General features: G+C 71.9%; 53 protein-coding genes and 1 pseudogene (1 of these 54 running past the window's edge). 31 read left to right on the top strand and 23 right to left on the bottom strand.

What is annotated here, in order from left to right; genetic code table 11:
- Together ABZS42_RS08035 and ABZS42_RS08030 are read left to right on the top strand one after the other, a co-directional pair.
- A protein-coding gene (locus ABZS42_RS08035) for a neutral zinc metallopeptidase (RefSeq protein WP_355143231.1) crosses the window boundary here: on the top strand, positions 1–348 show its final stretch. Its footprint begins 396 nt before the window's first position; only the last 348 of its 744 coding nucleotides appear in the window; its start codon lies beyond the left edge, outside the window; its stop codon occupies positions 346–348.
- Positions 349–488: 140 nt separating this feature from the next.
- Positions 489–1,142: an HAD family phosphatase gene (locus ABZS42_RS08030; RefSeq protein WP_355143230.1), complete on the top strand. Its 654-nt coding sequence runs from the start codon at positions 489–491 to the stop codon at positions 1,140–1,142.
- A gap of 95 nt (positions 1,143–1,237) precedes the next feature.
- Here the strand turns inward: ABZS42_RS08030 and ABZS42_RS08025 are convergent, their stop codons facing one another.
- The 6 genes and pseudogenes from ABZS42_RS08025 to ABZS42_RS08000 all read right to left on the bottom strand — a co-directional run bounded on the left by ABZS42_RS08025 (position 1,238) and on the right by ABZS42_RS08000 (position 7,149).
- Positions 1,238–3,790 (bottom strand): FtsX-like permease family protein, encoded by a 2,553-nt coding sequence (locus ABZS42_RS08025; protein WP_355143203.1) that lies wholly within the window; start codon positions 3,788–3,790, stop codon positions 1,238–1,240.
- Entirely contained in the window at positions 3,790–4,557 is a 768-nt protein-coding gene (locus ABZS42_RS08020) for an ABC transporter ATP-binding protein (RefSeq protein ID WP_355143202.1), read from the bottom strand. Before ABZS42_RS08020 ends, ABZS42_RS08025 begins: the two co-directional genes overlap by 1 nt.
- 350 nt (positions 4,558–4,907) lie before the next feature.
- Entirely contained in the window at positions 4,908–5,588 is a 681-nt protein-coding gene (locus tag ABZS42_RS08015; RefSeq protein ID WP_355143201.1) for a response regulator transcription factor, read from the bottom strand.
- 21 nt (positions 5,589–5,609) lie between these two features.
- A pseudogene (locus ABZS42_RS08010) lies at positions 5,610–5,744 on the bottom strand (sensor histidine kinase); the annotation flags it as partial.
- Between the two features lie 108 nt (positions 5,745–5,852).
- Positions 5,853–6,026: a hypothetical protein gene (locus ABZS42_RS08005; protein WP_355143200.1), complete on the bottom strand. Its 174-nt coding sequence runs from the start codon at positions 6,024–6,026 to the stop codon at positions 5,853–5,855.
- Positions 6,027–6,231: 205 nt separating this feature from the next.
- The gene (locus ABZS42_RS08000; RefSeq protein WP_355143199.1) at positions 6,232–7,149 is read right to left on the bottom strand and encodes a PD-(D/E)XK nuclease family protein; all 918 of its coding nucleotides are present in this window, start codon (positions 7,147–7,149) and stop codon (positions 6,232–6,234) included.
- A gap of 182 nt (positions 7,150–7,331) precedes the next feature.
- Between ABZS42_RS08000 and ABZS42_RS07995 the strand changes: the two genes are divergently transcribed.
- The 3 genes from ABZS42_RS07995 to ABZS42_RS07985 all read left to right on the top strand — a co-directional run bounded on the left by ABZS42_RS07995 (position 7,332) and on the right by ABZS42_RS07985 (position 10,051).
- Positions 7,332–8,387: a M50 family metallopeptidase gene (locus ABZS42_RS07995; protein WP_355143229.1), complete on the top strand. Its 1,056-nt coding sequence runs from the start codon at positions 7,332–7,334 to the stop codon at positions 8,385–8,387.
- A 62-nt stretch (positions 8,388–8,449) separates the two neighbouring features.
- A complete protein-coding gene (locus ABZS42_RS07990; RefSeq protein WP_355143227.1) occupies positions 8,450–9,400 on the top strand; it encodes a tRNA (adenine-N1)-methyltransferase in 951 nt (316 codons plus the stop codon).
- A 78-nt stretch (positions 9,401–9,478) separates the two neighbouring features.
- A complete protein-coding gene (locus ABZS42_RS07985) occupies positions 9,479–10,051 on the top strand; it encodes a hypothetical protein (protein WP_355143198.1) in 573 nt (190 codons plus the stop codon).
- 100 nt (positions 10,052–10,151) lie between these two features.
- Here ABZS42_RS07985 and ABZS42_RS07980 read toward each other — a convergent pair whose 3' ends face one another.
- On the bottom strand, positions 10,152–10,445 hold the full coding sequence (locus ABZS42_RS07980) for a ferredoxin (RefSeq protein ID WP_355143197.1): 294 nt from the start codon (positions 10,443–10,445) through the stop codon (positions 10,152–10,154).
- A 178-nt stretch (positions 10,446–10,623) separates the two neighbouring features.
- Between ABZS42_RS07980 and arc the strand changes: the two genes are divergently transcribed.
- The 6 genes from arc to prcA all read left to right on the top strand — a co-directional run bounded on the left by arc (position 10,624) and on the right by prcA (position 16,822).
- The gene (gene arc, locus ABZS42_RS07975) at positions 10,624–12,405 is read left to right on the top strand and encodes a proteasome ATPase (protein WP_355143196.1); all 1,782 of its coding nucleotides are present in this window, start codon (positions 10,624–10,626) and stop codon (positions 12,403–12,405) included.
- A 229-nt stretch (positions 12,406–12,634) separates the two neighbouring features.
- Complete coding sequence (gene dop / locus ABZS42_RS07970; RefSeq protein ID WP_355143195.1) at positions 12,635–14,152, top strand: depupylase/deamidase Dop; 1,518 nt, start codon at positions 12,635–12,637, stop codon at positions 14,150–14,152.
- A gap of 107 nt (positions 14,153–14,259) precedes the next feature.
- Positions 14,260–14,475, top strand: coding sequence for a ubiquitin-like protein Pup (locus ABZS42_RS07965; protein WP_355143194.1), 216 nt, complete (start codon positions 14,260–14,262; stop codon positions 14,473–14,475).
- Positions 14,476–14,497: 22 nt separating this feature from the next.
- Positions 14,498–15,184 (top strand): endonuclease VII domain-containing protein, encoded by a 687-nt coding sequence (locus tag ABZS42_RS07960; RefSeq protein ID WP_355143193.1) that lies wholly within the window; start codon positions 14,498–14,500, stop codon positions 15,182–15,184.
- Complete coding sequence (gene prcB / locus ABZS42_RS07955) at positions 15,103–15,942, top strand: proteasome subunit beta (RefSeq protein WP_355143192.1); 840 nt, start codon at positions 15,103–15,105, stop codon at positions 15,940–15,942. The genes ABZS42_RS07960 and prcB overlap by 82 nt, the downstream gene beginning before the upstream one ends.
- Positions 15,943–16,000: 58 nt before the next feature.
- Positions 16,001–16,822 carry a proteasome subunit alpha gene (prcA, locus tag ABZS42_RS07950; RefSeq protein ID WP_355143191.1) on the top strand — a complete coding sequence of 274 codons (822 nt, stop codon included), beginning with the start codon at positions 16,001–16,003 and terminating at the stop codon, positions 16,820–16,822.
- An 84-nt stretch (positions 16,823–16,906) separates the two neighbouring features.
- Here prcA and rfbB read toward each other — a convergent pair whose 3' ends face one another.
- The gene (gene rfbB, locus ABZS42_RS07945; RefSeq protein WP_355143190.1) at positions 16,907–17,884 is read right to left on the bottom strand and encodes a dTDP-glucose 4,6-dehydratase; all 978 of its coding nucleotides are present in this window, start codon (positions 17,882–17,884) and stop codon (positions 16,907–16,909) included.
- 136 nt (positions 17,885–18,020) lie between these two features.
- Here rfbB and pafA point away from each other — a divergent pair, with 136 nt between their 5' ends.
- Both pafA and ABZS42_RS07935 read left to right on the top strand, forming a co-directional pair.
- The gene (pafA, locus tag ABZS42_RS07940; RefSeq protein ID WP_076471849.1) at positions 18,021–19,379 is read left to right on the top strand and encodes a Pup--protein ligase; all 1,359 of its coding nucleotides are present in this window, start codon (positions 18,021–18,023) and stop codon (positions 19,377–19,379) included.
- A gap of 99 nt (positions 19,380–19,478) precedes the next feature.
- The gene (locus ABZS42_RS07935; protein WP_355143189.1) at positions 19,479–19,685 is read left to right on the top strand and encodes a hypothetical protein; all 207 of its coding nucleotides are present in this window, start codon (positions 19,479–19,481) and stop codon (positions 19,683–19,685) included.
- Between the two features lie 594 nt (positions 19,686–20,279).
- Here ABZS42_RS07935 and ABZS42_RS07930 read toward each other — a convergent pair.
- Positions 20,280–21,365 (bottom strand): DUF3866 family protein, encoded by a 1,086-nt coding sequence (locus tag ABZS42_RS07930; RefSeq protein WP_355143188.1) that lies wholly within the window; start codon positions 21,363–21,365, stop codon positions 20,280–20,282.
- 83 nt (positions 21,366–21,448) lie between these two features.
- Positions 21,449–22,450 carry a cation diffusion facilitator family transporter gene (locus tag ABZS42_RS07925; protein ID WP_355143187.1) on the bottom strand — a complete coding sequence of 334 codons (1,002 nt, stop codon included), beginning with the start codon at positions 22,448–22,450 and terminating at the stop codon, positions 21,449–21,451.
- A 126-nt stretch (positions 22,451–22,576) separates the two neighbouring features.
- On the opposite strand from ABZS42_RS07925, the gene ABZS42_RS07920 reads away from it, so the two are divergent.
- The 6 genes from ABZS42_RS07920 (at position 22,577) to ABZS42_RS07895 (ending at position 27,389) form a co-directional block, all read left to right on the top strand.
- The gene (locus ABZS42_RS07920; protein WP_355143186.1) at positions 22,577–23,575 is read left to right on the top strand and encodes a WYL domain-containing protein; all 999 of its coding nucleotides are present in this window, start codon (positions 22,577–22,579) and stop codon (positions 23,573–23,575) included.
- Positions 23,572–24,612: a YafY family protein gene (locus ABZS42_RS07915; protein WP_355143185.1), complete on the top strand. Its 1,041-nt coding sequence runs from the start codon at positions 23,572–23,574 to the stop codon at positions 24,610–24,612. Before ABZS42_RS07920 ends, ABZS42_RS07915 begins: the two co-directional genes overlap by 4 nt.
- Before the next feature lie 10 nt (positions 24,613–24,622).
- The gene (locus ABZS42_RS07910; protein ID WP_355143184.1) at positions 24,623–24,871 is read left to right on the top strand and encodes a hypothetical protein; all 249 of its coding nucleotides are present in this window, start codon (positions 24,623–24,625) and stop codon (positions 24,869–24,871) included.
- A 224-nt stretch (positions 24,872–25,095) separates the two neighbouring features.
- On the top strand, positions 25,096–25,413 hold the full coding sequence (gene tatA / locus ABZS42_RS07905) for a Sec-independent protein translocase subunit TatA (protein ID WP_355143183.1): 318 nt from the start codon (positions 25,096–25,098) through the stop codon (positions 25,411–25,413).
- Between the two features lie 81 nt (positions 25,414–25,494).
- Entirely contained in the window at positions 25,495–26,388 is an 894-nt protein-coding gene (tatC, locus tag ABZS42_RS07900; RefSeq protein ID WP_355143226.1) for a twin-arginine translocase subunit TatC, read from the top strand.
- Between the two features lie 74 nt (positions 26,389–26,462).
- Complete coding sequence (locus ABZS42_RS07895; RefSeq protein WP_355143182.1) at positions 26,463–27,389, top strand: diacylglycerol kinase; 927 nt, start codon at positions 26,463–26,465, stop codon at positions 27,387–27,389.
- On the opposite strand, the gene ABZS42_RS07890 is transcribed toward ABZS42_RS07895, so the two are convergent.
- Positions 27,352–28,263 (bottom strand): EamA family transporter, encoded by a 912-nt coding sequence (locus ABZS42_RS07890; RefSeq protein WP_355143181.1) that lies wholly within the window; start codon positions 28,261–28,263, stop codon positions 27,352–27,354. The two genes, ABZS42_RS07895 and ABZS42_RS07890, sit on opposite strands and share 38 nt — an antisense overlap.
- A 196-nt stretch (positions 28,264–28,459) precedes the next feature.
- Entirely contained in the window at positions 28,460–29,197 is a 738-nt protein-coding gene (locus tag ABZS42_RS07885) for an HAD-IA family hydrolase (protein ID WP_355143225.1), read from the bottom strand.
- A gap of 121 nt (positions 29,198–29,318) precedes the next feature.
- On the opposite strand from ABZS42_RS07885, the gene ABZS42_RS07880 reads away from it, so the two are divergent.
- A complete protein-coding gene (locus tag ABZS42_RS07880) occupies positions 29,319–32,099 on the top strand; it encodes a DEAD/DEAH box helicase (RefSeq protein ID WP_355143180.1) in 2,781 nt (926 codons plus the stop codon).
- A 55-nt stretch (positions 32,100–32,154) separates the two neighbouring features.
- On the opposite strand, the gene ABZS42_RS07875 is transcribed toward ABZS42_RS07880, so the two are convergent.
- The 3 genes from ABZS42_RS07875 to ABZS42_RS07865 all read right to left on the bottom strand — a co-directional run bounded on the left by ABZS42_RS07875 (position 32,155) and on the right by ABZS42_RS07865 (position 34,796).
- On the bottom strand, positions 32,155–33,075 hold the full coding sequence (locus ABZS42_RS07875; RefSeq protein ID WP_355143179.1) for a 5'-3' exonuclease: 921 nt from the start codon (positions 33,073–33,075) through the stop codon (positions 32,155–32,157).
- 62 nt (positions 33,076–33,137) lie between these two features.
- On the bottom strand, positions 33,138–33,371 hold the full coding sequence (locus ABZS42_RS07870; protein ID WP_355143178.1) for a hypothetical protein: 234 nt from the start codon (positions 33,369–33,371) through the stop codon (positions 33,138–33,140).
- Positions 33,372–33,527: 156 nt separating this feature from the next.
- Positions 33,528–34,796: an MFS transporter gene (locus tag ABZS42_RS07865; RefSeq protein WP_355143177.1), complete on the bottom strand. Its 1,269-nt coding sequence runs from the start codon at positions 34,794–34,796 to the stop codon at positions 33,528–33,530.
- A gap of 86 nt (positions 34,797–34,882) precedes the next feature.
- Between ABZS42_RS07865 and ABZS42_RS07860 the strand changes: the two genes are divergently transcribed.
- A complete protein-coding gene (locus tag ABZS42_RS07860; RefSeq protein WP_355143176.1) occupies positions 34,883–35,764 on the top strand; it encodes a winged helix-turn-helix transcriptional regulator in 882 nt (293 codons plus the stop codon).
- Between the two features lie 67 nt (positions 35,765–35,831).
- On the opposite strand, the gene ABZS42_RS07855 is transcribed toward ABZS42_RS07860, so the two are convergent.
- Positions 35,832–37,208, bottom strand: coding sequence for a glycosyl hydrolase family 18 protein (locus tag ABZS42_RS07855; protein WP_355143175.1), 1,377 nt, complete (start codon positions 37,206–37,208; stop codon positions 35,832–35,834).
- Between the two features lie 202 nt (positions 37,209–37,410).
- Here ABZS42_RS07855 and ABZS42_RS07850 point away from each other — a divergent pair, with 202 nt between their 5' ends.
- From ABZS42_RS07850 to ABZS42_RS07840, 3 genes are all read left to right on the top strand, one after another.
- A complete protein-coding gene (locus ABZS42_RS07850; RefSeq protein WP_355143174.1) occupies positions 37,411–38,526 on the top strand; it encodes a Xaa-Pro peptidase family protein in 1,116 nt (371 codons plus the stop codon).
- The gene (locus ABZS42_RS07845) at positions 38,523–39,665 is read left to right on the top strand and encodes an acyl-CoA dehydrogenase family protein (protein WP_355143173.1); all 1,143 of its coding nucleotides are present in this window, start codon (positions 38,523–38,525) and stop codon (positions 39,663–39,665) included. Before ABZS42_RS07850 ends, ABZS42_RS07845 begins: the two co-directional genes overlap by 4 nt.
- A gap of 99 nt (positions 39,666–39,764) precedes the next feature.
- The gene (locus ABZS42_RS07840; protein WP_355143172.1) at positions 39,765–40,271 is read left to right on the top strand and encodes an Lrp/AsnC family transcriptional regulator; all 507 of its coding nucleotides are present in this window, start codon (positions 39,765–39,767) and stop codon (positions 40,269–40,271) included.
- On the opposite strand, the gene ABZS42_RS07835 is transcribed toward ABZS42_RS07840, so the two are convergent.
- Positions 40,201–40,812: a histidine phosphatase family protein gene (locus ABZS42_RS07835; protein ID WP_355143171.1), complete on the bottom strand. Its 612-nt coding sequence runs from the start codon at positions 40,810–40,812 to the stop codon at positions 40,201–40,203. The genes ABZS42_RS07840 and ABZS42_RS07835 overlap by 71 nt on opposite strands.
- Positions 40,813–40,969: 157 nt before the next feature.
- Between ABZS42_RS07835 and ABZS42_RS07830 the strand changes: the two genes are divergently transcribed.
- Positions 40,970–41,875 (top strand): siderophore-interacting protein, encoded by a 906-nt coding sequence (locus tag ABZS42_RS07830; protein ID WP_355143170.1) that lies wholly within the window; start codon positions 40,970–40,972, stop codon positions 41,873–41,875.
- A gap of 69 nt (positions 41,876–41,944) precedes the next feature.
- Here ABZS42_RS07830 and ABZS42_RS07825 read toward each other — a convergent pair whose 3' ends face one another.
- From ABZS42_RS07825 to ABZS42_RS07815, 3 genes are all read right to left on the bottom strand, one after another.
- A complete protein-coding gene (locus ABZS42_RS07825) occupies positions 41,945–42,520 on the bottom strand; it encodes a DNA starvation/stationary phase protection protein (protein ID WP_355143169.1) in 576 nt (191 codons plus the stop codon).
- 118 nt (positions 42,521–42,638) lie between these two features.
- Positions 42,639–43,373 carry a hypothetical protein gene (locus tag ABZS42_RS07820; protein ID WP_355143168.1) on the bottom strand — a complete coding sequence of 245 codons (735 nt, stop codon included), beginning with the start codon at positions 43,371–43,373 and terminating at the stop codon, positions 42,639–42,641.
- 151 nt (positions 43,374–43,524) lie between these two features.
- Positions 43,525–45,963: a hypothetical protein gene (locus ABZS42_RS07815; RefSeq protein ID WP_355143167.1), complete on the bottom strand. Its 2,439-nt coding sequence runs from the start codon at positions 45,961–45,963 to the stop codon at positions 43,525–43,527.
- A 646-nt stretch (positions 45,964–46,609) separates the two neighbouring features.
- Here ABZS42_RS07815 and ABZS42_RS07810 point away from each other — a divergent pair.
- From ABZS42_RS07810 to ABZS42_RS07795, 4 genes are all read left to right on the top strand, one after another.
- Positions 46,610–47,683, top strand: coding sequence for an NYN domain-containing protein (locus tag ABZS42_RS07810; protein WP_355143166.1), 1,074 nt, complete (start codon positions 46,610–46,612; stop codon positions 47,681–47,683).
- Positions 47,684–47,731: 48 nt separating this feature from the next.
- Positions 47,732–48,307: an RNA polymerase sigma factor gene (locus ABZS42_RS07805; protein WP_355143165.1), complete on the top strand. Its 576-nt coding sequence runs from the start codon at positions 47,732–47,734 to the stop codon at positions 48,305–48,307.
- The gene (locus ABZS42_RS07800; protein WP_355143164.1) at positions 48,300–49,019 is read left to right on the top strand and encodes a hypothetical protein; all 720 of its coding nucleotides are present in this window, start codon (positions 48,300–48,302) and stop codon (positions 49,017–49,019) included. Before ABZS42_RS07805 ends, ABZS42_RS07800 begins: the two co-directional genes overlap by 8 nt.
- A 124-nt stretch (positions 49,020–49,143) precedes the next feature.
- Positions 49,144–49,659, top strand: coding sequence for a hypothetical protein (locus tag ABZS42_RS07795; RefSeq protein ID WP_355143163.1), 516 nt, complete (start codon positions 49,144–49,146; stop codon positions 49,657–49,659).
- A gap of 88 nt (positions 49,660–49,747) precedes the next feature.
- Here the strand turns inward: ABZS42_RS07795 and ABZS42_RS07790 are convergent, their stop codons facing one another.
- Positions 49,748–50,179 (bottom strand): VOC family protein, encoded by a 432-nt coding sequence (locus ABZS42_RS07790; protein ID WP_355143224.1) that lies wholly within the window; start codon positions 50,177–50,179, stop codon positions 49,748–49,750.
- A 292-nt stretch (positions 50,180–50,471) separates the two neighbouring features.
- On the opposite strand from ABZS42_RS07790, the gene ABZS42_RS07785 reads away from it, so the two are divergent.
- Positions 50,472–51,710 (top strand): cytochrome P450, encoded by a 1,239-nt coding sequence (locus tag ABZS42_RS07785; RefSeq protein WP_355143162.1) that lies wholly within the window; start codon positions 50,472–50,474, stop codon positions 51,708–51,710.
- A gap of 41 nt (positions 51,711–51,751) precedes the next feature.
- Here the strand turns inward: ABZS42_RS07785 and ABZS42_RS07780 are convergent, their stop codons facing one another.
- Positions 51,752–52,792, bottom strand: a complete 1,041-nt coding sequence (locus ABZS42_RS07780) for a cation transporter (RefSeq protein ID WP_355143161.1) — start codon at positions 52,790–52,792, stop codon at positions 51,752–51,754.
- A 469-nt stretch (positions 52,793–53,261) separates the two neighbouring features.
- Between ABZS42_RS07780 and ABZS42_RS07775 the strand changes: the two genes are divergently transcribed.
- Entirely contained in the window at positions 53,262–54,542 is a 1,281-nt protein-coding gene (locus tag ABZS42_RS07775; RefSeq protein ID WP_355143160.1) for an OFA family MFS transporter, read from the top strand.
- Positions 54,543–54,591: 49 nt separating this feature from the next.
- On the opposite strand, the gene ABZS42_RS07770 is transcribed toward ABZS42_RS07775, so the two are convergent.
- Positions 54,592–55,779 carry a sugar phosphate isomerase/epimerase gene (locus ABZS42_RS07770; protein ID WP_355143159.1) on the bottom strand — a complete coding sequence of 396 codons (1,188 nt, stop codon included), beginning with the start codon at positions 55,777–55,779 and terminating at the stop codon, positions 54,592–54,594.
- Between the last annotated feature and the right edge of the window lie 162 nt (positions 55,780–55,941).

The following is a 55,941-nucleotide window of genomic DNA, read 5'->3' as shown; positions in this document are numbered from 1 at the left end:
TCGGTGGCCGCGTTCCGGCAGGTCGGCGACGCGTTCGTGTTCTACCTGCTCGGCCACGAGTACGCGCACGGCATCCAGGTGCGCCTCGGCATCCGCTACAACTTCACCATCCAGCAGGAGTTGCAGGCCGACTGCATGGCCGGGGCGTACCTCGGCGACTCGGTCCGGTCCCGCCTGCTCACCCTCGGCGAGGGTGACCTGGAGGAGTTCCGGGAAGGGTTGGCGGCGGTCGGTGACGACCCCGACCAGCCCTGGTTCGCCGAGGGCTCGCACGGCACCGCGGAGCAGCGCACCGAGTCGTTCTTCCGCGGCTACGAGCGGTCGCTCGCCGCCTGCGACCTCGGCTGACCCCGGCCGGTCGGGCCGCGCCGCGCCGGGCGATTGCGTGGGTCACCCGGGCGGGCACCGCGACGACCGAACCGGCGTGCCCCTGAGAGGATCCCGGCATGTCCCTGGAGGATCCGTACACCAGCCGTCATCCCGCCGCCGTGCTCTTCGACATGGACGGCACCCTGGTCGACAGCGAGAAGCTGTGGGACGTCGCGTTGCAGGAGCTCGCTGAGACGTACGGCGGCACCCTCTCCGAGACCGCCCGCAAGGCGATCATCGGCACGGCCATGGCCGATTCGATGCGCATCCTCCACGACGACCTCGGCCAGCCGGAGCGGGACCCGGCGGTCAGCGCCGCGTGGATCGACGCGCGGATCCTGGAGCTGTTCCGCTCCGGGTTGCGTTGGCGGCCGGGGGCGATGGCCCTGTTGAAGGCGGTACGCGCGGCCGGCATCCCGACCGCCCTGGTCACCTCCAGTGGCCGGCCGCTGGTCGAGGTGGCGCTGGAGACCCTCGGGCGGGACAGCTTCGACGTGGTGGTCTGCGGCGACGAGGTGGTCGCGACCAAGCCGCACCCGGAGCCGTACCTGACGGCGGCTCGGCTGCTCGGTGTGCCGATCGAGCGGTGCGTGGCGATCGAGGACTCGCGGACGGGCGTGGCCAGCGCCCTGGCCGCCGGCGCCGCCGTGCTGGCCGTACCGGGCGAGGTGCCACTGCCGTCGACGGACGGCGTACACCAGCTCGAGAGCCTGACCGCGGTCGACCTGGAGCTGCTCGCCGCGCTGCTCGGCGAGCCGACCGCCGGCGCGTGACGCGGCGGGGGCCCCACCGGTCGGCGGGGCCCCACGCGGAAGCTCGGATGTAGCGCGGCCCCCGGCCGCGTTGGCCGGGGGCCGCTGCGTACTCGTCAGTCGTGGGCGATGGCGCCCAGGACGTTGATCCGGGCCGCCCGGACCGCGGGCAGCACCGCGGCGACCACTCCGACGACCGCGGCGAGCCCGAGGGCGACCAGTATCTGCGTCCACGGCAGGACCAGGTCGGTGATGCCCTCGTCCTTCAGCGCCTCGACCACCGCGGCGCCCAGGCCGGTGCCGACGACGACGCCGAGCAGCGCGCCGAACACCGAGATCACCACCGCCTCGACGGTGATCATCCGCATGGTCTGCGCCCGGCGCAGCCCGATGGCCCGCAACAGCCCCAGCTCGCGGGTGCGTTCCAGCACCGACAGCGCCAGCGTGTTGATGATGCCGAGGACCGCGATCACGATGGCCAGGGCCAGCAGGATCTGGATCATCGTGAGCAATCCGTCCACCTGACCGGCCTGCTGCTCGATGAACGCGTCCCGGTCGGCCACCGACACCTCCGGGGAGTCGGCGAGCAGCGCCTCGACCTGCGGCTGCACGTTGGCGACCTGCGTGCCGGGGGCCAGCTGGATGAAGCCCTGGACCGGCTGCGGGATGGCGAAGTCGCGGGCCGCCTCCGGCGGGAGCACGACACCGTTGGTCAGTTGGCTGCTGGTGTAGATGCCGGTGACCGTGTACGTGCTCGGTTCGCCTCGGGACAGCTGCACCGGCACCGTCGAACCGACCGAGAGCCCCCGGTCCTCCGCGATGTCCGTGCTGATCAGCATCTGCTTCGGCCCGAGCCGGTCGATGTCACCGGCCGTGGGCTGCACTCCGAAGATCTGCCGGAGCGCGCTGTCGTTGCTGCTCGCCGCCACCCAGGTGCGTTCCCCGCCGACCACGGCCAGGTCGCCGTACTCGCCGTCGACCAGTTGGACGCCGGGAATCGCGGCGGCCTTCTCGAGCACCGCCGGGTCGAACGTCGGCGGCCGCGGGCCGCTCTGCACGCCGGCGATGACCAGTTCGGCCTTGATGGTGTCCTGGGCGAGGCCGCTGATGCTGCTCTTGGCCGAGTCCAGGATCACCGTCACGCCGGTGACCAGGGCGATGCCGACCATCAGCGCGGCCGCGGTGATGGCGGTGCGGCGCGGGTTGCGCCCCGAGTTGAGCCGCCCCAGCTTGCCCGGCACCGACCAGGCGAAGATCGCCCCGAGCAGGCTCACCACCGGCCGGCTGATCAGCGGGGTCAGCAACGCGACACCGATGAAGGCGAACAGCACGCCACCCAGGATCGTCGTCAGCGTGTTGCCGCCCGCGTTGCCGGACAGGCCGAGGAAGAGCAGCACCGCGCCGACTGCGCTGACCAGACCACCGGCCACCGTGATCCGGGTCAGCGGGCGGTCCGGGGTGGCCACGTCCTGCATCGCCGCGATCGGCGGGATCCGCGACGCCCGCAGCGCCGGCAGCAGCGCCGCCACCACGGTGATGATCAGGCCCACCGCGAACGCGCTGATCACGGCCGAGACCGGTACGCCGATCCCGGCCAGGGTGAGCCCGCCGGCAAGGTTGCCGAACGCCCACGCGAGCAGCGCGCCGATGCCGATGCCGGCGGCCAGGCCGAGTACCGAGGCGATCAGGCCCACCGCGATCGCCTCCAGCACCACCGAGCCGATCATCTGCCGGCGGCTGGCCCCGATGGCGCGCATCAACGCCAGCTCACGGGTGCGCTGCGCGACGATGATCGAGAAGGTGTTGAGGATCAGGAACGTGCCGACCAGCAGCGCCACCGCCGCGAAGCCGAGCAGGATCCGGTTGAAGAACGACAGCGCCTCCTTGAAGCCCTCCGCGGCCTCCTCCGAGAGCTGCTTGCCGGTCTTCACCACGTACGCGTCGCCCACCGCGGTGGTCACGGAGTCGCGCAGCGACTCGGGGGTGACGCCGTCGGCGGCCTTCACGCTCACGCTGTTGAACGTGTTCGGCTCGCCCAGCATCAGCCGCTGGGCCACCGGCGTGGTGAACATGATCTCGTTGGAGCCGCCGATCGAGTCCCGGCCACCGCTGTAGCCGAAGATCCCGACGATCTTGAACTCCTGCTTCGGTTCCATCGGGCTGAGCACCCCGACCCGGTCCCCGAGCTTCACCTTGCCCGCGTCGGCGAGCCCCTTGTTGATGACGATCTCGTCGGCGGCGTCCGCGCCGCGTCCCTCGCGCAGCCGGATCAGGTCCGTCTCGCCGGTCCAGTTCTCGCCGAGCTGCGGCGGACCGAACGAGGCGACGGCCTTGCCGTTGCTGCCGATCAGCCGGGCCCCGTCGACGGCGACCACCCCGGTCGCCTCGGCCACCCCGGGCACCGCGCGGACCTTCTCGACCGTGCCCGCCGGGAACGGTGGCGCCTGCTGTTCGCCCTCGAACTCCGACATCGCGATCTTCGGCTTGGCCGCGACGTTGACGTCCACCCCCTCGTACGCGTCCGCGAAGATCGCGTCGAAGGTGCGGCCGAGGGTGTCGGTCAGCACGAACGCGCCGGAGACGAACATCACGCCGAGTACGACGGCCAGGCCGGAGAGGGTGAGCCGCAGCTTGCGTGCCAGCAGGCTCTTGAGCGTCGCCCGGAGCATCAGCCGTTCACCTCGGTCGAGACGTCCAGCTTCTTCATCGTGTCCAGCACGGTCTCGGCGGTCGGCTCGATCAACTCCGAGACGATCTGCCCGTCGGCCAGGAAGACCACCCGGTCGGCGTACGCGGCGGCGGTCGGGTCGTGGGTGACCATGACGATGGTCTGGCCGTGCTCGCGTACCGAGTCGCGCAGGAAGTTCAGCACCTCCGCGCCGGCGCGGGAGTCCAGGTTCCCCGTCGGCTCGTCAGCGAAGATCACCTCGGGGCGGGAGACCAGGGCCCGGGCGCACGCCACCCGCTGCTGCTGCCCGCCGGAGAGCTGCGCCGGCCGGTGGTCCAACCGGTCCCGCAGCCCCACCGTGTCGATCACGATGTCGTACCAGGCCGGGTCCGGCTTGCGCCCGGCGATCGACAAGGGCAGCAGGATGTTCTCCTTGGCGCTGAGCGTGGGCAGCAGGTTGAACTGCTGGAAGATGAAGCCCACCTTGTCCCGGCGCAGCTTGGTCAGCCCGGCGTCGCCCAGGCCGGTGACCGTGGTGTCGCCGATCGACACCGTCCCCCGGGTCACCGAGTCCAGCCCCGCCAGGCAGTGCATCAACGTCGACTTGCCGGACCCCGACGGGCCCATGATCGCGGTGAAGCGACCCCGCTCGAACTCGGCGCTGACCCCCCGCAGCGCGACGACCTGCGCCTCGCCGCTGCCGTACACCTTCCATACGTCGCTCGCCCGGGCCGCGGCCTGCGCCTGCTGGCCTACCGTCGCGGTCACGTCTTCTCCCTCTGTCGTGCGGTCGGTCCGCGCCGCCCCCCGCTGTGTTCGGCGCGGCAGTCCCATCCTCTGCGCTCACCGCCCCAGTCTTCTCCGACCTCGGTCGGAGCCATGGCGGATTTCTGCGCTGCGGGTGCCCCCCATCCCGACTCAGGGTTGCCCCTGATCGCCGCGGCCGGTCGACCACGGTGCGTCGCCGTCGAGCACCCGGGCCCGACGTCGTGGTTCACGCCGCGTGAGGGTCAACCGTGTCGGGCCGTCTGCGGTCACGGTAGGTGACGACGGCAACGGCTACCTCGCGCCGAGGGCGGATCTTCGACTACGCCGGTGGCGGTAGTTCGCCGGCCGCACTACCCCCTGGGGCGTACGAGGCCCGTCTCGTACGCCAGCACGACGGCCTGCACCCGGTCGCGCAGCCCCAGCTTCAGCAACACGTGCCCGACGTGCGTCTTGATGGTGGTCTCGCTCACCGACAACTGTGCGGCGATTTCGGAGTTGGACAAACCACGGGCGACCTGCACCAGCACCTCCCGCTCCCGCTCGGTGAGCGCGGCCAGCGAACGCGGCGGCGCGGCCGACGGGTCCGGCAGCACCTCGGCGAACCGGTCCAGCAATCGTTTGAGGATGCGTGGTGCCACCACCGCCTCCCCGGCGGCCACGGTGCGGATCGCCGCGACCAGGTCCGCGGCGGGCACATCCTTGGCCAGGAAGCCGCTGGCCCCGGCGCGCAGCGCCCCCACCACGTACTCGTCGAGGTCGAAGGTGGTGAGGATCAGCACCCGCACCGGCAGGCGGGCGTCGACGATCGCCCGGGTGGCCGTCACCCCGTCCATCCGTGGCATCCGGATGTCCATCAGCACCACGTCGGGCAGCAGCCGGCGGGACAGGTCCACCGCCTCCACACCGTCACCGGCCTCGGCGACGACGTCCAGGTCCTGCTCCGCGCCCAGCACCATCCGGAACCCGGTGCGCAGCAGCGGCTGATCGTCGGCGAGCAGGACACGTACCGGCCGTGGCGTCCGATCGGTCATAGCGCCCTCCTGTCCCGCCCGTCACGCCGGCACCCGCCCCGGCTGCTCCACCGGAATCGTCGCGTACACCCGGAAGCCGCCGCCGGCCCGTAGGACACCACCGTAGAGCCCGACCCGCTCCCGCATGCCCACCAGCGCGTGCCCCACGCCGGAGGAGCCGGGGGCCGGTCCACGTCCTCGTCCAGATGACCTCGCCCGGGGGCGACCAGGTCGGCCACCGCCACCGAATCCACAGCACCACGGCGGCCAGCATCGCGGGTCGGGTCACCGCGCCGCCGCGCTGTAGGTCAGCGTGATCGACGTGAGCAGATGCGCGCTCGCCCCGACCCCGGTCGGCGCCGGAAGCGCCGGCGTGGCCATCGCCGCCGATCGCCGGCCGGGCCGCCGCCCGGCGATGCGCACCGGCGCCGCGCAGAGCACGCTCCAGGCGGCCGCCACCGGCAGCGAACGCGACCAGACTCACATGGCGTGCCCAGTGCGAACACCAGCGCCAGCACCACCGGGGCGGCGAGCACCTCGCCGGCGGGCGGGCACCGGCGCGGCACCGCCCACGGGCGCTCGGTCATCCCGCGACGGCAGCCGTCTTCCGGTGGCGCCGATCATCGCCCAGGAAGAGGCCGGTCGCCTCCGCAGGGAGGACGTTTCACTCGTCCGCCCCGGATTGCGCGGGCCGGGACCGGGCGTCGAGCAGCGGGTCGGGCGGCGCCGCGGCGACCGGGAACGGTGGCGGTGTGCCGCCGAAGCTCGGGCAGAGCGCCTGGTGGTTGCACCAGTCGCAGAGCCGGCTCGGCCGGGGCCGGAAGTCCTGCTGCTCGGTGGCCTGCTCGATCGCCCGCCACAACGCCACCACCGTCCGCTCGAACCGGACCAGCTCATCGGCGTCGGGGGTGTAGTCGCAGATCTCGGCGTCGCGCAGGTAGAGCAGGCGCAGCACGCGCGGGACGACACCCCGGGTGCGCCACAGCACCAGGGCGTAGAACTTCAGCTGGAACAGGGCCCGCGCCTCGAACGCCTCACGCGGGGCGCCGCCGGTCTTGTAGTCGACCACCCGCAGCGCGCCGTCCGGCGCCACATCGAGGCGGTCGAGGTAGCCGCGGATCAACAGCTCGTCGTCGACCACCGCCGAGATCAGGCTCTCCCGCTCGGCGGGCTCCAGCCGACGCGGATCCTCCACCGCGAAGTAGCCCTCGAGCAACGCCGCGGCCGAGCGGAGGAACTCGGCGCGGGCGGCCGGGTCACCGTCGGCGGGGAACAGCCCGGCCAGCTCCGGCTGCTCGGTGACCAGCCGGTCCCACTGCGGGGCGACCAGGTCGCCGGCGGCGTCCGGGCTACGGCCGGTGGCGGGCAGGTCGAACAGCCGTTCCAGCACCGCGTGCACCAGCGTGCCGCGGGCCTGCTCGACGGTGGGCCGCTCGGGCAGCCGGTCGATGCTGCGGAACCGGTAGAGCAGGGGGCAGGTCTTGAAATCCGCCGCCCGCGACGGCGACAACGAGGCCCGCACCGTCGCCGGCACCTCCGCCGTGGCAGTGGACTGTCGCGTGATCACCGGGTCCGCCGTCATGTGGGGAAGATTAGGCCACCGGTGTGACACCTTCCGCCCCCGCCGCCCCGCGCGCCGTCTCAGGCACAGTACGTAGCATCGACCCGATGGAGCAGACGTCCCGGCCGCGGCGCCGGCCCCGCGGTAGTCCCGGCCTCACCGTGGGAAGGGTGTTCGGCGTACCGCTGTACCTCAACGGCTCGATGCTCCTGCTCGCCCTGCTGGTGACCGTGCTCTACGCCGAGTTCGCCCGCGACCAGCTGGCCCTGTCGCAGCTCAGCGGCTACATCATCGGCGTCGGGTTCGTGGTGTCCCTGCTCGGTTCGGTGCTGCTGCACGAGCTCGGTCACGCCCTCACCGCCCGCCGGTACGGCATCGGCGTGCGGGGGATCACCCTCGAGCTGCTCGGCGGCTACACGGAGATGGACCGCGACGCCCCGTCCCCCCGGGTGGACCTGCTGGTGTCGCTGGCCGGGCCGGCCGTCTCCGCGGTCCTCGGCGCGGTCGCGGTCGCGGTCACCCTCGCCCTGCCCGACCACACGGTCGCCAACCAGCTCGCGTTCCAGCTCGCGGTGAGCAACGTGATCGTCGCGGTCTTCAACGCGCTGCCCGGCCTGCCGCTCGACGGCGGGCGGGCGTTGCGCGCCGCGGTGTGGGCGGCGACCAGTGACCGGCACCGCGGCACCGAGGTGGCCGGCTGGGTGGGGCGGATCGTCGCCGCCGGCACCGCCGGATTGGTCGCCGTGCTCACCCTCACCCACCAACTCGCCCCGCTGGCGCTGCCGCTGATGCTGCTGGTGGCGTTCACCCTGTGGCGCGGCGCCGGCCAGTCGATCCGGTACGCGAAGGTCAGCCGCCGCTTCCCGCTGATCGACCTGGCCCGTCTGGCCCGGCCGGTCTGGCCGGTGCCGACCGGCACCCCGCTCGCCGAGGCGCAGCGCCGAGCCGAGGAAGCGCGGACCGGCTCGGCGCTGCTCGTCACCGACGGCGCCGGCCGGCCCGTCGGCCTGGTCGACCCGGTCGCCGTGGCGGCGGTACCCGTCGAGCGCCGACCCTGGCTCGCCGTCGACGCCGTGTCCCGCTCGCTGTCCACGCTGCCGGTCCTGCCCGTCGGGTTGGACGGGGAACGCGTGATGGAGGCCGTGCAGACCCACCCGGGCGCGCAGTACGTGGTGACCTCAGGCGAAGATGTCGTCGGCGTTCTGCACATCGCGGATCTCGCCCAGCTCCTCGAACCCGACCGGAAGATGAACACGTGAGCGCAACTCCCTCCGCCGTCCCGGCCCACCCGGATGCTCCGGCACCCGCCGACCGCCCCGGGCTGCCACCGGCGCGCCGGGGCGCCTTCCAGGTCGGCGACCGGGTGCAGCTGACCGACCCGAAGGGGCGGATGCACACCATCACCCTGGAGCCCGGCAAGGCCTTCCACACCCACCGCGGCATCCTCGAGCACGACGCGCTCATCGGTCAGCCCGACGGCAGTGTGGTCACCACCAGCGGCGGTGGCACCGCGTTCCTCGCCCTGCGCCCGCTGCTCTCCGACTACGTGTTGTCCATGCCGCGCGGCGCGCAGGTGATCTACCCGAAGGACTCCGCGCAGATCGTCGCGATGGGCGACATCTTCCCCGGCGCCAAGGTGCTCGAGGCCGGCGCCGGCTCCGGCGCGCTCAGCTGCTCGCTGCTGCGGGCCGTCGGCACCGAGGGAGAGCTGCACTCGTACGAGGTCCGCGAGGACTTCGCGCAGATCGCCCACCGCAACGTGGAGTCGTTCTTCAACGGCCCGCACCCGGCGTGGAACCTGCACGTCGGCGACGTGGCCGAGTGCCGGGAGACCGGCTTCGACCGGATCATCCTCGACATGCTCACCCCGTGGGAGACCCTGGACATGGTCGAGCGGGCGCTACTGCCCGGCGGGGTGTTCATCGGCTACGTGGCCACCACCCCCCAGCTGTCCGAGCTGGTCGAGGCGTTGCGTGAGCGGGGCGGCTGGACCGAGCCCAGGGCCTGGGAGTCCCTGGTGCGTGACTGGCACGCCGAGGGCCTCGCCGTACGGCCGGACCACCGGATGGTCGCCCACACCGCGTTCCTCGTCTCCGCCCGCAAGCTCGCCCCCGGCGTCACCGCGCCGCCCCGGCGACGCAAACCGAGCAAGGGCACCGAGGCGTACGTCCAGCGCCGCCAGGTGCTGCGGGAGGCGGAGGCGGCCCGGCAGGCAGCCGCCCAGGCGGCGGTCACAACGCCCGAGGCAACGGAGGAGCTGGACACGCCGTGACGGGCCGCCTGGCATGAGTACGTGGTCGTTGCGGCAGCGAACGGTCCAGGGGCGTGTCGACCAGAGGGAGGAAACGGCATGAGCAGCCCGGGCTACGGCGGCGGTGACCTGCCAGCGGTCTTCCCGGACTGGTCGCCGTACCAGGACCTGGAGTCGGCGGCGCGGGCCTACCTGCGCGACCCGGACATCGCCCTGGAGGCGCTCGGCGGGGTGCTGCGCGGCGCGTCGGTGCTCGGCTTCACGCTGGAACGTTTCGTCAACGAGGTCAACGGGGTGTGGCAGGAGGTCGTCGTCTGCGACGGCAGCCGGCTGATCCTCTGGCACGGCGAGGACGTGCCGCCGGGGGAGGGGCCGGCCGGATCGATGACGTCGTCGTTACGGGTGGTGCCGGTCTCCACGGTCACCGAGGTCGGCTGCCGGCGGCGGCTCACCCGCTCCGACAACGGCGAGGTCCGCGTCGACAGCATCGACGTCTACCTGCTGCTGACCTCGCTCGACGAGGCGCCGCCACCCGAGGAGGTGGTCGGCGCGCCCCGCCACGACGCGCTGCGCTTCGGCAAGACCCTCGACGACGGCGGCGCCGGACAGATCGCCCGGCTGGAGGAGTTCGCGCGGCTGGTCGCCTCGGTCGTCGGCCGGCCGATGCTCTGACCCCCGGCGCGTTCACCGGATCGGGTCCACCGCGGCGCGACCGGTGGCGGTGAACAAGGCGGCCCGGCGGCACCGCGGCCGAGCCGTCCGCTCGCTCTACTCAGTCCTCGGCGTCGGGGCCGGCCACCTCGACGCCGTCGCCGGCGCGCACCACGTGGATGCACTCGCCCGGGCACTCCTTCGCCGAGTCGATCACCTCGAGGCGCAGGTGCTCCGGCACGTCGACCCGGCTGCCCGGGGTCTGCAGGAGCTCACCGTCGGGGCCCTTGACGTAGGCCAGGCCGTCGATGTCGAACTCGAACACCTCCGGCGCGTACTGCACGCAGAGCCCGTCGCCCGTGCAGAGATCCTGGTCCACCCAGACCTGAAGCTGGTCCGTCGCGACCTGCGTCACCGGTGCACCCCCCATGTTCTCCCGTCCTACGCCCCGACGGTACCCGAACGCCCGCACCGGTCCCGATGCCCACCCTTCGCGATCAAGGTTCGGTGACAGGGGCGTTGCGCGGGACCGAATCGGGCTCATAGCGGCTAGTGTTAGGGCAGAACGTTCAAGCCCCCCGGGGAGGTGGGACGTGACACGCAGCGACGACGCGGACTCGCGCGCCGCACGGTGGGAGAAGGAGGCCCACGATCTCTCCACGCAGGTCGCCTTCCTCCAAGAGGAACTCGCCCTGGTGCGGCGCAAGTTGACCGAAGGCCCCCGACACGTCCGGCAGCTCGAGGAGCGGCTGGCCGCCACCCAGGCGCAGTTGGCGCGGCTGACCGAGAACAACGAACGGCTCGTGAGCACCCTCAAGGAGGCTCGCGCGCAGATCGTGACGCTCAAGGAGGAGATCGACCGCCTCGCTCAGCCACCGAGTGGCTACGGGGTATTCCTCGCTCGGCACGACGACGGCACCGTCGACGTCTTCACCGGCGGCCGCAAGCTGCGCGTCGCGGTGTCGCCGTCGTTGGACGTCGCCGAACTGCGGCGCGGGCAGGAGGTCCTGCTCAACGACGCGCTCAACATCGTGGACGCGTTCGGCTACGAGCGGGTCGGCGAGGTTGTCATGCTCAAGGAGGTGTTGGAGAGCCCCGGCGGAGGGCCCGGTGACCGGGCGCTGGTGGTCTCCCACTCCGACGAGGAGCGCATCGTGCACCTCGCGGAGAGCCTGATCGGATCCCCGATCCGGGCCGGCGACTCGCTGATGATCGAGCCCCGTTCGGCGTACGCGTACGAGCGGATCCCGAAGAGCGAGGTCGAGGAGCTGGTCCTTGAGGAGGTGCCCGACGTCGACTACTCCGACATCGGTGGCCTCCAGGCGCAGATCGAGCAGATCCGCGACGCGGTGGAACTGCCCTTCCTGCACGCCGACCTGTTCCGTGAGCACCAGCTCCGCCCGCCCAAGGGGATCCTGCTCTACGGGCCGCCCGGCTGCGGTAAGACGCTGATCGCCAAGGCGGTGGCCAACTCGCTGGCCAAGAAGATCGCCGAGCGGCGGGGCGAGGAGAAGCACACCAGCTTCTTCCTCAACATCAAGGGCCCCGAGCTGCTCAACAAGTACGTCGGCGAGACCGAGCGGCACATTCGGATGATCTTCCAGCGAGCCCGGGAGAAGGCCGGCGAAGGCACCCCGGTGATCGTGTTCTTCGACGAGATGGACTCGGTCTTCCGCACCCGCGGTTCCGGCGTCTCCTCGGACGTGGAGAACACCATCGTCCCGCAGCTGCTGAGCGAGATCGACGGTGTGGAGGGTCTGGAGAACGTCATCGTCATCGGCGCCTCCAACCGCGAGGACATGATCGACCCGGCCATCCTGCGTCCCGGCCGGCTCGACGTGAAGATAAAGATCGAGCGGCCGGACGCCGAGGCGGCCAAGGACATCTTCTCCAAGTACATCCTCTCGGGTCTGCCGCTGCACGCCGACGACCTGACCGAGCACGGCGGTGACCCACAGGCCACCGTGGCGGCGATGATCGACGCGGTCGTGCTGCGGATGTACTCCGAGACCGAGGAGAACCGGTTCCTCGAGGTCACCTACGCCAACGGCGACAAGGAAGTCCTCTACTTCAAGGACTTCAACTCGGGCGCGATGATCCAGAACATCGTCGACCGGGGCAAGAAGATGGCCATCAAGGAGTTCCTCACCTCCGGCCGAAAGGGACTGCGCCTGCAGCACCTGCTCGACGCCTGCGTCGACGAGTTCCGGGAGAACGAGGACCTGCCCAACACCACGAACCCGGACGACTGGGCCCGCATCTCCGGCAAGAAGGGCGAGCGGATCGTCTACATCCGCACGCTCGTCTCCGGTGGCAAGGGCACCGACGCCGGAAGGTCCATCGAGACCGCGAGCAACACCGGCCAGTACCTCTGACCGGCAGCGCGAGACGACGGGGCCCGGGGTGGCGTACGCCCCGGGCCCCGTCCATCGCCGCATCCGGCCCGAGCCGGATCTCCACGCGGCGGGCCGCGGCCCGCCGCACCCGGCGGGCCCTCCACGCCACCCGCGGACGGCGCAACCCCGGCGAAGCCCCCGTTCGCCGTGTGGCCGACTACGCTCGACGGGACGGGGGACCGGACGGGCGAGCGAAGCGAGCAGGTCGATGAGCGTACGACGGATCATGGGCACCGAGGTCGAGTACGGCATCTCCGTGCCCGGCCAGGCCGGTGCCAACCCGATGGTCACCTCCTCCCAGGTGGTGAACGCCTACGGGGCGCGCCCGGAACTCAATCGCGGTGGCCGCGCCCGCTGGGACTACGAGGAGGAGTCGCCGCTGCGCGATGCCCGGGGTTTCACCTACTCCGGCGCCGCCTACGACCCGGCGGAGGCCCTCGCCGACGAAGACCTGGGGCTGGCCAACGTCATACTGACCAACGGCGCGCGCCTCTACGTCGACCACGCGCACCCCGAGTACTCCACTCCCGAGGTGACCAACCCACTGGACGTGGTGCGTTGGGACAAGGCTGGGGAGCGGGTGATGGCCGAGGCGGCCCGGCGGGCGGCCACCATCCCCGGCACCCAGCCGATCCATCTCTACAAGAACAACACCGACAACAAGGGTGCCAGCTACGGCGCGCACGAGAATTACCTGATGCGGCGGCAGACTCCGTTCGCGGACATCGTGGCGTACCTGACCCCGTTCTTCGTCACTCGGCAGATCGTCTGCGGCGCCGGGCGGGTCGGCATCGGCCAGGACGGCAGCCAGAGCGGCTTCCAGATCTCCCAGCGGGCCGATTTCTTCGAGGTCGAGGTCGGCCTGGAGACCACCCTCAAGCGGCCGATCATCAACACGCGCGACGAGCCGCACGCGGACGCGGACAAGTACCGGCGACTGCACGTCATCATCGGCGACGCCAACCTATCCGAGATCTCCACCTACCTGAAGGTCGGCACGACCGCACTGATCCTCACCATGATCGAGGAGAAGGCGCTCGGCCCCGACCTGGGAATCGCCGACCCGGTCAACGAGTTGCGCGCGGTCAGCCACGACCCGTCGCTGACCCACCTGATGCGGATGCGTGACGGCCGGCGGCTCACGGCGCTGGACGTGCAGTGGGCGTACTACGAGCGGGTGCGGTCCTTTGTCGACGACCGTTACGGCGACGATGTGGACGCCCAGACCTCGGACGTGCTGGCCCGCTGGGAGAGCGTGCTGGACCGGCTCGGCAGGGACGCGATGCTCTGCGCCGACGAGTTGGACTGGGTGGCGAAGCTGCGGCTGCTGCACGGCTACCAGGAACGGGAGAAGCTCGGCTGGGGGGCGCACAAGCTTCAGCTGGTCGACCTCCAGTACTCCGACGTGCGTCCGGAGAAGGGCCTCTACCATCGCCTGGTCTCCCGGGGCGCGATGAAGACGCTGCTCAGCGACGAGCAGACCCGCACCGCCATGACGGAGCCGCCGGAGGACACCCGGGCCTACTTCCGTGGCCGCTGCCTCGCCCAGTACGCATCAGAGGTGGTCGCGGCGAGCTGGGACTCGGTCATCTTCGACGTGGGCCGCGAGTCGCTGGTGCGGGTGCCGATGATGGAGCCGGAGCGGGGTACCCGCAAGCATGTCGGGGCGCTCTTCGACCGGTGCGCGAGCGCCAAGGACCTGCTGGAGACGCTCACTGGCGGCTGATCCGCCGTGGTGTGAAAGCCCGTCGCGTTACGGCTACGGCGCGCGGCGGGCTTTTCGTCGCCTGCGCGAGGTAAGTTTCTCGCAAGAGATCGTTGGAGGAGGCAGCAATGGCCACTCGTGACAGCGGCGGTCAGTCGCAGTCGGGCAAGTCCCGTCAGAACGAGGAAGTCGAGGACGTCACGACCGAGGCGAACCCGGAGGTCGCCGAGCGGCACGCCGAGATCACCGAGGACGTCGACGACCTGCTCGACGAGATCGACTCCGTCCTCGAGGAGAACGCCGAAGAGTTCGTGAGGGGTTACGTACAAAAAGGGGGGCAGTAGGGCATACCGGGACAAAACGGGCATGCCGCTCCCTCTGAATGACCAGGACGGCCAACGCCGCTGTCGCGACTGCGGGGAATGGAAGCCGCGCGAAGAGTTCTGCGCGAGCAGCAAGCGTCCCAGCGGTCGCGGCAGTTACTGCAAGCCGTGCTTCAACGTGCGCTCGAAGGCCAGCTACGCCAAGCGGGTGAAAGAGCACTACGACCGTGAGGTGAAGTCGGCCCGAGAAGTCCCTGCAGGCCACCGTTTCTGCGCCGACTGTGAAACCGTCAAGCCCGTAGCCGCGTTCCCCCGCAATCGATCTGACAGCACGGGCTACGCCACGTATTGCAAGCCCTGCCACAATCGCCGGACGCGGGAGACCAAGCAGCGGCTCTACGGCGGCAGCCGTGAGTACGACCTGCGGCGGCGGTACGGCGTCGGGCAGAAGGAGTTCGATGAACTCCTCACCGAGCAAGGTGGCGTCTGCGCGGTCTGCGGTACCCCCGATCCGGAACATCTGGACCACGATCATCGCACCGGATGGGTGCGCGGGATACTCTGCTTCAACTGCAACGGTGGTCTTGGCCAGTTCCGAGACAGTCCCGAGCGACTGGCCAGGGCGATCACGTACCTGAGAGGAACCACGTGGCAGCGGGTTTTGATCCATCCGGGCGTCTACCAGATGTGTTCACCAACGCGGGGACGTCCTCCTTCACGGCGTTCCTGAGCAAGGTGGCACCCGAGATGCTGCCCGGCCGGCGGCCGCTGCCGCCGGGCATGGCGGCCGACATGGCGCCGCACGCGACCACCATCGTGGCCATCGCGGCCGCCGGTGGCGTCGTGATGGCGGGCGACCGGCGGGCCACGATGGGCAACCTGATCGCGCAGCGGGACATCGAGAAGGTGCATCCGGCCGACGCGTACTCGCTGGTCGGCATCGCCGGCACCGCCGGGATCGGCATCGAGCTGATGCGGCTGTTCCAGGTGGAGCTGGAGCACTACGAGAAGATTGAGGGCGCCATGCTCTCGCTGGACGGCAAGGCCAACCGGCTCGCCTCGATGATCCGGGGCAACCTCGGCGCCGCCATGCAGGGCCTCGCGGTGATCCCGCTCTTCGCCGGCTTCGACCTGGCTGCCGCCGACCCGGCCAAGGCCGGCCGGATCTTCAGCTTCGACGTCACCGGTGGCCCTTACGAGGAGACCGGCTACGACGCCATCGGCTCCGGCTCGCTGTTCGCGAAGTCGGCCCTGAAGAAGCGGTTCCGGGCCGGACTGTCGGTCGACGACGCGGTCAAGCTCGCGGTCGAGGCGCTCTACGACGCCGCCGACGACGACACCGCGACCGGTGGCCCCGATCTGACCCGCCGCATCTACCCGGTCGTGATGACCGCGACCGCGGAGGGCACGCACCGGCTCACCGACGCCGAGACGGCGGCGATCGCGGAGGCCGTGGTCTCCGGCCGGATGGAGAACCCCGGCGGCTGACCGGCCGTCCGTATTCGTCAGCAGTCGTCTCGCACAGCGCTAAGGAGAACCAGCCGCCGTGGCCATGCAGTTCTACGCCTCGCCCGAGCAGATCATGCGCGACCGCTCCGAGCTGGCCCGCAAGGGCATCGCCCGCGGGCGCAGCGCGGTGGTCCTGAGCTACGAGGGCGGGGTGCTCTTCGTCGCCGAGAACCTCTCCAGCGCCCTGCACAAGGTCAGTGAGATCTACGACCGGATCGGCTTCGCGGCCGTCGGCCGGTACAACGAGTTCGAGAACCTGCGCCGCGCCGGCGTGCGGATGGCCGACCTGAACGGGCTTTCCTACGACCGGCGGGACGTCACCGGCCGGGCCCTGGCGAACGCGTTCGCGCAGACCCTGGGCGCCATCTTCACCGAGCAGTCGAAGCCGTTCGAGGTGGAGATCTGCGTGGCGGAGGTCGGGTCGACGCCCGACGAGGACGAGCTCTACCGGCTCACCTACGACGGCTCGGTCAACGACGAGCCGGGCCGGATGGCGATGGGCGGCCAGGCGGAGGCGATCACCGGGGTGCTCAAGTCGGAACACCGTCCGGACATGTCGCTGGGCGAGGCGGCGAAGGTGGCCGTGAAGGCGCTGAGCAGCGTCGGCGGCGAGGGCGGTGCGGCTCGCACCATCGCGGCCAACCAGTTGGAGGTGGCGGTGCTCGACCGCCGCCGGATCGGGCGTACGTTCCGGCGGATCACCGGGGCGGCGCTGACCGCGTTGCTGAACGGTGGTGCGGCGGAGGAGCCGGCGGGCGGCCCGCAGACCCCGGCGGTGCCGACGGGGGAGGCGCACAAGCCGACCACCTCCGCGGCCTCGGCGGACCTGGAGCGGCGCGAGTCGGAGGACGAGTCCTGAGCGTCGACGTGCGCCGTACCGTCTGAATTCCCGAGCCGCCGGCCGGCTCGACCGCGCCGCGGTCGGAACGGCCGGCGGTCGCGGTCAGGCCCTTCGCCGGAGCGGCTCCCACCACGCCCGGTTGTCCCGGTACCAGGCGATGGTGTCGTGCAGCCCCTGCTCGAAACCGACGTGCGCAGCGAAGCCGAGCTCACGTCGGGCCGTGCCGGTGTCGAGGCTGTAGCGCCGGTCGTGGCCCTTGCGGTCGGTGACCGGCTGGACCCGCTCCCACCCGGCGTCGAAGGCGTCCAGCAGCCGCCGGGTCAGTTCCCGGTTGGTCAGTTCGACGTCGCCGGCGACGTGGTACACGCCGCCGGCCCGGCCCTTGAGCAGGGCGAGGGTGATGCCGTGGCAGTGGTCGTCGACGTGCAGCCAGTCCCGGACGTTGCCGCCGTCGCCGTACAGCGGCAGGTCACGCCCGTCGAGCAGGTTCGTGACGAACAGCGGCACCAGCTTCTCGGGATGCTGGTACGGCCCGTAGGTGTTGGAGCCCCGGGTCACCACGACGTCGAGGCCGTGGGTGCGGTGGTAGGCGAGGGCGAGCAGGTCGGCGCCGGCCTTGCTCGCCGAGTACGGGGAGTTCGGGTCCAGCGGCGCGGTCTCGGTCCACGAGCCGTGCTCGATCGAGCCGTACACCTCGTCGGTGGAGATGTGCACGAACCGGCTCGTGCCGTGCCGCAGCGCGGCGTCGAGCAGGGTCTGGGTGCCGAGCACGTTGGTGGTGACGAACGGCGCCGCGCTGGCGATGGAGCGGTCGACGTGCGACTCGGCGGCGAAGTGGACGATCACGTCGTGCTCGGCGACGACCGCGTCTACCAGCGGGCCGTCGCAGACGTCGCCCGCCACGACACGCAGCCGGGAATCGGCGCGGACCGGATCGAGGCTGCCCCGGGTGCCGGCGTAGGTGAACTTGTCGAGCACCGTGACGGCGTCGGGGTGCAGCAGCGGCTCGGAACCGGTGAGCAGCCGCCGGACGTATGCCGAGCCGATGAACCCGGCACCGCCGGTGACGAGGATCTTCACGGCTGCCAAGGTACCGACCCGCCGATGGCGTGGGGCCGCCGTCGGTGCCTGCTCACCTCGTGAGTGTCGGCGCGCCGAGGGAGGCCGCCCGGTTGAGCCCTGCCCAATCCGGGCTTCGGGCGGCTAATGTCACACCATGGAGCGGCGAATCTTCGGCCTCGAGACCGAGTACGGCGTCACCTGTACCTACCGTGGGCAACGGCGGCTCTCCCCGGACGAGGTGGCCCGGTACCTCTTCCGCCGGGTGGTGTCCTGGGGCCGGTCCAGCAACGTGTTCCTCCGCAACGGGGCCCGGCTCTACCTCGACGTCGGGTCCCACCCGGAGTACGCCACGCCGGAGTGCGATTCGGTGGTCGATCTGGTGGCCCACGACCGGGCCGGTGAGCGGATCCTCGAAGGTCTGCTCGTCGACGCGGAGAAGCGGCTGCACGACGAGGGCATCGCGGGTGAGATCTACCTGTTCAAGAACAACACCGACTCGGCCGGGAACTCGTACGGCTGCCACGAGAACTACCTGGTGTCCCGGCACGGCGAGTTCGGACGGCTGGCCGACGTCCTGATCCCGTTCCTGGTCACCCGGCAGTTGATCTGTGGTGCGGGCAAGGTGCTGCAGACGCCGCGCGGAGCGGTGTACTGCCTCTCCCAGCGGGCCGAGCACATCTGGGAGGGCGTCTCCTCGGCGACGACCCGCAGCCGCCCCATCATCAACACCCGGGACGAGCCGCACGCCGACGCCGAGCGTTACCGGCGGCTGCACGTGATCGTCGGCGACTCCAACATGAACGAGGTCACGACGCTGCTCAAGGTCGGCTCGGCCGACATCGTGCTGCGCATGATCGAGGCCGGGGTGGTGATGCGGGACCTGTCGCTGGAGAACCCGATCCGGGCGATCCGCGAGGTGTCCCACGACATCACCGGCCGGCGCAAGGTGCGGCTCGCCTCCGGCAAGGAGATCAGCGCGCTGGAGATCCAGCAGGAGTATCTGGCGAAGGCGACCGAGTTCGTCGAGCGGCGCGGCGGCGACCAGACCGCCAAGCGGGTGGTGGAGTTGTGGGGCCGGGTGCTGCGCGCGGTGGAGACCGGCGACCTGGATCCGGTGGCCCGGGAGATCGACTGGGTGACGAAGCTGCGACTGATCGAGCGCTACCAGCGCAAGCACGACCTGCCGCTGTCGCATCCGCGGGTGGCTCAGATGGACCTGGCCTACCACGACGTGCGCCGCGGCCGCGGCCTGTACGCGCTGCTGGAGCGCCGCGGCGAGGTGGACCGGGTGGCGACCGATCCGGAGATCTTCGAGGCGAAGGAGACCCCGCCGCAGACGACCCGTGCCCGGCTGCGCGGCGAGTTCATCCGGCACGCGCAGGAGAAGCGGCGTGACTTCACCGTCGACTGGGTGCATCTGAAGCTCAACGACCAGGCGCAACGCACCGTGCTCTGCAAGGATCCGTTCCGGGCGTACGACGAGCGGGTCGAGCGGTTGATCGCGAGCATGTGACCGCCGTCCGGCCGGCCCGGCGGGACGTACCGCACCGGGCCGGCCGGGTTGGTGGTGGTGTGTCGTCAGGATCGGCCGTCCCGGTAGGCTTGCCGGGCCATGACGAGATTGCCGGGCCCGCAGTCGGGCCGAGAGCCCACCGAGAGCGGTCGACAGCGCCAGAACTGGGTCGAACGCCGCCGAGGGAAGATCCGCGCTGAGATCGAACGGAACCGGCGTGGTGAGTACACGGTGCCCACCTGGGTGCTGGCGCTCGCGCTGGTGCTGATCGTGGGTGGCTGGCTCGCCCTGATCTTCCTCGTCTGACTTCCGGCACCCCGGCGGCGGCCTCGAGACCGTCGCCGTCGCGCGTCCGGTTCGGCGACCCACGCGGGCCGGCGGTTGGCCCGGCCGGGTCATCGAGGCGGGTACCCCAGCACCGTCGTCGTCGCGGTCGACGAATTCCTGCCCGCCGCGTCGGTGACCACGGGACGCGACGAGGCGGGAGCCTGGCATGAACGATAGGAGGGCGCCGCAGCCGGAGCGGGCCGGTGAGGGCTGGCGTGACCCCGGGCCGCGGGACGTCACACGGGACCGGGAGAACTTGGACCTGCTCGTACCGCCGGGCACTGACGCGGGGACGCTGCCGAACATGCGGTTCTCCTTCGCCGACGCACACACCCGCATCGAGCGGGGCGGCTGGACCCGCGAGATCACCCAGCGGGAGCTGCCGATCGCCACGGCGCTGTCCGGCGTCGACATGGCCCTGGAGCCCGGGGCCGCGGTTCGCCGACATCTCGCTGACCCGGTGGATGGCGAACACCCCGGCCGAGGTGGTGGCGGACACCCTGAACCTGCCCCGGGAGGTGATCGCCGGGCTGCCCCGGGACAAGCGGTCCGTCGTCCGCTGACGCCGGGAGGTCAGCCGAGCAGGGTGGCGGCGTGGCGGCCGGCGGCGGCGGCGGCGAGGAAGTACGCGTGGTCGGCGTCCAGGCCCCGTCCCATCGTCGACAGCGGCACCGGGCCGGCCCGCAGCGCGGCGTCGAGGCCGTCGGTGCGTACCCGGACGATCCGGTGCCGGGCGGCGAGCGGTTCCAGCGCCGCGTCGACGTCGGCGGCGAGCGCCGGGTCGAGGCCGTCGGGCACCACCAGCTCGGCCGTGGCCAGCGCCACCCGGCCGTACGCGGTGAGGCTGTGGTGGGAGACGCCGCGGTGCCGGGGGCGGGCGTCGGCGTCGGAGATGCGCAGCGAGCCGACCGGGCGCCCACCCAACGTCGCGATCGCGTTGACGGCCTCGCCGACGGCGACGCCGGAGAAGCCCCACCGGGTGCTGGTGCCGAGGTTGCCCGGACCCTGCGAGACGACCGCCACGTCGGCGTGGAGCACGTACCGGGCGGCGAGCAGGCCGGTGTGCAGGGTGCTCGCCTCCAGGTCGCCGCCGAAGGCCTGACCGACGCTGATCGTGCCGGCCAGCTCGTCCCGCAGCCCGGCGAGGGTGCGGGAGAACCAGGCCGGCAGGGCCCCGCCGTCGGTGAGCACGTACGCGACCCGGGCGTCGGGCGCGTCGGCGCGGATGCCGGCGAGGATGGCCGGCAGGGCCGAGTGCAGGTCGGCGGTGACCGCGGGCATGCCGCCCAGGTCCTCGGCGGTCTCCAGGACCGCCCGGTGCGGCGAGGCTTCCTCGTCGACGCCGAGCAGGATCGGCTGCAGCGGGGTGTAGCGGGCCTTCACCAGGTGGCCGGCGTCGCGGGTGTCGACGGCCTGCGGCGGGTCCGGCGGCAACCGGTCCGGCAATGCCACCACCAGGGCGTACCCGCCGGTGCCGAGTCCCATCAGCAGCGCGCCGGCGTTGAGCAGCACCCGGTCGCCCGGCTCGGGGTGGCCGACCAGGTGGGGGTAGGCCAGGGCCCGCATGGGCGAGCCGTCGGGGAGCGTCACGTCCAGCTCCACCGCCCCGGCCCACTGCCGCCGCAGCGCCGCCACCGTCCCGGATCGCCATCGCACCATGACGGGCACGCTAGCGTCCGCGTCCCGGACTCCCCGGCACCGGGTCCACGAGACGGACCCGTCCACCTCGGGTCCGGGCCGGGTCAGCGGCGGCCCGGGTCGACGGGACCGTCGCCGATCGGCGGTTCCGGTTCCCCGTACGTTCGGGCGGTGGCGCCGGGCATGGAGTGGGTCGGGTCGAGGAAGAGGTACCGGACCTCCGGGTACCGTTCCCGCAGCCGCCGTTCGGCCTCGTCCGCGGCGGCCTCGATGTCCGCTCCGGTCGCCTCGTCGTGGAAGTCGACCTTGGCGGCGACCAGGATGTCCTCCGGGCCGAGCTGCATGGTGAAGAGCATGCCGACGCGGTCCACCTCGGGAAGTCCGGCCAGGGACCGCTCGATCTCGTGCTGGAGGAGTTCCGGAACCGCGCGTCCGACCAACAGCGACAGGTTGCTGTACGCCAGGATGGCGGCCACCACCAGCAGCAGCAGGCCGATCAGCACCGAGGCGATCCCGTCCCACAGCTCGTCGCCGGTGAGTTCGGAGAGCGCGACACCGCACCCGGCCAGGACCAGCCCGATGAGCGCGGCGCTGTCCTCGAGGAAGACCGCCTTGACGGTGGTGTCGGCGGTCAGACGCAGGAAGCGGCGTGGCGTGGTGCCCCACCGTTTGGACTCACGGCGCACCTGCCGCAGCGCCCGGGCCAGTGAGATCGCCTCGATGACGAAGGAGACCGCGAGCACCACGTACGAGATCACGAAGTTGCCACTGTGTTCGTGCACGAGGATCGTGGTGATGCCGTGCGTGATCGCGAAGCCGGCGCCCCCGACGAAGGTGAACAGGGCGGCGAAGAACGCCCAGACGTAGCTCTCCTTGCCGTAGCCGAAGGGGTGGCGGGCGTCCGCCGGCCGCGCGCCGCGGCGCAGGGCCGTGAAGAGCAGCACCTCGGTGGTGGTGTCGGCCACCGAGTGGGCGGCTTCGGAGAGCATCGCCGCGGAGCCGGAGATCAGGCCCGCGACCAGCTTCGCGGCCGCGATGGCGAGGTTCGCCGCGCCGGCCACGACGACCGTACCGGCGCTCTCGGTCTTGACCTCCGGTTGTGCCATGAGACGACCCTATGGCCCCGGCCCGGGGCACGCCGCGCGGGAGCCGTACCTGAGGGTCCGACGTTCACCGCACGTTGCGCCCGCGTGGGTGCACGCCCGCGTCGCGTCGGCTGCTAGCGTCTATGCGTGTCCCGTACCCGTACCGAACGCCTGGTCAACCTGGTGATCTGTCTACTCTCCACGCGCCGGTTCCTCACCGCCGCGCAGATCGCCGCGACCGTGCCCGGCTACGAACACGATCCGGACGACGGCCGTGACCACGAGGCGTTCCAGCGCAAGTTTGAGCGGGACAAGGCCGAGCTGCGCGAGCTCGGTGTCCCGTTGGAGACCGGCACCGCGAGTGTCTTCGACTCCGAGCCGGGCTACCGCATCGCCCGCCGCGAATACGCCCTGCCCGACATCCCCCTCGAACCGGACGAGGCGGCTGCAGTGGGCATCGCCGCCCGGCTCTGGCAGCATGCGGGGCTCGCCGCCGCGGCGTCCTCCGGGCTGGCGAAGTTGCGTGCCGCCGGGGTGGACGTCGATCCGCAGGCCACTCTCGGCCTGGAGCCGATGGTGACCGTGGATCCGGCGTTCGCTCCGCTGACCGCCGCCGCTCGGGACCGCCGGGTGGTCGGCTTCGACTACCGGGTGCCCGACCAGGACGCGCCGACCCGTCGCCGGCTCGAACCGTGGGGCGTGGTCTGCTGGCGCGGCCGCTGGTACGTGGTCGGCCACGACCTGGATCGCGACGCCACCCGCTGCTTCCGGCTCTCCCGCGTGGTGGGCTCGGTGCGGGCCACCGGCGAGCCCGGAGCGTACGAGCCGCCGGCGGGAGTCGACCTGATCAGCCACGTCGCGCGTTGGTCCGGGCCGGTGGAACGGACCGGGCGGGCCACCGTTCTCGCGGCGCCGGGGCGGGCCGCCGGGCTGCGCCGCTGGGCGGTGGAGATTGTCACCGGGCCGGACGGGGACCGACTGGTCCTGCCGTACGCCGACCCGGAGTCGCTCGCCGGCCATCTCGTCGGCTACGGCCCGGACGTACGTGTGCTCGACCCGCCCGAGGTGCGTGAAGCCGTGATCCAACGGCTGAAGGAGATCGCGACCCGGCACGACGACCTGGCAACCGCCGGAGGCACCAGATGACCCGACCCGCCGCCAAGGGCGGCTCGAGAGCCTCCGCCGACCGGCTGGCTCGGCTGCTCAACCTGGTGCCCTACCTGCTGGCCCGCCCCGGCATCGAGGTGGCCGAGGCTGCCGAGGACCTGGGCGTCACCGAGCGGCAGCTGCGTGAGGACCTGGAACTGCTCTGGGTCTGCGGGCTGCCCGGGTACGGGCCGGGCGACCTGATCGACATGGCCTTCGACGGCGACCGGGTGACCATCACCTACGACGCCGGTATCGATCGCCCACTGCGTCTCACCCCGGACGAGGCGCTCGCGCTGGTGGTGGCTCTGCGGATGCTCGCCGAGACGCCCGGGGTGACCAACCGGGAGGCGGTGGAACGCGCCCTCGCCAAGATCGAGAGCGCGGCCGGCGACCTGGTCGGCGCGCCGGTGGAGGTGCGGCTGCCCGCCGACATCAGGCACGTGGAGGCACTGCGCGGGGCCGTCGAGGGCGGCCGGGCGTTGCGGATCACCTACTACACCGCGGCCCGGGACGAGACCACCGAACGCACCATCGACCCGCTGCGCATGCTGATGGTCGGTGGCCGGGCGTACGTGGAGGCGTGGTGCCGCCGGGCGGAAGCGGTCCGGTTGTTCCGGGCCGATCGGATCGACGCGGTCGCCGAGCTGGACGAGCCGGCGGTGGTGCCGCCGCAGGCCCGTCCGCACGATCTCAGCGACGGGGCGTTCCGGCCCTCTCCCGACCTGCCACTGATCACGCTGCGGGTCGGTCGCGGCGAGCGGTGGATCACCGAGTACTACCCGTGCGAGGACGTCCGGCCCGGTGACGCCGACCAGTGGCTGGTGTCACTGCGGGTCAGCGACCTGGGCTGGGCGCGCCGGTTCGTCCTCGGCCTCGGCCCGGACGTGACAGTGGTCGCGCCGGCCGAGCTGGCCGAGCAGGTGCGGGCAGCGGCGGGCGCCGCCCTGGAGGCGTACGCCCGGCCGACACCGGCGGCCCGACGCGATCCGGAACCGGCCGCCGCCGACCCGGCGATGACCGCGGGCTCCCGGTAGGCTGACGGCCGTGCTGTGGTGGATCGTGCTCGCGGTGGTGCTGGCCACCCTCGTCCTGTTCGCGGCGGCCGTGCGGGGGGTGCTGTCCCGCCTGCCGGGGCTGCACCGGGCGGCGCTGACGTTGCAGCGCCGGCAGGCCGAGGCACTCGAACTCGCCGGGGCCGCCCAGGCGCTGCAGCAACGGTCCGAGGGGTTGCAGGGGCAGCTGGCCACCACCCAGCGCCGCCTTGAGCTGATCAAGGCGAAGCGGCACGCCTGAGCGGCCACCGCAGTGCGGGCGATCGACCGGATCCCGCGCGGCGCGATCCGAATGGACCTTCCGGGAACGATCGGTCACCGACTGTTGACTGGACATCCCGGGTTGGTCAACACTTCACCCGTCGGGGCGAACCACCTCCGCCCCGACGGGTGGCATCGGGCCGACACGCACGTACGATGGGCTCCGACACACCCCTGCTGTCTCACAAGCGACTGGAGCTTCCCATGGGTGCCCTCAAGCCGTGGCACATCGCCATCCTCGTGGTCGTGCTGATCCTTCTCTTCGGCGCGAAGCGGCTCCCCGACGCGGCCCGCTCGCTCGGCCGCTCGCTGCGGATCATCAAGGCGGAGACCAAGAGCCTGCAGGACGACGACCGCGACCTGGCCGAGAAGGCCGACGCGCAGGCCGGATACCAGCCGCTTCCGCCGCAGGGCGCGCAGCAGGCGTATCAGGCCGGCCCGCAGCAGCCCCAGACCGCGCCGTACCAGGCCGCGCCGCAGCAGCCGGTCGTCGACCCGGTGCAGCGCGTCCGCGACAACTGATCGAGGGGCCCGAAGACGGTGGCGGCCTTCGCGTTGCGTAAGCGCGGCCCGAGCAATTTCGACCGGGCCTCCGACGGCTCGATGAGCCTCATCGAGCACTTCCGGGAACTACGCACCCGGCTCTTCCGCGCCTCGCTCGCGATCGTGGCGGGCCTGATCGTCGGGTTCGTGCTGTCCCGGCCGGCGTTCAACCTGCTGAAGGAACCGTACTGCAACCTGCCGGGCGCGATCGACGCGTCCGGCGAGTGTCACAAGTTCCTGCTGTTGTCACCGGCGGACGGTTTCATTCTCAGGCTGAAGCTGGCGCTGTGGATCGGCCTGATCGTCGGCGCGCCGGTGTGGCTGTACCAGCTCTGGGCGTTCATCGCGCCCGGCCTGCATCGGCACGAGCGCAAGTGGGCGTACGTCTTCGTCGCCATCGCGGCGCCGCTGTTCGCTGGCGGCGCGGTGCTGGCCTACCTGGTCGTGGACAAGGGCCTCACGTTCCTGTTGGAATCGGGCGTGACGGGGACCGACAGCCAACTGGAGGTCACCCGCTACATCTCCTTCGTCACGAACATGATCCTGCTGTTCGGTGTGGCGTTCGAGTTCCCGCTCATCCTGCTGATGCTCAACTTCACCGGGGTGGCGAGCGCACGCCGACTGCTGAGCTGGTGGCGAGTGGTCATCTTCATCTCGTTCGCCTTCGCGGCCATCGCCACGCCGGACCCGGGCCCGTTCGGCATGACGCTGCTGGCGGCGTCGCTATGCCTGCTCTACTTCGTGGCGGTCGGCGTCGCGTTCCTCAACGACAAGCGGCGCGGTCGGGGCAAGGAGATCTACGCCGGCATCGACGACGACGAGGTGTCGCCGCTGGACCTGACCCCGGAGCCGGTCGAGGCCGGGCAGCAGGTCGAGGCGGCCGACCCGATCGACGCGCCGGAACCGATCACCGCTCCCACGCCGATCGAGCGCCGCTACGACGACATGACCTGAGCCGGTCACCCGCACTGGAATGACGAACGCCGCCCGGACCGGGCGGCGTTCGCCGTACCGGTAGGTTGCTCGCCATGACCGTGGTCGATCACCCCTCCGTCGATCCCGAAGGTCCCGTCGCGGTGCTGATGAACCCGACCGCCGGCCGGGGCCGGCACCGCGGTCTGCTCGCACCGCTGATCTCCCGGCTGGCCGCCGCGGGCTGGGAGGTACGGCTGCTGGAGGCGCACAGCGCCGAGCAGGCCGAGATTGTCTGCCGCACCGCGGTCGCCGGGGGAGTGGCCGCGCTGGTGGCCGTGGGCGGCGACGGCACGGTGCACCGCGCTTTGCAGGCCGTCGCCGGGACCTCGATCCCGTTCGGGCCGATCCCGGCCGGCACCGGCAACGACTTCGCCACCGACACCGGCTACCCGACCGACCCGCTCGCCGCCGCCGAGGTGATCGCCGGGGCGTTGCACGCCGGTCGTTCCCGCCCGATCGACCTGGCCCGCCTGACCGGCCCCACCGGGCCGCCGCGCTGGTACGGGGCGGTGCTCGCCGCCGGCTTCGACGCGATCGTCAACGAGCGGGCCAACCGGATGCGGTGGCCGCGCGGACCCCGCCGGTACGACCTGGCCATCATGGTCGAGCTGGCCCGGCTGCGTCCGCGCCGCTACAAGCTGCGCCTCGACGGCGAACCGTACGAGTTGGACGCGGTGCTGGTGGCCGTGGGCAACTGCCCCAGCTACGGCGGCGGGATGCGGATCTGCCCCGACGCCGACCCGACCGACGGTCTGCTCGACGTGGTCGTCGGTGGGCGGCTCGACCGGCGCACCCTGATCCGCGTCAAGCCGAGCATCTACCAGGGCACCCATTTGCGGCATCCGCTGGTGAGCAGCTACCGGGTGCGTACGGTGGAGCTGGCCGCGGAGGGCATCACGACGTACGCCGACGGCGAGCGGTCGCTGGACCTGCCGGTGACCGTCACCGCCGTGCCGGGCGCGCTGCGGTTGCTGCGTTGACCCGCACCGCACCGATGCTGGCGGCGATGACCAGAGCGATCGCCACCACCTCCAGCACGGTCAGCTGCTGGCCGAGCACCAGGTAGCCGGCGAGCGCGGCGACCGCCGGGCCGAGGCTCATGAGCACCGCGAACGTGGCGGTGGGCAGCCGCCGCAGCGCGAGCAGTTCGAGGGTGTACGGCACCCCGGAGGCGAGCGCCGCCAGCGCGACCCCGAGAGCCAGGACCGACGGGTCCAGCAGCACCGTGCCGGCGGTCGCCAACCCCGCCGGCAGGGTCAGCACCGCAGCGACGACGAGCGCGACGGCCAGCCCGTCGGCACCCCGGAAGCGGGCTCCGACCCGGGCGCTGAACACGATGTAGGCCGCCCACGCCGCGCCGGCGACCAGGGCGAGGGCCGCGCCGAGCGGGTCGAGCCGGTCGAAGCCGCCCCGGCCGAGCAGCGCCACACCGGCCAGGCCGACTCCGGCGCACACCCAGCTGCCCGCCCGGCGCCCGGTGAACACCGACAGCGCCAGCGGGCCGAGCACCTCCAGGGTGACGGCCGGACCGAGCGGGATCCGCTCGATGGCCTGGTAGAAGATCGAGTTCATCGCGGCGAGGATCAGCCCGAACGTGCCGGCGGCCACCCAGTCCGCCCGGTCGTGCCCGTGCAGCCGTGGCCGGCAGACGACCAGCAGCAGTACGGCGGAGATGGCCAGCCGGAGGGTGACGGCGCCGGCCACACCGGTACGGGGGAAGAGCATGGTGGCCACCGCGGAGCCGAACTGCACCGACAGCGCCCCGCCGAGTACCAGGCCGACCGCTCCCGCGTTCGTACGGCGGGCCGGTGCGGCGCCCGGCGCCGGCCGGTCGGCGATCAGCATGTCGGTCATGCCGGGGACGCTAGGGGCCGTCGCGAGCTGGGCGGATGTCGCCTCCTTCGGAGGTGAGCCAGCCCTCGTCGCGAGGCTTGCCGCCGTGCCGGCTGTTCACCGGGCTTCCGGTCTCGCCGGTGGGTGACGTGCTGGTGCCGCCCGTGGCGGTCCTACCGTCCACGCCCGTCGCGCACCGCGGCAGTTCGGGGCGAGGTCAGGCCGGCAGGGCGATGTCGAGGACCGCGCCAAGACCGTTCTCCCGGCCCGGGTCGGCGGCCGGCAGCACCAGCACGGCGCAGCCCGCGGCGGCGGCTCCCGCGTCGGCGGGTGAGTCGCCGACCATCAGCGTCTCCTCCGGGTCGACGCCCAGCATCCCGCAGGCACGCAGGAAGATGCCGGGATCGGGCTTGCAGCGCCCCACCTCGTACGAGAGCACGAACGCGTCGACCAGCTCGGTGAGCTGCCACGCGTCGAAATGTGGCCGCAGGTCGAAGCCGATGTTGCTCACCACGGCCACCCGGATGCCGGCCTCGCGCAGCGCCGCGATGGTGGGGGTGGTGTCCGGGTAGGGGACCCAGCCCTCGGCCAGGAGCAGCCGCTCGTAGAGCGCGTCGGCGAGCCCGTCGATGCCGGCGTCGACCGTCTCGGCCAGGCCGGTGTAGGCGGCCCGGTGGGCGTGCGGGTAGAGGTCCCGCGTGGACCAGTGCTCGGCCAACCGGGGCGGCACCCGCGCGGGCAGCGGACCACCGGCCCTACCGGCGGTGAGCAGCCGGTCGGCCAGGATCGTGGCCTTCACCCGGTCGAGGGTGGCCCCGCACGTCGCCGCGGCCTTGAGCACCCATTCCAGGGGCTCCTCCACCTGGGCGAGCGTGCCGTGGAAGTCGAAGAGCACCGCTTTCACCGGCCGGCGCGACGGCCGGGGTCGGGGGGCGACCGCGTCGGCGCCGCCCACGGTGGGGGTCTGGGACGGTTCGGGTTGCTCCGGCACGTGTGCACCCTACCGACCGCCTCCGACGGCCCATCCGGTCGGCCTTGCCCGGTGTCGTGTCGCGGCACGCATTAATCTTGGTGGCATGTCGAGCCCCGCCGAGCGGTACGCCGCGGCGCGCCGCCGGGCCGCGCAGGCCTCCATGTTCCCGGCGCTGGACGAGTTCGCCCTTGACCTGGGGTTCGATCTCGACGATTTTCAGCGCGAAGCGTGTCAGTCGTTGGAGCGGGGCAGCGGTGTGCTGGTCTGCGCGCCGACCGGCGCCGGCAAGACCGTGGTCGGCGAGTTCGCCGTACACCTGGCGCTGCGCGGCAAGGCGGCGGAGGGCGACGTGGGTACCCGCCGCAAGTGCTTCTACACCACGCCGATCAAGGCGCTGTCGAACCAGAAGTACCACGACCTGGTGGACCGTTACGGCGTCGACCAGGTGGGTCTGCTCACCGGCGACAACGCGATCAACGGCGATGCACCCGTGGTGGTCATGACCACCGAGGTGCTGCGCAACATGCTCTACGCCGGCTCCAGCGCCCTGGAGGGGCTCGCCTACGTGGTCATGGACGAGGTGCACTACCTCGCCGACCGGTTCCGTGGCGGCGTGTGGGAAGAGGTGATCATCCACCTGCCCGCCTCGGTCACCCTCGTCTCCCTGTCGGCGACCGTCTCCAACGCCGAGGAGTTCGCCGACTGGCTGGTCACCGTGCGCGGCGAGACCGCCGTGGTGGTCAGCGAGCACCGACCGGTGCCGCTGTGGCAGCACATGCTGGTCGGCAAGCGGATGTTCGACCTGTTCCACGACGCCGACGCGGCACGCAAGCACGATGTGCACCCCGAGTTGCTGCGCTACACGCGGGACACGGTGCGCCGCCTGGAGCTGGGTGAGGGGCGCAGCGCCGGCCCGGGTGGCGGGCGGCGCGGACCGCGCTGGCGGGGTCCGCTGCGGCCCGACATCGTCGACCGGCTCGACCGGGAGGGGTTGCTGCCGGCGATCCTGTTCATCTTCAGCCGGGCCGGCTGCGACGCCGCCGTGCAGCAGTGCCTCGCCGCCGGGCTGCGGCTCACCTCACCGGAGGAGCGGGCGGAGATCCGCCGGGTCGTCGAGTCGCGGGTGACCGCCATCCCCGGCGAGGACCTTTCCGTGCTCGGCTACTGGGAGTGGCTCGACGGCCTCGAACGTGGCCTCGCCGCGCACCACGCCGGGATGCTGCCGGCGTTCAAGGAGGTCGTCGAGGAGCTGTTCGTCCGGGGCCTGGTGAAGGCGGTCTTCGCCACCGAGACCCTCGCACTGGGCATCAACATGCCGGCCCGCTGCGTGGTGCTGGAGCGGCTGGTCAAGTACAACGGCGAGGCACACGTCGACCTGACCCCCGGGGAGTACACCCAGCTCACCGGCCGGGCCGGTCGCCGCGGCATCGACGTCGAGGGGCATGCGGTGGTGGTCTGGTCGCCGGAGACCGACCCCCGGCACGTGGCGGGCCTCGCCTCCACCCGCACCTACCCGCTGCGCTCCAGCTTCCGACCGTCGTACAACATGGCGGTCAACCTGGTCGGCTCGGTCGGCGCGGAGCCCGCCCGGGCGCTGCTGGAGTCGTCGTTCGCCCAGTTCCAGGCCGACCGGTCGGTGGTCGGCCTGGCCCGGCAGGTGCAGCGCAACACCGAGACCATCGAGGCGTACGGCGCGGAGGCGGCCTGCCACCACGGTGACTTCGACGAGTACTTCGCCCTGCGGGTCGCGATCGCCGACCGGGAGCGGTCGCTGGCCCGCCAGGGGCAGACCCAGCGCAAGGCGGCCGCGGTGGCCTCGCTGGAGCGGCTGCGCGTCGGTGACGTGGTGCGGGTGCCGTCCGGCCGCCGCGCCGGCCTGGCCGTGGTGCTGGACCCGGCCACCGGCGGGTTCGGCGAGCCCCGTCCGTTGGTGCTCACCCAGGACCGCTGGGCGGGGCGCGTCGGCCCCGGGGACTTCACCAGCCCGGCCGAGGTGCTCGCCCGGATCCGGGTGCCGAAGCACTTCAACCACCGTTCGCCGGCTGCTCGCCGGGACCTGGCCGCGGCCGTGGCCGCCACCGGGCTCGACCGGCACGGTGGCCGCCGGGGCGGCCGGTCCCGGCAACCGGTCGGCGAGGACCACCGGCTCAGTCAGCTCCGTACGGAGCTGCGCCGGCACCCCTGCCACGCCTGCCCGGAGCGTGAGGAGCACGCCCGCTGGGCGGAGCGGCGGCGCCGCCTCGAACGCGACACCGAGGAGCTGCGGCAGCGGGTGGCCGGACGTACCGGCTCCCTCGCCCGCACCTTCGACCGGATCGTCGCACTGCTCAGCGCCCGGGGCTACCTGAGCACCGGGGGCGAGGTGACCGACGCGGGTCGGACGCTCGGCCGGATCTGGAGCGAGGCGGACCTGCTGGTCGCCGAGTGCCTGCGGCGGGGCGTCTGGGACGGGCTCTCCCCGGCCGAGCTGGCGGCGGCGGTCTCGGTGGTGGTCTACGAGGCGCGCCGCGACGTGGACGAGCGGGCGTCGTTGCCGCGTGGCGGGGTCGCGGACGCGGTGGACGAGACACTGAAGCTGTGGAGCGACATCGAGGCCGACGAGTCCGCGCGTGGCCTGTCGGTGACCCGGGAGCCGGATCTCGGCTTCGCCTGGCCGATCTACCGGTGGACCCGGGGAGAGGCCCTCGCCAAGGTGCTCGCCAGTGGTCACGAGTTCGACGGGGAGATGCCGGCCGGTGACTTCGTCCGCTGGGCGCGGCAGGTGGTCGACCTGCTCGGCCAGCTCAAGGACTCCGGCGGCGCGTCGGCCGAGCTGCGTTCCACGGCCCGGCAGGCGATCACCGAGATCAACCGGGGGGTGCTCGCCTACCACGCCGCCGCCTGACTCCGGCTGCCCCGAGCTGACGGTCACTCCCGGGGGTGTCCGGGTGCCCGTCAGTTCAGGCGCGGTCGGCGAGCGCGTCCACGAGGCGCCGGGTGGAGCCGGCGAGGTTCCACCGGCGGGCCAGTTCCAGCAAGGTGTCCGGGTCGGCGGGCGCGCTCGGCAGCGCGGTGGGCAATTCCGGCAGCGGCACGTCGAGGGCCACCCGGACCACCTTCGGGGCGACCGCCAGGTAGTCCCGGGCCGCTTCGAGCTTCGTACGCAGGCCGGGTGCGAAACCGGAGCGGGGATCGTCGAGCGCGGTGAGGATGCCGTCGAGGTCACCGTGGCGTTCGATCAGCCGGGCGGCGGTCTTCTCGCCCACCCCGGGCACGCCCGGCAGCCCGTCGCTGGGGTCACCGCGCAGCGCCGCGAAGTCGGCGTAACGGGCGGCGGGCACCCCGTAGCGGGCCCGGACCGCGGCGTCGTCGCAGTCCTCCAGCTTGGCCACGCCCCGCCCGACGTAGAGCAGCCGCACCGGCCGGGAGTCGTCGACGAGCTGGAACAGATCCCGGTCGCCGGAGACCACCTCGGCCGGGGCCGGTTGGGTGACCGAGAGGGTGCCGAGCACGTCGTCGGCCTCGTAGCCGGCCGCGCCGACGGTCGTGATGCCGATCGCGGCGAGCACGTCGAGGATCACCGGCACCTGCGGGGTGAGCGTGTCGGGCACCACCTCGCCGCCCTCGGGCGCCAGCCGGTGGGCCTTGTACGACGGCAGCAGTGCCACCCGCCAGTCGGGTCGCCAGTCGTGATCCATGGCGCAGACCATCCGGTCGGGTCGGCGGGTGCGGATCAGGGTCGCGAGCATGTCGAGGAAACCGCGCACCGCGTTGACCGGGGTGCCGTCCTCGGCGCGGGCCGCGGACTCGGGAATGCCGAAGTAGGCCCGGAAGTAGAGGCTCGGGGAGTCGATCAGCAGGATCGGGGGTCGGTGTGCCACGCCGGACAGCCTGGCACAGGCCTGCGACGAACGACAGCACCCCGCCGGGACCGTCGCGGCTGTCAGCGCCCGTCGTCGTCGCGGCGGTACAGCGTCTCCCGGCGGGCGATGGCCTGGACCACGTAGGCCACGACCAGTAGCACGGCGGCGACGACGATCTCGACCCAGGCGGCCACGCCGTCCGCCACGGTCAGCCCGATGACCAGTAGCACCAGGCCGGCCAGCGCGAGCACGCCGCTCCACAGGCGCCGCCGTCGACGACGTACGACGTGACGACTCGGCCGGTTGCCTGTCACCGTCGATCCTTCCGGTCCCGGTGCCCGGGTGGACATCCCGCCTCAGGTTATCGACGTCGACGCCGGGGGACGCCCGGAACCGGATGCGGCGGCGGCCACGACACCGGCAGCGTGCTCCGTGTCCGGCGCAACCGGCCCCCGAGCTTCGCGCCGGGGTCAGGGGCCGGCGACCGGCTGGGGCAGTGGCGCGGGCTCGGCGGCCCGGTCGTGATCCGCGAGGTCGCGGAGCTTTCGCACGGGGGAGAGTAGCAGCGCCAGGGGCGCGCAGATCACCGCGGCCGCGAAGACCAGCAGCGTGGTCCGTGCGCCGAGGACGCCCGCCAGCGCGCCGGCGACCAGGCCGCCGACGGGGATCGCGCCCCAGGAGACGAAGCGGACGGTGGCCATCACCCGGGCGAGCAGGTCGGGCGGGCTGGCGATCTGCCGGTAGGTCCGGGTGGTCACGCTGAGCACCACCACGCCGCCGGCGAAGACGACGTTGCCCGCCGCGAAGGCGGCGTATGCCGGCCAGCCGGTGCCCAGGGGCACGAGGAACGCTCCGCCGACGGAGACCAGGCACGAGATGATCAGCGCCCGGGCGGTGCCGAGCCGACGGGTGATCCGCGGGGTGAGCGCCGCGCCGACCAGCGAGCCGACGCCTTCGACCGCGATCAGTACGCCGACCAGTCCGGCCGGGGCGTGCAGGTCCCGGAACAGGTAGAGCGGGTAGAGCGCGTACTGCGCGCCGCAGACGAAGTTGACCGCGGTCGCGGCCCACATGCCGGGGCCCATGACGGGGTGGTACGCGACGAAGCGCCAGCCCTGCCGGATCAGCTCGCTCATCGGCGGCGAGTGCTCCGGCGTGTCCGCGCGGCGGGCGGGCAGGGTCCGCAGCAGCACCGCCGAGGCCAGGTAACTGAGCGCGTCCACCAGGAGGGTCGGCACCGCACCCAGCGCCTGCACGGCGAGTCCGCCGATGGACGGGCCACTGAGCTGTGTGGCGGCGTGGGTGCCGGAGTTCAGGCTGTTGCGCGATTGCAGCTGGTCGCGGTCGACGATGCTCGGCAGGAAGGTCGCGTTGGCCACGTCGAACAGCACGTTGGCGAAGCTGATCACGAGCGCGGTGACCACCAGGTGGGCGATCGTTAGCTGGCCCCACCACCAGGCGAGCGGCACCGACGCGACGGCCACGGCGCGGGCGAGGTCGGCGCACACCTGGGTGCCGCGCAGGGGCAGCCGCTGCACGATCACCCCGGCCGGCAGGCCGATGACGATCCAGGCCGCGTAGTTGGCCGCCGCGATCAGGCCCATCTCGAACGGCGTGGCGTCGAGCGCGGTCAGTGCGGTCAGCGGCAGCGCCACGGCGCCGACCGCTGACCCGACCGCGCTGGTGGTGAAGGCGGTCCACCAACGCCAGAACACTCCGGCTCTGCCTGCGACGTCCAAGTCGTCCTCCCCCGTTGACGCGAACCAGAGAGTTCCAAACTGAAACGGACTATAGTCGAGGCGGGTCCGAGCGGTGGAGGTGGGATGTGCGACGAGTCGACCTGGCGGACGCGGACTGCGGCATAGCGCAGTCACTGGGCGTCCTGGGTGACTGGTGGACCTTCCTCATCGTGCGCGACATCGCGGGCGGGACGACCCGCTTCGACGCGCTGCAACGGGAACTGGGCGTCAGCCGGCGGGCGCTGACCGAGCGGCTGGGCGCGCTCGTCGAGCACGGGGTGCTGGAACGCCGGCCGTACTCGCAGCACCCACCGCGCTACGACTACCTGCTCACCGGGAAGGGTGAGGGGCTGTTGCCGGTGCTGCTCGCCCTGCAGGACTGGGGCACCCGGCACCTGATGGGCGACGGCGAGCTCACCGCGACGGCCGAGGCCGGGTCGGCCGAAGCCCGGCGGGCGCACGACCTGGTCGGACGGCGGCTACCCGAGGTTCGCCTGCCCGGACCCGACAACCGGCCGGTCACGCCGGCCGCCGCGGGCGAGTGGACGGTGCTCTACTTCTTCCCCGGGGCGTACGCGCCCGGCAGCGCGGGGCATCCGCCGGGGTGGGGCGAGATCCCGGGCGCGGCGGGCTGCACCCTGGAGTCGGCGACCTACGCCGACCGGTACGCGAACTTCCGGGCCGCCGGAGCCCAGGTGCGCGGCATCAGCACCCAGCGCCCCGACCAGCTCGCCGACTTCGTCGCGTACGCCCGGTTGCCGTTCCCGCTCCTGTCCGACCAGGACGGCCGCCTCGCCGCCGGACTGCTGCTGCCGACGTTCCGCGCCGGCGGCGTCGCCCGGCTGAAGCGGTTGACGGTGCTCGTCGACGCGGCGGCGGTGGTCCGTGCGGTCCAGTTCCCGGTGACCGACCCGGCCGGCTCGGTGGACGAGATGCTCGACCTGGTCCGGCGGCACGGCTCGGCCTGACCCCTCGTCGGGCCCCGCCGTCCGGCAACGGCCCCCTGCCGCGTGGGCAGGGGGCCGTTCGCGCGGATCAGGGCAGGACCCACCGCTGGTTGGCGCCGGCGAAGCAGTCCCAGATCTGTAGCCGGGTGCCGTCCGCCGAGCTGTTGTCGGTGGCATCGAGGCACTTGTTCGACGCCGGATTGCGCAGCGTGCCGTTGGACTGGGCCTGCCACACCTGGGCGCCGGTGCCGTTGCACTCCCACAGCTGGATCTTGGTGCCGTTCGCGGTGCCGGCGCTGGTGACGTCGGCGCACTTGCCCAACGCGCGCAGGGTGCCGTCGCTGCCCACCGTCCAGCGCTGGGCGTTGGTGCCGTTGCAGGTGTAGAGCTGGATCGGCGTGCCGTTGGTGGTGCCGGCCGCGGCCACGTCCACGCACTTGCCGCCGATCCCGGTGATCTGGCCGGTACGTCCGGTCGGCGGTGGGTCGCCGCCACCGCCCATGGCGGTGTCGTAGATCGCGCTCACCAGGGAGGTCGAGTCGTTGCGGTCCTGCGACAGCTCCCAGTTCATCATCCCGCCGGCGTTCGCCATCGCCCACTGGGTCTTCCGCTTCACCGTCGGTACGCCGTTGTAGCACTGCTGGACGCCGCCGACCGTGGTGCAGTCCCGGTTGGCGTTGGCCGGGTCCATGCCCACCAGCGCGGTGTAGGTGTAGTAGCCGGGCCGGCTGTAGAACGGCACGCCGAGCACCGCCTTGGCGGCCGGCAGGCCACGGGCCTTCCAGCCGTTCACGCTGCTGATCGACCAGTCGTAGTTGGCGTGCGGGCTGCCGCCGTCGTACGCCATGATGTTGAGCCAGTCGACGTAGCCGAACACGGCCGTCGGGACGCCCTGGACGTAGTAGCCCTCGGAGACGACCGCGGCGGTGAGCAGCTTGCCCTGGGGTCGCAGCGCGTTGCTGAGCTGCTGCATCAGCAGGCTGTAGTTGTTGGCCGAGGCGCCCGGGTCCGGGTACTCCCAGTCCATGTCGACGCCGTCCAGGTTGTACTGGTTGACGAAGCTGACCACGCTGTTGACGAAGGTGGTGCGGCTGCCCGAGTTGGCGGCGAGCGCCTCGAAGGCGGAGTCGTCGCCGTCGTTCCAGCCGCCGATCGCGATCGACACCTTGACGTTGTTCGAGTGGCCGAGCGACACGAGCTGGGAGAGCTTGCCCGGGTTCTCCACGGCGCGCAGGGTGCCGTTGCTGTTCGGCAGCACGAACGCGTAGTTGATGTGGGTGAGCTTGCCGTACTGGACGCTGGTGACGCTGCCGCTCCAGGACGGCAGGTAGCCGACGCTCTTGAAGTTGTTCGGCAGCGCCGCCGCCGAGGCGGCGGTGGGGGACAGGGCGAGAGTCGCACCGACGGTGGTCAGCGCGAGCAGGCCGGCAGCGAGGGCCGAGCGGCGGGGTCGTGGTCTGGACATCGAGGGCCTTCCCGTGGACGGGTCGCGGCGCGTACCGCCCCGGCCGGGGCGTACGGGTGGATACAGGGACGTTGCCTCGAGGCAGCCAAATCTTAAAGAGTGTTAACTATCCGAGTCAATGATGTAGTTCGATGAATAGGGGAGCTCTTCCCGGCCTGCCTGTCGGCTAGGCCGGTCCCCAAACGACCGTTAAGCTGACGGCGTGGAATCCGACGAGCTCTACCCGCCGGAGCGGCTGGTCGCCGCCCGCCGCGCCACCGCCGCAGCCGGGCTGGACGCCCTCCTGCTCACCCCCGGCGCCGACCTGCGCTACCTGACCGGCTACCAGGCGCGCGCCGGCGAACGGCTGACCTGCCTCGTGCTGCCCGCCGACGGCGAGCCGACGCTGATCGTGCCCGCCCTGGAACGACCCGCCGCGGAAGCCTCGCCCGCCCCGGCCACCGGCGTACGCATCGTCGACCACGCCGACGGCACCGACCCGTACCCGCTGGTCGCCGCCGCCCTGGGCGGGCCGGTCGGCACGGTCGGGCTCGCCGACCGGATGTGGGCCGAACAGGTGCTCGCCCTGCGCGCGGCGCTGCCCGGCGCGCGGCAGCGACTCGCCGGCGAGGTGCTGCGCGAACTGCGCATCCGCAAGTCGCCGGCCGAGGTGGCGGCGCTCGCCGAGGCGGGCGCGGCGATCGACGCCGTGCACCGGCGGATGGGGGAGTGGCTGCGCCCCGGACGCACCGAGGCGGAGGTGGCAGCCGACATCGCGGCGGCGATCCGGGAAGCCGGCCACGTCACCGTGGACTTCGTCATCGTCGCCGCCGGCCCCAACGGCGCGAGCCCGCACCACGACACCTCCGAACGGCCGATCGGAGCCGGTGAGCCGGTCGTGGTGGACATCGGCGGCACCATGGCGTCGGGTTACCGCTCCGACTGCACCCGCACGTACGTCTCCGGCGGCCCGGCGCCGACCGAGTTCGACGACTACTACGCCGTCCTGGCAGAGGCGCAGCGGGCCGCCGTGGCAGCCGTACGCCCCGGGGTGAGCGCCGAGGCGGTCGACGCGGCGGCCCGCGACATCATCGCCGGAGCCGGCTACGGCTCCGCCTTCCTGCACCGCACCGGGCACGGCATCGGCCTGGACGGCCATGAGGAGCCGTACGTGGTGGCCGGCAACGCCCGGCCGCTGGAGCCCAGCATGGCGTTCTCGATCGAACCCGGCATCTACCTGGCGGGGCGGCACGGCGCCCGGATAGAGGACATCGTCGTCTGCACGACGGACGGCGTTCAGCGGCTCAACATCACTTCCACGGAGCTCATCGCACTATGACTGTCGACCGGATCCTCCCCACCGACGAGGCCCACGACCTGCTGGACCTCGCCACCGAGCTCGCCGACCGGGAGCTCGCGCCCAAGGTCACCGGGCACGAGGAGCGCGCCGAGTTCCCTCGCGAGGTGCTGCGCACGCTGGGCCGGGCGGGCCTGCTCGGCCTGCCGTACCCGGAGGAGTACGGCGGCGCGGCCCAGCCGTACGAGGTCTACGTGCAGGTGCTGGAGATTCTGGCCAGCCGCTGGCTCGCGGTCGCCGAGGCGGTCAGCGTGCACACGCTCTCCTGCTACCCGGTGGCCCAGTTCGGCACGGCCGAGCAACGCAAGCTGCTGCCCGACATGATCGGCGGAGAGCAGCTCGGCGCGTACTGCCTCACCGAGCCGCAGGGCGGCTCGGACGCCGCGGCGCTGACCACCAAGGCGGTGCGCGACGGCGACGCGTACGTCGTGACCGGCACCAAGGCGTGGATCACCCACGCCCGCGGCGCGGACTTCTACAACATCTTCTGCCGTACCGGTGGGCCGGGCCCGAAGGGCATCTCCTGCCTCGTCGCGGACCGGAACACGCCCGGGATCCAGCCGCAGGCCGCCGAGCGGACCATGGGGCTGCACTCCTCACCGGTGGCGCAGATCGCCTTCGACGGCGCCCGGGTGCCGGCCGAGCGGCTGGTGGGCCGCGAGGGGATGGGTTTCACCATCGCGATGTCCGCACTGGACTCGGGCCGGCTCGGCATCGCCGCGTGCGCGGTGGGGCTGGCTCAGGCGGCGCTGGACTACGCGATCGGGTACGCGAAGCAACGGCACCAGTTCGGCCGGGCCATCATCGACTTCCAGGGGCTCGGATTCACGCTGGCCGATCATGCCACCCAGATCTCCGCGGCACGCGCCCTGCTGCTGGCGGCCGCGCGCCTGCGCGACGCCGGGCGGCCGTACGCCACGGAGGCGGCCAAGGCGAAGCTCTTCGCGACCGATGTGGCGATGCGGGTGACCACCGACGCGGTGCAGGTGCTCGGCGGAGCGGGCTACGTCGCCGACCACCCGGTGGAGCGGTACATGCGGGAGGCGAAGGTGCTGCAGATCGTCGAGGGCACCAACCAGATCCAGCGGCTGCTGATCTCCCGGGCGCTGGCTAAGGGCTGAGGCGAACCGGTGTGGTCGGGCAGGCGCGTTGCGCCGATCATCGCGCCGGCCCGCGCCGCCTCATCGCCGTACGCCGGTTTTCCCGGTAGTTTGCACGCCGTGGAGGAGACCGACCGCGCCATCATCGCCGCGCTGACCGCAGACGGCCGGCTGTCGTACACGGATCTGGCCGAGAAGGTGGGCCTGTCGGTGTCCGCCGTGCACCAGCGGGTACGCCGGTTGGAACAGCGGGGCGTCATCAAGGGGTACGCGGCGCGGGTCGCGTTCGAGGCGCTGGACCTGCCGTTGACCGCGTTCGTGGCGATCCGGCCGTTCGACCCGTCCCAGCCCGACGACGCCCCCGAGCGGTTGGCGCACCTGCCGGAGATCGACTCGTGCTACTCGGTGGCGGGCGAGGACTTCTACATGCTGCTGGTGCGGGTGGCCGGGCCGGCGGACCTCGAGCGGCTGCTCCAGGAGATCCGCACTGCGGCGAACGTGACCACCCGCACGACGGTGGTGCTCTCCACGCCGTACGAGAACCGGCCGCCGAAGATCAGTGCCGGACCGGCGAGTCGGGCGCGGTCCCGGGGGCCGGAGGAGCGGGCTGGTTCCAGCGCAGGATGACCCGCCGCCCGTGCTCGTGGCCGAGCACGCTCACCGTGGCGGTGTCCAGCCGGAGCAGACCGCCGGCGGACGGGGGCAGGCCGATCCAGCGGGCGCCGAGCACCCGCAGGCTGTGCGCGTGGCCGACCAGTGCGACGGTGCCCTGGTCGAGCAGGGGAGCGACCCGGTCGAGCACCTGGTCCAACCGTTCGCCGACCTGGCCGGGGGACTCGCCGCCCGGGCAGCCGTCGGTCCAGATGTTCCAGTGCGGGTCGTCCTGGTGGATGTCGACGGTGGTGCGTCCCTCGTACTCGCCGTAGTTCCACTCGACGAGGTCCTCGTCGACCGCGTCGACGGTGAGACCGGCGAGTTGCGCGGTGCGCAGCGCCCGGACCCGGGGGCTCGCCAGGACCTTGACGAAACGGCGGCCGGCGAGGAAGGCGGCGAGGACGCGGGCCTGCCGCTCCCCGTCGGCGGTGAGCTCCAGGTCGGTGTACGAGGTGTGCCGGCGGCTTGCGCTCCAGGTCGTCTCGCCGTGCCGGATCAGCAGGAGCTCTCCCATGAACCCAGTCAACCACGAGCCGGGCGGTCATCCGGGCGCAGGTGGCGGGCGGGCGGCCAGCTGCCCGCGGAGTGAATCGCGGATCTTCCTCTCATGACCGGCGAAGGTTAGGCTACCCTAACCCTCATCCGGCGCCGTCCCGACCCAGAGAGGCACCATGACCGAGACCCTGCCCATCGCGCCCTGGCGTGTCTTCACCGTCGAGGTCCGGGCCGTGCACCGGCTGAGCCCGTCGTTCGTACGGGTCACGTTCACCGGCCCCGACCTCGACCGGTTCGCCGACAACGGCTGGGACCAGCGGATCAAGCTGGCGCTGCCGTTGCCCGGCCGGCGCGGGGTACGGCTGCCGGACGGCCCCGACTGGTACACCCGATGGCGAGCCCTGCCCGAGGAACAGCGCAACCCCATCCGCACCTACACCGTCCGGGCCGTCCGTCCGCACCTGGCCGAGGTCGACGTCGACCTGGTCCTGCACGGCGACGGCGGCCCGGCCACCCGGTGGGCGCGGCGGACCCGGCCGGGCGACGAGCTCGCCCTCGTCGGCCCGGACGCCGGCTACCCCGGTGACCACGGCGGCATCGAGTTCCGGTTGCCGTCGACCGGTCGACTGCTGCTCGCCGGGGACGAGACCGCCGCGCCGGCGATCGCCGCGATCCTGGAACGCCTCCCGCTCGACGCGTGCGGCCGGGCGCTCATCGAGGTGCCGGCGGCCGCGGACGCGCTCCCGCTGGTGCCGCCACCCGGAGTCGAGCTGACCTGGCTTCCGCGCGGCTCCGCCGCGTACGGCAGCCTTCTCGTCCCGGCCGTCACCGCGGCCACCGGCGACCTGATCGCCGCCGTCGCCGAGCCCGCCACCGGAGCGGACGACGACGTCGACGTGGACACCGAGATCCTCTGGGAGGTGCCCGCCGAGGCGCCCTCGTCACCGCTGTACGCGTGGCTCGCGGGGGAGGCGGGCGTCATCCGCACGTTGCGCCGGCACCTGGTGGGGGAGCGGGGCCTCGACCGGCGTGCGGTCGCGTTCATGGGCTACTGGCGGCTCGGGCGCGCCGACGTGGCCTGACCTGCCCGGGGTCCCGCCCGCCGGCCTCGCGGGCAGGACCCGCGGTACGGGCGGACGGCCGGATCGACCTCAGGCCCGTACGGCCGGGGTGTCCACGAGGTGCTCGGCGATGAACCAGGTCTGCAACTCGTTGGTGCGGATCACGTTCGACACCAGCAGGTCGTTGCTGCCGTCGTCACGCCCTTCGGCGACCCGGGCTGCCGCGTCGTGCGCATCCGTCAGGATCATCTCGTGCGCCTCGAGCAGGCGGGACAGCATCCCGGGGACCTCCTCGACACCGTCGGGCGGCCGGGGAACCCGGGTCAGCTCGGCGACATGCCGCGGATCGCCGACCGCGACGCCGCCGAGGGTCTGCACCCGTTCGGCGAGCAGGTCGACCAGTTCGAGCTGCTCGGCGGCGTGCTTGTCGAGCAGGAGGTGCAGCTGGTAGAACGTGTGCCCCCGCATTAGCCAGTGATACTTCTTGTACAGCGAGTGCAGGATACGGGTGTCGGCGAGGACCCGGTTCAACCGTTCGCACGAGTACAGCCGCGCCTCGTAGGCGAGGGCGACCGGCAACTGCCGGACACTACCGAAGGCCTGAATCTCCCGCCCGTGCTGATGCAGGCGGGGCTGGCTGTCCGCGGTGTTCGGCTCTCCGGTCACGTCGCCCTCTCGATGCTCATCGGCTGCTCGTACTGCGTCTGCCCACACTCTCGTGGATCGGGTCGGGCCGAGGCAGGGCCTCCGCCCTGTCACACGTCCGAGCTACCCGGGGCGCCGGCTAGAGGTCCGCGCATCCCGACTCGTCGGGTAGTAGCGGACGCGGCGCCACCTGCCACACCTGTCCCGCACTGCTCCAGCGCGCGGCGGCGTCGGCGGTGGCGGCCGCCCGCCGCGCGGTGTCGACGTCGACGCCCCGGAGCACGAGGCAGGTGGAACCGGCCGACGTCGCGCCCAGCGGCTCGCCGGCCAGGGTCGGCAACGGCCACGGCCGGGCCGGTTCCGCGGGATCGGCGGGGGTGGCCACGACCGCGACGGCCGTCGGCTCGTACGGCACCGGCGGGCCGTCGACCTGCCGGGCGAGGGCCGCCAGCAGCCGCGCGGCCGCCGGGTCGGCTCGGTCCAGCGTGACGCTGCGCCGCCCGCCGGTCGTGCCGACGGTCACCTGGACGACGGGCCCGTCCGGGACGTCCGCCGCAGGTCCGTCAGGCAGGGCGGTGGCTGCGCGGTAGAGCTCGAGTACGTCGTCCGGCGCGACGGTGTCCTCGCGCAGCCGCGGCCATCCCCGGGCGGGCCCGTCCGGGACGCTGATCAGACGGCCGTCACCGAACAGGGAGTAGCGCGGGGGTACGGCCGCCATGCCACCGGGTGGCAGCATGCCGGGCAGCTCGCTCAGGCGCACCACCAGCGTCGTCGCGCCCGCCGGTGGCGTTGACCCACCGGCACCGCGGTCGCCGCAGCCCGCCACGGTCGCCAGCGCGGCGGGTACGGCCAGCAGGGCAAGCAGTCGGCGCATCTGTCGCCTCCCGGGTCGGGTCAACGCCGGTCCGACGCGACGGCGTGAGCACCGGTTCCGTGCGGTTCGGGACGGATCGTGTACGGGTCCCGGACAGCGGTCCGGGAGCGCCGCGGCGGGCGCTCCCGGACCGCGCGGAGCTGCCAGGCGGTCAGGACCGGGTGAGCGTGTAGTTCCCGGAGCCCGCCTTGTTGATCACCACCACGCCGTACCAGCCACTGAGGGCCGGGGTGAAGACGACCGTCTCGGTCGCGCCGGCGCCACCGCCCGTGGCGGCGGCCAGCGCACCCGACCGGAGGCGGATCCAGGTGGCCGAGTTCGCGTCGCTGCCCATGAGGAACAGTTCGGCGTCCTGGCCGGCGTTGGTGCTCGCCACCGAGATGGTCACCGGCACCCCGGCGGTGAGGTACGCGTCCCGCACGGTGACCACGTTGTTCGTGCCCATCGTGATGGTGCTGCTGCCGGCGTTCAACACCGTGGTGCCCTGGGCCAGTTCGAGTCGGTAGCCACCGCCGCCGGACCAGTTGGTGACCCGCGGGTAGTAGTCACCCAGCGCCCGACGGTTGGAGTCGATCGCCACGAAGTCGACGGCGGTGCCGCCGGCGGCGCTGCCGCTGAGGTAGGCGCCCTGCGGCCGATCGTCGTACAGCTGCAGGTCCAGATCACCGGAGTTGGGCTTGAGCGCGACGACCGACCAGTAGACCGAGGTGGTCGAGTAGCCGAAGTTGTGCGGCGGCGTCGGCGTCGGACGGGTGAGCGGGGCGTAGCTGCCCAGCGGGTCCCGGAACTGATAGTCGATCGTGTTCTGGTAGACCGAGGCGCGCGCGCCCGAGTCGGCCACGTTGAAACCGTCGGCGGTGCGGTGGGACCAGAAGTTCGCGAACGTCGTGGAGTTGTGCAGGCGGGAGGTCGTCCAGATGTTCCACGGTCCCTCGCCGTACCGGTCCCAGGTCGCCTCGTTCGCCGAGTCGGTGATGTCGATCAGCGCGGCGGCGACCCGGCCCTCGGTGGTGTCGCCCTCACCCCAACCGTTGCCCCAGCTCGCGTTCTCCAGGTTGAGCGAGGCGCCGTTCGGCCACCGGAAGAACGGGTCGTTGTAGACGGTGGCCGGGAACCACTCCGCCCAACCCTCCGTCCAGGCGCAGCCGGCCGAACTGGCGCCGGTCACGCTGTGCGGGTTGCAGTTCGGCGCGGCGGGGAAGCTGTCGTTGTAGAGGTCGTCCATCACCGCGTGCCCGATCTCGTGCACCACCGTGGTCGGCGCGTTCGGGTCGTCGGCGGCCAGGTGGACCTGGTTGCCGCCCAGGTCGTAGTAGGTGCCGTCGGTCGAGTCCGGTGCCCAGTTGACGACCACCTGGCGGCAGCTCGCGTCGTCCTGGTCCCAGCACAGGTTGTTCGGCTTCGGGACCCACAACCACGCGTCGTTCGCGGAGTCGAAGGCGTGCAGGCCGCGCTGCAGCGCTCCGTCGGCTGCGGTGAGCGAACCGAGGTTCAGCACGCTGCCGGTCGGCACGTCGTTCGTCGTCCCGGTCTGGAACGTCAGTGGGTTGCCGCCGCGCTGCACCCGCCACAGCGAGTTCGACGTGATGAAGCGGAGGTAGATGTCGGCGTTTCCGCTGTCCGGGAAGCTCTCGACCTTCGAGTCGAAGCAGATGTCGTAGTTCCCGGCGCCGTCCGTCACGCCGGTGGCGAGCAGCGAGTCACCGAAGACGTCGTCGTCCCAGACCTGCACCTGCATGTTCATCTGGTTGTGCCAGGTGTCGTTCTGGTCCTGGAAACTCCAGTTCCCGGCCACTCGCGTGTCGCACGGCGCCTGCGGGCCGATCACCTTGAGTCCCTTGGCCCGCGCCTCGGCCTGCGCCTCGCCGGTCACGCTCGGCACGCCGACGCTCTTCGGCGTCTGCCCGGACGGCCGCGGTGCCCGCTCCGCGGTGGGTACGCGCGTGGTGGCGTTGTCGCCCGCCGGGACCGGGTGTCCGAGCCGCGACGCCCCCGGCTTCTCCACGATGGTCAGGAAGACGTCGTCCTGACCGGCCTGGACGTCCTTGCCGTACGGCGCGGTCGCGCGGGCCTGGATCTGCACCTGGCCCGCCTTGACCGCCCGGACCTGGCCGCTGAACGCGACACTGTCGCCGGCCCGCAGGGTGCGGGTCGTGCGCGCCACGGAGATGTCGCCGGCCCGCTCGGGCTGGACGCTGCTGCGCTTCTGCACGCCCAACTCGGCCGGCGCCCGCACCCACTCCAGTTCGGCCGGCAGGGCGACACTTATCTCGCTCGGCCCGATCTTCCCGGCGGCGCGTACGGCGACCCGCAGTGTCGCGGTCTCGCCCACCGACGGCGTGCGGTCGAGCTTCGCCTCGACGCCGAGGCAGCTCAGGTGCTCGTCCTTCGCGCTCTTGCCGGCTGACGGGCGCAGCCCGCACTGCTCGCCCTTCGCCAGCTGATAGGCCGGCGTGGTGCGGGCCTTCGCGTCCTCGCCCGGGTCCCCGGCGTACGCGGGACCGATCCCTGCCGCGAGCGCCACCAGGAGACCCGGCACGATCACGGCGAGCGCCGTTCTCGCGGGTCTGGTGGTCTTTCTACCGGACATTGATGCTCCTCCCCACGGGTGGGCCGTATTCGGCCCGGCGGACTGGGCCGCGATTCCGGGCCCGAAAAGAGCATCGGTATTCCAGCTCGTCGAACAAAGCCTTCGACGGGTTGGTGACATGTGGGCGGAGCTAAATTGACTGAGCGGCACGAATAGCGGAGCCGTTCGATCTGAAAGGCGGTGCGCCCCGTCCGATCATCCAATTCTGTGCGTCATCTCGTGGTCGGGCCTGCCTCCTGTCATCTCTCGGACCGCACTCTGTCGCGTCGATGGCTGCCGCACGTATCCGGTGGTGGTGCTGTCGTGGGTGGACGTGCCGGTGGTGGGCTCAGGCCCGATTACTGTCGCTGGGAATTGTGTGACATGGGTTGCCGCGGCGCGAAAAGAGCGCGGCGCAGGGGGCGAGTCGTAGCCGTGCAAGCGTATGGAATTTACAGGAATGCGACCCGTGGAGGAAATGCGTGTCGCACGGACTCAGATCGGGTGGAACCGGGGGTGCCGCGCGACCAGGCCGCCCCGACTCCGGATACCTGCGATGTCGGTCGCCGGCTCGATGGTCGCCGGTCGCGTACGGCGCCGAGCGGCCGGCCGAAGATTGCCGTCGGCGGTCCGGCCGACACGGCACCGGGCAGGCTACGCTGCCTGCGTGGATCAAGAAGACCGGATTGCCCTGTTCCTCGACTACGAGAACCTCGCGCTGGGGTTCCGTGACCACCACGGCGGAACGGCCTTCGACTTCCGACCCGTCGCCGACGCTCTCGCCGAACGGGGACGGGTGGTGGTTCGCCGGGCGTACGCGGACTGGTCGTACTTCGACGAGGACCGGCGCATGCTCACCCGCAACCACGTCGAACTCATCGAGATACCCCAGCGGATGGGGGCCTCCCGCAAGAACGCCGCCGACATCAAGATGGCGGTCGACGCCGTGGAGCTGGCCTTCGAACGGGACTACATCTCGACCTTCGTGATCTGCACCGGCGACAGCGACTTCACGCCGCTGGTCCACAAGCTCCGCGAGCTCAACAAGCGCGTCGTCGGCGTCGGGGTGGAGAAGTCCACCTCGGCGCTGCTGCCTCCCGCCTGCGACGAGTTCCTCTTCTACGACCGCCTCGAGGGCGTCGAGATCCCGCCCGCGCGGGCCCGCCGCACCCCGGCCGGCGCCGCCACCCAGGAACCCCGACCGGCGGTGCAGGCGGCCGAGCCCCAGCCTGCGGTCGAGGAGTCCGTACGGGACGTCGAGGCGCTCGCCGCGCTGGTTGCGCAGACGGTCGCCGGCCTGCAAGGCAGCTCCGGCGGCGAGGTGACAGCCTCGCGGCTGAAGCGGACCCTGCTGCGGAAGGACCCGACGTTCAGCGAGTCCGACTACGGCTTCCGGACCTTCGGCGAACTCCTGCGTCACCTCGCCGCGCACAACGTCATCGAATTGGCCGAGGGGCCAGCGAAGGGCGACCCCGAGGTGTCCCTGCCCGAGCACGGCGACCGGGAGACGGCCTTCGGGCTGCTCCGTCAGGTCGTCGCCGACCTGACGGGCGAGGGCGGGGCGGTGGCCCTCTCCGGCCTGAAGGACCAGCTCCGTCGGGCCCGGCCCGACTTCAGCGAGAAGAAGCTCGGCTATCGCAGCTTCCTGCAGTTCTGCAAGGCGGCCGCCACGGCCGGCGCCGTGCACCTGTCGTGGAACCCCGACGCCGACGATTACCTGCTCACGCCGCAGACTCCCTGACGGAGGTCCGCCGAGTGGAACCGGTACGCCGTGGGCGGTGTCATGAGGATGACCGAACCGGAGGTTCCACTGGACGACGACGAGTTCGTCAAGCGCGCGCAGCACGGTGACCTGGAGGCGTACGAACTCCTGGTCGCCCGGCACAGCGCGGCCGCGTACCGGACGGCGGTCCTGCTCGGCGCCGGTTCGGACGCGGAGGACGTCGTCCAGGAGGCGTTCGTCAAGGGGTACCGCAAGCTCGCCCGCTACCGGGGAGAGGCGTCCTTCCGGTCCTGGCTGCTGGCCATCGTGGCCAACGAGACCCGCAACCTGCACCGGTCCCGTACCCGGCGTGACGGCCTCGTCCTGCGGGCGGCGGCCGCCGACCCGGAGCCGGCGATCGCGGGGGACGGCGCCGTCGGCGCCGTTCTCGCCGCTGAGCGTCGGACGATGCTGGTGGAGGCGCTCCGCCGGCTGCCCGCGAAGGACCGCGAGGTGATCGTCTGCCGGTTCTTTCTCGACCTCAACGAGGACGAGACGGTGACGATGCTCGGCTGGCCACGCGGCACGGTGAAGTCGCGGACGTCCCGGGCGCTCGCCAAGCTGCGCGCCATGCTCGACCTCCAGGAGGTCCATCATGGATGACCTCGAGCGGCAGTTGCGAGACCTGTCCCCGTGGCTGCACACACCGCAGACGCCCGACGTGACCGCGCGCGTACGCGCCCGGATCGCCGCACCCGCGCCGCAGCGACGCCGATGGCGCTACTACCTCGCCGCGCTGCTGGTCGCGCTGCTCGTCGGGTTGCTGCCGCCCGGGCGGGCCGCCCTCGCCGAGGCGGTGGCGGGACTGCTGCGCTTCGCCGGCGTCACCATCGCGACGTCGCCTGCGCCGTTGCCGCCCGCGGACGCCCCTTCGCCGCTGCCGTCCCAACGATCCCTGTCGCTCGACGAGGCGCGGCGGGAGGTGCGGTTCCCGCTGCTCGTACCGGCCGCACTGGGAACGCCCGAGCAGGTGCTGGTGGCCGATCCGGACAGCACGGGCGCGTATCGGGTGGCTTCGCTGCTCTACCGCGGGGGCACCGTGCGTCTCGACGCGTTCGACGGTCGGGTCGACGCCGTCTACCTGAAGCGGATCACCGGCCCGGGGACCGAGTGGGTACAGGTGAACGGAGCGTTCGCGGTCTGGGTCGCCGGGCCGCACGAGCTGACCTACGTGGACCGTGCCGGTGTGACCCGGGTGGAGACCGCGCGGCTGGCCGCCTCGACCCTGATCTGGGAGGAGGCCGGTGTGACCTACCGGCTCGAAGGCGATCTTCCCAAGGCGGAGGCCGTCGGGATCGCCGCCTCCGTGTGGTAGTGCAGTCGACCGTCCGACATGGACGACGGCCCTTGTGCGGAACCTGAGGCGTTCGACCGGTGTCCGGACAGTGACGGGCAACTGCCGGGCCACCGGCAGGCCGGGCGTTCAACGGGAGGACGAGATGGGTGCACCGCGACGGTTCCTGCTTCCGGCGGCGGTGATCCTGCTGGCCGGCTGCACCACGACGACCGGACCGACCGGGCCGGTGTCGGTGCCGGCCTCGACCCCGGCCGGTGGCGTCGGGACGGGCTGCGACTCGCGGGTCGAGACCGGGTCGCTGCCCGAGTGGGCGCGCGGCGGGTTCAGCGGGGACGCCCGGATGGCCCATGTCATGGGCGACAACGGTGACATCGTCGCGGCGCTGTTCGGTCATCCTCTGAGGTTGAACAGGACGGACGGATCGAACAACAAGATCCTCTGGGTCTCCCGTCCTGCCGTCAACTCGCCCGATCCGACGGTGTCGCCCGACCTGGAGATCACCGCCAGCTTGGCCGGGACCGACACCCGGGTGACCCGGGAGATCGCCGGCGGCCCGGGTCCATCGATCATCGATCTGCCGCAGGCGGGCTGCTGGCGGCTCGAACTGCGGTGGTCGGGGCACACCGACACGATGGATCTGGTGTACGCGGAGAGCTAGGCCCGCCGTCGTGGATGCCCCGGTCGACGGCCGCGACCGGGGCATCCACGACGGCGGCGCTGGACGGTTCCCCGGCGCCGACGGATCGCTAGGGCCGTGCGAATCCTCCCGTCGGCGCGATGAGTTCCAGGTTCGTGCCGTCGGGATCGTTGAAGTACGCGACCTCGGTGCCGTGCGCCTCCGCCGGATACACCTCACCCTCGATGAAGGTGTATGGCTCGCCGAGGAAGTCGAACCCGGTGTCGCGCATGCGACCGTGGACGGCGCGTACGTCGTCGACCTTGAAGCAGAGGTGCATCGAGCCAGGGCGGTTGGCGGCCGGCTCAGACGGGTCGCCGATCGGATCCTGGAACTGGATCAGGTCGATGCCGAGGTTGTCCAGGTTGAACGTGGCGTACCGGAGCTTCGTGGTGGGCAGCCCCTGGGACTGGGCGAACCCGGGCCAGCGCATGCTCTCGTCCCGAACCACCGGTTCCACGCCGAGGAGGGCCTGGTAGGAACGCGACCGACCGGTCGAGATCGCTGACCGCGATCCCGACGTGGGCGGCCTCCCGGAGGCCGATGGAGACGTTCGAGGGCAGGGGCGCGACGATCACTTCGAATCTCCTCAGGAACATCTCGTCGTGGCTGATCTTTGCTGCGTCTCGGGTTGTACCCGGGACGTAGCGGCCCATGCGTACGTTCCCGGACAACCGACAGTTATCGGTGTGCATCGATCGGATGTTCGGTCGGTTGACGCGGCCTGCGCGACGGAGGTGACGTCATGTGATCGATTGATTGCCATACGTGTTTTCGGATGACATCGTGCGGCCATGAGCGCCTCCGCCCGGGAACTCGACGTCCAACTGCTGCACCCCTTCTACGCCGACGCCGACGGTGTGACCCGGCCCCCTGGCCCGGACAAGCACCCCGACTACGCCCGGTTCGCCGCCGCCGGCTCGGGGGTGGTGCCGGTGGTCCGCCGGGTCGCCGGTGAGCTGGTCCCGGCCCTGCTGATCTGCCGGTACGCCGACGTGCGGGAGGTGCTGCGCAGGCAGGACGTGTTCTCGCGGGCGGCCGCCGTGCCCACCGACCAGATCGACGTGACCGGAACGGTGCTCGGCATGGACGGCGCGCAGCATGCGCGGGTACGTGGCACCGTCAAGGACGCCTTCACCAGATCCGAGGTGGCCCGACGTGGCGGTGTCGTGCGGGCCTCGGCCGAGGCGCAGCTGGCCGCGATGACCGCCCGTGCCCGGCCGGCCGACCTGGTCCGGGACTTCGCCGTTCCGCTGGCGCTGGACGTCATCTGCGACCTGCTCGGCCTGCCGCACGAGGATCGGCTCCAGTTCCGGCGGTGGGGCGACATGTTCCTCGGAGCCGGCGACCTCAGCCGCGACGACGCCGCCCGGTCGGCCGCCGAGATGGGCGGCTACCTGTGGGAGCAGCTCGAGCGCCGGCGGGGCTGTCCCGCCCGCGACCTGCTGAGCAGGATCGCCACCAACGCGGCGGACCAGCCGATGGATGTGCAGATCAAGCTGCCGATCTCGCTGGTGGTGGGCGGCTGGGAGACCACCGCCAGTTCGATCGCCACCTTCGTGTACGTGTTGCAGAGCCGCCCCTACCGGGACGGCCGGACCGGCTGGGAGCACCTGCTCGACCATCCGGGACAGGTGGACTCCGCCGTGACCGAACTGGAGCGGCTCCACTCCACCGCCAACGGCGACGACATGCCGCGCCGGGTGATGGCCGACGTGCGGTTGCCCAGCGGCGCGCAGTTGGCCGAAGGTGATCTCGTCATCCCGTCGCACGACGCCGCGAACCGCGATCCGCGGGTCTTCCCCGACCCGGAACGGATGGACTTCGATCGCGATCCGAATCCGCACCTGTCCTTCGGCTACGGCCCGCACTACTGCCTCGGGGCACACCTGGGCGCGCTGGAGGTGCGCACCGCACTCGCGTTGCTGCTGGCCGAGCTGCCCCGACTGCGGCTCGCGGTGCCGCCCGGTGAGGTGCCGTGGAAGGCCGGGCACGCGATCCTCGGTCCGGCGGAGCTGCCGGTGACCTGGTGACCGTGCGCCGCGTGGGCACGACCGTGCCGCGGCGCCGATCGTCAGAGGGCCAGCAGGATGGTCATGCCGGCGTAGGTGGCCAGCAGCAGGATGCCTTCGAAGCCCAGGCGGCCCCAGCCGCAGGTCTGCCGGATGAGCAGACCGCCGAGCAGCGTCGCGGTCATGAACAGGCTGATGGTGGTGGCGAGCAGTTCCTCGGGGCCCGCGCTGTGGTAGATCGATCCCTCCCGGTAGGCGAGGTCACCGGCGACGAGGGTCAGTACGTCGAGGATGTTCCCGCCGAGCACGGCCGCGATCGCCAGGGTCACCGCGCCTCGACGTACCGCGGCGACGGCGGTGACGGTCTCCGGCAGCGCGTTCACCACGCCCATCAGCACGCCGCCGACGAACCCGGAGCTGAGTCCGGTCACGTTCACGATGCTCTCGGCGGCGAGAGCGACCAGCCAGCCGCCCGCGGCGACGAGCAGTCCGATGACTGCGAAGCGGGTCCACAGCCAGCGGGGTGAGTGGCGGTTCAGGGGATTCTCGTTGTGCGGCACGTCGGGTCGGGTCTCGGAGGTGGCGATCGCCTGCCACATGGGTGCCGCGCCGGCGCGTCGGATGAGGACGAGCCCACCGACGTACGTGCCGACGATGACGGCGGACATCGGGTCGACCCCCGCGACGCTGCCCTCCGGCACGTAGCTGGCCAGCAGGGCGAGGGAGAGCAGTGCGATGAGCAGGCAGCCGGAGAGCAGGTTCGAGAGGGAGGCGGCCGCGTGTTCGAGGTTGGCGCGGCGGTGGAACGCGTCGGCCACGGCGACGGCGGTGGTCTGGGCGGCGATACCACCGACGGCGTTGCTGTAGCCGAGACCGGCCTCCCCGCTCGCCGCGGCGACGATCGTCATGATGATGCCGGACAGGCCCGTGACGATGCCGAAGAAGACCACGCCGAAGAGCGCCTCGCCCCACCCGGTCCGGTCGGCGAGCGCGTCACCGAGCCCGGCCAGGCGGACACTGCCCGCCACCGTGATCGCCCCGGCGAGGAGGAACACCGCGGCGCTGAACGGCAGCGGCCAAGGTAGGGCGGTCGGGTCCGGCACCGGCAGGTTCTTCCCCGAAACGCGGCGCTGATGCCGGGATGTTTCCGATGTCCGGCTGTGCCCGCGATGCGGGGGGAGCCGGGTGCCGTACGCGGCCGGTCGACTGCCACTGTGGTCATCGTTCTGCGCTCGACCGACAAATCATCTATTGTCAGACTTGCTCACGTTCATGCGTCATGCCGTACCTGGTCCGCGCACCCGGACCGACGGCAGGCCGGCCGACTGCACCGCGCCGCCGCTTACCGGCACGTGTCGGCCGACCGCCTGCCCCGACGTCACCGCAGTGGTGAACTGCGGCCCGCGCCGCCGGTGCCCTAGGCCAGCGGATCGGTCCCAGGTCGGAGCCGGCGCCGGGGCGACCGGACAACGTGCTCGTCAGGGGCCGATCGACAGGCGCCGCGAGCCGGAGACATGAGCGACGGCACATCCAGCCGTCAGCCCATGAGCCGACACACGGGGGAGATCGGTCATGGCCCACTCGAGTCCGCAGAGCGTCCGACCGACGGGAGGCCGCTGGGGCCTCGTCGTCGCCGCGGTGCTCGTCCAGCTCGCGCTCGGCGCGGTGTACGCGTGGAGCGTGTTCAACCAGCCATTGCAGGAGCAGTTCGGCTGGAGCAAGACGCAGGTGGTGCTTCCGTTCACCGTGGCGATCGGCACGATCTTCATCGGCAGCCTGATCGGCGGACGCATCCAGGACCGGCGCGGCCCGCGACCGGTCGCCCTGGGCGGTGGCATCCTCTACGGGGTCGGCAACATTCTGGCCTCGCTCACGTCCTCCAGCGACCAGCTCTGGCTGCTCATCGTCACCTACGGTGTGGTGGGCGGAATCGGCCTCGGCGCCGTCTACATCACGCCGATCGCGATGCTCTCGAAGTGGTTCCCGGACCGGCGTGGCCTGATCACCGGCATCGCCGTGGCCGGGTTCGGCTTCGGTGCCGTGATCGTCGCGCCGGTGGCGAAGGCGCTGCTCAGCGGCACGGCCGACAAGACGAGCGTGTTCCTGCCGCTGGGCATCGCGTACCTGATCGCGATCCTGCTCGGCGCGTCCACCTTCCGGAACCCGCCCGCGGGCTACCACGTTCCCGGTTTCACGCCGAAGACCGGCGGCCGGGCCGTCGCCGGCACCCGGGTCTACACCCTGGCCGAGGCGCTCCGTACGCGGCAGTGGTACCTGCTGACCGCGATCCTCACCCTCAACGTCACCTGCGGTATCGCGCTGATCTCGCAGGCTTCCGACGCGGCGCAGACGATCGCCGGGGTGAGCTCCGCGACCGCCGCCACCCTGGTCGGCATCCTCGGCCTGTTCAACGGCGCGGGCCGGGTGGCCTGGGCCTGGCTGTCGGACCGCACCGGGCGGATGACGGCGTTCATCGGGATGCTGGTGTTGCAGGCGATCTGCTTCTTCATCCTGCCGCACGCGGGCGCGTTCGCCGTGTTCGCCGTCCTCGCCGCGGTGGTCTACCTCGCGTACGGCGGCGGCTTCGGCACGATGCCCGCGACCGCGGCGGACTACTTCGGCACCCCGAACGCGGGCGCGGTGTACGGAGCGATGATCGTCGCCTGGAGCATCGGCGGGGTGGTCGGTCCGCTGATCACGTCCGCGCTCTTCGAGGCGAGCGGCGGCAACTACACGCTGCCGTTCACGGTCATCGCGATCATCGCGCTCGTCGCCCTGGTGCTGCCACCCATCACCAAGCTGCCGACCACGCCGAGTGGCCCACGCCCGCACAACGAGGTCACCGGCCCCTGACGGCTCGGCGCCGGCCGGCCCGTGGCGACGCCACGGGCCGGCACGGCCGTCAGTAGCGCAGGGCGCGCAGGTTGGCGTAACTGTCGCAGGCAGACGAGACGCCGTCCGGCCGCGGGTTGTCGTTCTCGGTCAGGTAGTACTCGACTCCGGCCACCCCGCTGTGGGCGAAGATGCGGCTGAAGTCGATGGTCCCCTCGCCCACGTCGGCGAACGACCCGTCGGCGGCCATGTCCTTGACATGCAACAGCGCGAACCGGCCCGGGTACTGCTGGATCAGCCGCACCGGATCCACGCCGACGCTGGACGTCCAGTACAGGTCCAGCTCCATCGCCACCAGCCTCGGATCGGTCTCCCGCACCAGCACGTCGTAGCCGCGTACGCCGTCCTGCTCGGTGAACTCGAACCCGTGGTTGTGGTAAGCCACGGTGATGCCCGCCTGCTTGAGCCGGGCGCCGGCGGCGTTGAGTGTCGCCGCGACGCGCGAGTAGTCGTCGAGGTCCCACGATCCCGAGCCCGAGATCCGGACGTACTTCGCGCCGAAGGCCTGCGCGTCGGCGATCACGCCGTCGAGATCGTTCTCGAGGTCGCCGAGGCCGACACCGATCGACGGCACGGTGAGACCGGCTCGGGCCACCAGCGGCGCGAGCTGGGCGGCCGTCCGGCCGTAGAAGTTGTTCACCGCGCCGGAGGGCTCGGCGTTGCGGTAGCCGCAGCCGGCGAGCGCGGCCAGGGTGGCCTCCGGCGCGGCCGGCATGCCGGCTCGCACCGTGTAGAGAACGAGGCCGATCCGCCGGTCGGGTACGGCGCGGGTCCCGGTGACCCACTGTCGTCTGCCGACGTCGGAGAGGGCGGCGGCGAGCAGGATGCGGAGCCGTTCCGTCGACGTGATGACGCCTTCCGCCCTGATCGAGCCGGTGACGCGGGTGACCGTCAGCAGGAAGCCGCCGTGGTTGGTGAAGGGTGCCTCGGCCCAGATGGCGTCCATGATCGTGCAGCCGGCACCGAGGTCGCGGTTCGGTACGCCCGAGTCGGCCCGGTCCTGCCCGAAGAAGACGGTGGTCGATGAGGTGTAGCCCCACGGGCAGGCGTCGGTCTGCTCCTGGACGTCGGACGTACGCGCATCGGCGGCGGTTGCCACCGCAGGTGGCGCGAACGGCAGGATCGCCGCGGCGATCGACGCGGCGAGCAGGGTGCGTACGAGTCGTGTGCGAAACGGGCGGGCACTGGTTCGATCCATGCTCTCTCTCCCCGGATGTGGAGTCGGCAGGGCGGACGGTCGGGCGCCGGCGAACGGCGTGCCGGTACGAGCCGGTCGACGGGTGCCGGTGGTGGGGGGGGGGGGGGGGGCCCCCCCCCCCCCCGGCCATACATAAAGCCACACCACCGCCCGGGGGGCCAA

It is taken from the genome of Micromonospora sp. NPDC005367 (assembly GCF_040606825.1).
Lineage (GTDB): Bacteria > Actinomycetota > Actinomycetes > Mycobacteriales > Micromonosporaceae > Micromonospora.
This window is presented reverse-complemented; position numbering and strand designations above follow the sequence as displayed.

Excerpts from the sequence above, each read along its gene's own strand:
- dop (WP_355143195.1), top strand. The coding sequence starts at position 12,635 with ATGAGCGTACGACGGATCATGGGCACCGAGGTCGAGTACGGCATCTCC.
- ABZS42_RS07930 (WP_355143188.1), bottom strand. The coding sequence starts at position 21,365 with ATGGTGCGATGGCGATCCGGGACGGTGGCGGCGCTGCGGCGGCAGTGG.
- ABZS42_RS08000 (WP_355143199.1), bottom strand. The coding sequence starts at position 7,149 with ATGACGGCGGACCCGGTGATCACGCGACAGTCCACTGCCACGGCGGAG.
- ABZS42_RS07890 (WP_355143181.1), bottom strand. The coding sequence starts at position 28,263 with ATGACCGACATGCTGATCGCCGACCGGCCGGCGCCGGGCGCCGCACCG.
- pafA (WP_076471849.1), top strand. The coding sequence starts at position 18,021 with ATGGAGCGGCGAATCTTCGGCCTCGAGACCGAGTACGGCGTCACCTGT.
- ABZS42_RS07770 (WP_355143159.1), bottom strand. The coding sequence starts at position 55,779 with ATGGATCGAACCAGTGCCCGCCCGTTTCGCACACGACTCGTACGCACC.
- ABZS42_RS07960 (WP_355143193.1), top strand. The coding sequence starts at position 14,498 with ATGCCGCTCCCTCTGAATGACCAGGACGGCCAACGCCGCTGTCGCGAC.
- ABZS42_RS07925 (WP_355143187.1), bottom strand. The coding sequence starts at position 22,450 with ATGGCACAACCGGAGGTCAAGACCGAGAGCGCCGGTACGGTCGTCGTG.
- ABZS42_RS07845 (WP_355143173.1), top strand. The coding sequence starts at position 38,523 with ATGACTGTCGACCGGATCCTCCCCACCGACGAGGCCCACGACCTGCTG.
- ABZS42_RS07995 (WP_355143229.1), top strand. The coding sequence starts at position 7,332 with ATGCTCCTGCTCGCCCTGCTGGTGACCGTGCTCTACGCCGAGTTCGCC.
- ABZS42_RS07785 (WP_355143162.1), top strand. The coding sequence starts at position 50,472 with ATGAGCGCCTCCGCCCGGGAACTCGACGTCCAACTGCTGCACCCCTTC.
- ABZS42_RS07805 (WP_355143165.1), top strand. The coding sequence starts at position 47,732 with ATGACCGAACCGGAGGTTCCACTGGACGACGACGAGTTCGTCAAGCGC.
- ABZS42_RS07985 (WP_355143198.1), top strand. The coding sequence starts at position 9,479 with ATGAGCAGCCCGGGCTACGGCGGCGGTGACCTGCCAGCGGTCTTCCCG.
- ABZS42_RS07775 (WP_355143160.1), top strand. The coding sequence starts at position 53,262 with ATGGCCCACTCGAGTCCGCAGAGCGTCCGACCGACGGGAGGCCGCTGG.
- ABZS42_RS07795 (WP_355143163.1), top strand. The coding sequence starts at position 49,144 with ATGGGTGCACCGCGACGGTTCCTGCTTCCGGCGGCGGTGATCCTGCTG.
- ABZS42_RS08015 (WP_355143201.1), bottom strand. The coding sequence starts at position 5,588 with ATGACCGATCGGACGCCACGGCCGGTACGTGTCCTGCTCGCCGACGAT.
- ABZS42_RS07855 (WP_355143175.1), bottom strand. The coding sequence starts at position 37,208 with ATGTCCAGACCACGACCCCGCCGCTCGGCCCTCGCTGCCGGCCTGCTC.
- ABZS42_RS07835 (WP_355143171.1), bottom strand. The coding sequence starts at position 40,812 with ATGGGAGAGCTCCTGCTGATCCGGCACGGCGAGACGACCTGGAGCGCA.
- ABZS42_RS07965 (WP_355143194.1), top strand. The coding sequence starts at position 14,260 with ATGGCCACTCGTGACAGCGGCGGTCAGTCGCAGTCGGGCAAGTCCCGT.
- ABZS42_RS07800 (WP_355143164.1), top strand. The coding sequence starts at position 48,300 with ATGGATGACCTCGAGCGGCAGTTGCGAGACCTGTCCCCGTGGCTGCAC.
- ABZS42_RS07820 (WP_355143168.1), bottom strand. The coding sequence starts at position 43,373 with ATGCGCCGACTGCTTGCCCTGCTGGCCGTACCCGCCGCGCTGGCGACC.
- tatA (WP_355143183.1), top strand. The coding sequence starts at position 25,096 with ATGGGTGCCCTCAAGCCGTGGCACATCGCCATCCTCGTGGTCGTGCTG.
- ABZS42_RS07815 (WP_355143167.1), bottom strand. The coding sequence starts at position 45,963 with ATGTCCGGTAGAAAGACCACCAGACCCGCGAGAACGGCGCTCGCCGTG.
- ABZS42_RS08025 (WP_355143203.1), bottom strand. The coding sequence starts at position 3,790 with ATGCTCCGGGCGACGCTCAAGAGCCTGCTGGCACGCAAGCTGCGGCTC.
- ABZS42_RS07895 (WP_355143182.1), top strand. The coding sequence starts at position 26,463 with ATGACCGTGGTCGATCACCCCTCCGTCGATCCCGAAGGTCCCGTCGCG.
- ABZS42_RS07880 (WP_355143180.1), top strand. The coding sequence starts at position 29,319 with ATGTCGAGCCCCGCCGAGCGGTACGCCGCGGCGCGCCGCCGGGCCGCG.
- ABZS42_RS07830 (WP_355143170.1), top strand. The coding sequence starts at position 40,970 with ATGACCGAGACCCTGCCCATCGCGCCCTGGCGTGTCTTCACCGTCGAG.
- ABZS42_RS07935 (WP_355143189.1), top strand. The coding sequence starts at position 19,479 with ATGACGAGATTGCCGGGCCCGCAGTCGGGCCGAGAGCCCACCGAGAGC.
- tatC (WP_355143226.1), top strand. The coding sequence starts at position 25,495 with ATGAGCCTCATCGAGCACTTCCGGGAACTACGCACCCGGCTCTTCCGC.
- ABZS42_RS07915 (WP_355143185.1), top strand. The coding sequence starts at position 23,572 with ATGACCCGACCCGCCGCCAAGGGCGGCTCGAGAGCCTCCGCCGACCGG.